The following is a 45,835-nucleotide window of genomic DNA, read 5'->3' on the forward strand; positions in this document are numbered from 1 at the left end:
GAGCAGTGCCCCGTACAGCAGGGGCAGGGCGCGGGGCCCGGGGGGCGTGGGCCGGTGCAGGGAGGACAGGGCGCCGTCGCGCAGCGCGGGCCCGATGAGCAGCCGGGCCGTGAGCCGGGCGAGGACACCGGCGGTGGCCGCGACCAGGACGAGGGTGAGCGTGCCGGTCTGCAGGACGGGCAGGTCCTGGGCGAGAGCGGCCTGGAGGGTGAGCCGGCCCAGGCCCGGGATGTCGAAGATCTGCTCGACGGCGACCGACCCGCCGGTCAGACCGACCACGAACAGGCCCAGGTTGGGCAGCAGCCCGGGCACACAGCGGCGCACCGCCTGCCGGGCCACGGACTTCGGCGGGACACCGCGGGCCGCGGCGGCCAGGGCCCACGGTTCGGCGAACGCGCCGGGCAGCAGGTCGTCCAGCATCCGCCCGAGGACCGCGCCGGCGGGCAGGCCGAGGGCCAGCGAGGGCAGCACGATCCACTGCGGCCCGTACCAGCCCAGGGCGGGCAGCCAGCCCAGCTGCACGCCGATCACCGAGGCGAGCACCGAGGCGACGAGGAACTCGGGGAGCGCGGCCAGCACCGCGGTCGCCGTGCCGCCGGCACCGCGCGTGCCGAGCCGGCCCCGCGAGCCGAGTCGGAGCGTACGGGCGCACACGGCCGTGGCCGTGACCGCGGCGACGACGAGGGCGCCGGACATCAGCAGCAACGACACACCGAGTGCCTGTACGACGGAGGGCAGTACCTGGGCGCCGGACACCCATGACGTGCCCGCGTCCCCGTGCGGCAGCCCGCCCAGCCAGCGGCCGAGCAGGACCAGCGGGCCGTCGTCGAGCCCGAGTTGGTCACGGATGGCGCGCAGCGTCTCGGGGGTCGGGTCGCGGTCCGCCGAGCGGGCCTTGAGTACGGTCAGCGCCGGGTCGGTGCGCGACAACCACGGCAGCAGGCCGATGCCGACCACCAGGCCGGCCGTGAGCACGAACCGCCACAGCAGCGTCGGGCCGCCGCCGCGCGCGACATCGCGCAGGGCGGTCAGGCCCTTGGTCAGGGGTGACATCGAGGTGTTCAGCGTCGTCCCCGTGTCGCTCAGACGAAGGGGATCTCGACGTGCACCACGCCGCTGCCCCCGCCGGGCACGTCCTCCCGCTCGTCGCACACCACCTTGCCCAGGGTCCGCCACAGGCCCATCGCGCCGGGGGAGTGCGGATACGTGTGCAGATACACGGACCGGTACCCACCGTCGGCCCGCGCGAAGTCCAGCAGACCCTCCACCAGGCGCCGGGCCAGCCCCCGCCGCCGGTGCTCGGGGCGCACGTACACCCGCCGCAGCTGTGCGGTCTCGCCCGAGGGGAACCGCTCGGCCAGCCAGCGCGGGTTCGGCGGATGCGCCGGGCCGCGCGCGTCCAGCGCCGCCGTGGCCGCCACCGTCCCGTCCCGCTCGTCCACGGCGACCAGGAGCGTGTGCCGCGGCGGTGCGACGTAGAAGGACGCGGGGTCGATGATGTCGGCGTGCCAGCGCGGCACGTATCCCGTCTCGAAGTCGCGGTACACCGTGTCGAGCATCACCGCCCGAGCCCCGTCGAGGTTCTCCGCCGTGGCCGCCCTGATGATGTAGTCGCGCATTTGCGCATCATATGCAATAAGGTTTCCCGGCTCGGCAGGGGGCTGCCCGGCTCAGTCGGGGGCCGCCGGTGTGATGTGGCTCAACACGCACAGCCAGCGGCCGTCCCGCTTCACGAACACGTCGGTCGTCCACTCGTCGGCGTCGTACCGCTCGCCCCGGAAGTGGGCCGTGTTCGTCACGCGCCCGGTGACCAGGGCCGTGTCGCCGTAGACGCGGACCCTGGGGCGGGTCCTGAGGTCCATCGCCGAGTGGGTGAGGTCCCCGGACCCGACGAGGGAGAGGAACTTCTCCTTGGGGTCGATCCCCGACTCGGAGACGATCACCCACTCGTCCGCCATGAAGCGCGCGATCCGGGCGGGGTCGTCGGCGACGATCGCGGCGGCCCAGTCCTTCGCCAGAGCGACGAACTCCCGGACGTCCGCCGAGTCGTCGCCGGGCCCCTGAGCTGCCGGATCGGGACTGTCGTTCATATGGCGACCGTAGCGCGTCAACGTTGTGCGGCGCGGTGTTCAGCAGTCCGGGCCGTGCTCAGCTCTCGGCCGGGGTGAGCACCACGAAGTCCGCGCCCGCCGGGTCGACGCAGACCGCCAGCCGGCCGACGCCCTCCGCGTCCTCGGGCCCCATCTGCACGCTGCCGCCGTTCTCGGTGACCTTGGCCACCGCGGCGTCGCAGTCCTCCACGGCGAAGACCGGGTGCCAGTACGGCCGGCCGTTCGCCAGCGAGAGGTTCTCTTTGCCGAGCTCCATGAGGCCGCCGTGCATGCGCTCCTCGGGCAGCCCGGCGGGCGTGATGAGGGTGTACGTGCCCCCGTCGCCCGGCAGCGGCATGTCGCTGAACTGCCAGCCGAACAGGCCGCCGTAGAACTCCTTCGCGGCCGCCGCGTCGCTCGTGTACAGCTCGGTCCACGACAGCGAGCCCGGCTCGTCGACCAGGTCGACGCCCTTGGTCGTGCCCGGCTGCCAGACGGCGAACTGGCCGCCCAGCGGGTCGCTGTACTGCGCCATCCGGCCCCAGTCGTCGAGGTCCATCGGCGCCACCCGGACGGTGCCGCCCGCCTGCTGCACTGCCTCCGTCGTGGCGTCCGCGTCGGGGACGCTGAAGTAGAGCATCCAGGCCGAGCGCGCTCCCTCCTCCGTGAGCTTGCCGAGACCGGCGACGATCTTGCCGTTCTTCCGGAACATGCCGCCCTCGAAGTCCTCGCTCTCGCCCATGGACTCGTAGTCCCACCCGAGCACGGCACCGTAGAAGGCCGCCGCGGCCCGGACGTCCGGAGCGCCGAGGTCGAGCCAGCAGGGGGAACCGGGGGCGAAGTCCGTGGTGATCATGGCGATGCTTCCCTTCCGCAGATTCGGTGTGCCCAGCGTGACACCGGGCACTGACAATCGCCCCTCGGCCGCCGCCCGGTCGGCGGATCAACGGCCCACCGCCCCTGGCCGGTTGCCGGGCCGTGGAATCATCGGGACCATCGCCCGGCCGGGTGATCGCGGGGCTCTGTGCGGTGAGGGTGGTGGGCGGCGCGGTGGCCGGCTGGGAGTGGGACGACACGTTGTTCTCGGGGACCGCCGCCTACTACGAGCGGGGGCGGCTGCCGTACGCCCCCGGACTGGCGGACGCGCTCGCCGAGGCGCTGCGGCACGACGGGGAGGGGCGCCTCGTCGACGTGGGCTGCGGGCCCGGGACCGTCGCCCTGATTCTCGCGCATCTGTTCGGTGAGATCGTCGGCGTGGACCCCGACCGCGGCATGATCGCCGAAGCCGGACGCCGGGCCGCCGAACGGGGAGTGGGGGAGAAGACCCGGTGGGTGCGGGCCCGCGCCGAAGCCCTGCCCGCGGGGCTCGGCACGTTCGCCGTCGCCACCTTCGCGCAGTCCTTCCACTGGATGGACCGCGACCTGGTCGCGGCGACCGCCAGGGACATGCTCCAGCCGGGCGGCGCCCTGGTGCACATCTCGGACCTGCACACAGAACACCGCACCCTGGACGGCCTGCCGCACCCGCCGGTGCCCTACGCGGCGGTGGACGAGCTGGTCAAGCGGTACCTGGGGCCCGTGCGGCGAGCGGGCCGCGGAGTGCTGCCGCAGGGCACGCCGGGCGGAGAGGCCGAGGTGTTCGCCCGGGCGGGATTCTCCGGCCCCCGGCGTCTGGTCGTGCCCGGCGGGCAGGCGCTGGAGCGGACCTTCGACGATGTCGTCGCCTGGGTGTTCTCCATGTCGTTCTCGGCGCCGCATCTGTTCCAAGGGCGCCGGGACGACTTCGAAGAGGACCTGCGCCGGCTGCTGAGGGAGGTCTCTCCGGCGGGCCGCTTCTCCGAACGCGGGCCGAGCACGGAGGTCTTCGTCTGGCGCAAGGACTCCTTGGGGCACTGACCGGCAGGCGCCGGGACTTGCGTCAGTGCACCGACATGCCGCCGTCCACGAAGACCGCCTGCCCGGTGATGTAGGCGGACGCCGGGCTCGCCAGGAAGACCGCCGCTCCCGCGAAGTCCTCGGCCAGTCCGTTGCGCCCGATCAGCGTGCGTTCGGCGAGCGCGGCCACCTTCTCCGGATCCGACGACAGCCGCGCGTTGAGCGGTGTCATGACGAAGCCCGGCACCAGGACGTTGCAGGTGACGCCGCGCGGCGACCACGCCTCGGCCTGGGACCGCGCCAGTGACTCCAGGCCGCCCTTGGAGGCACCGTAGGCACCGCTCTGGACGAACGCCCGGTGCGCCTGCTGCGAGCTGATGTGCAGGATCCGCCCGTAACCGCGCTCCGCCATGCCGGGGCCGAAGCGCTGGCCCAGCAGGAACGGCGCGTCCAGGTTGACGGCCATCGTGAGGTCCCAGACGTCCTCGGTGAGCTCGTCCATCGGCGGACGCACGTTGATCCCGGCGCTGTTGACGAGGATGTCGGGTTCCCCGAACGCCTCGACGGCCCGCTCGGCGGCCCTCCGCACGCCCTCGCGCGTGCTCAGGTCCGCGCTGACCCAGGCGGCGCGGCAGCCCTCGGCCGTCAGCTCCTCGACCGTCGCGACCAGTCCGGCCTCACCGCGTGCCACGACCACCACGCTCGCCCCGGCGCGCGCGAGGGCACGGGTGATGGCGCGGCCGATGCCGGAACTGCCGCCCGTGACCACCGCGACACGGCCGTGCAGGGAGAACAACTCGGAGAGATAAGCCTGTGTGGCCTGCATCGCTGGTGTCGTCATGACGAGCACTCTAGATCGGCACGGCGAAGGCCCGGTGGCCGCCGTGCCACCTCTGGCGGATATACCCCTAGGGGGTATAAGCTTCGAGTCATGGATCACATGGATCACTCCACTCATGACCACGAAGCGCGCCCCCGCGGAACGGCGACCTGGGGGACCGCTGTGAAGGCGACGCTGCACTGTCTGACCGGGTGTGCGATCGGCGAGATCCTCGGCATGGTGATCGGCACCGCGCTGGGATGGGGCAACGTGCCCACGATGGCCTTGGCGATCGGGCTCGCGTTCCTCTTCGGCTACTCGTTCACCCTGTTCGCGGTCCTGCGGGCCGGCCTGGGCCTAGGGGCGGCGATCCGGGTCGCCCTGGCCGCGGATACGATCTCGATCACCGTGATGGAAGTCGTGGACAACGCGATCATCGCCCTCACCCCCGGCGCGATGGACGCCCATCTGACGGACGGCCTGTTCTGGTCCGCACTCCTGGGCGGCTTCGCGGTCGCGTTCGTGATCACGACCCCGGTCAACAAGTGGATGATCGGCCGGGGCAAGGGGCATGCCGTCGTCCATGCCCACCACTGACGGGAAAGCCGGGATGCCTCAGGCCCACCGGCAGTGGTCTGGATCACATGGCGCGAATTGAGTGCCCGGCCCGGGCGATGTCCGTACCCATGGGTGACGGAGCGGGGCCGGATGCGAGGATGAGGCGCCATGACGGCTGGGTGGTGTGCTCGCACGGTACGGGCCGCGGTGTTCGCGGCCGTCTGTGTCGTGCTCGCCGCCCTGGGGCACGTCATGATGTCCGGCGACCATGTGCCCCTCCGGACGCTGCTGACCGGCTGGGCCGTCACGGGCGTGGCGGGCTGGTGCCTGGCGGGCCGCGAGCGCGGACTCCGGCCGGTCGTCGCCGTCGCCGTGGCCGTCCAGACGACCCTGCACTCGGCGTTCTCGCTCGCGCCGGCGGACGGCACAGCGGGTGGCGCGAACTCCCTGCGCATGGACGCCATGGACATGGGGACCGGCGCTATGGGAGCCATGGGGCACGACATGGGATCAATGGGGCCCATGCCCATGTCCGCGCACATGGGGCACGTGGGACACGCCCCCGGCGGTGACTCGTCCCTCGGCATGCTCGCCGCCCACCTGCTCGCCGCCCTGCTGTGCGGCCTGTGGCTGGGGCACGGGGAGCGGGCCGTCTTCCGTCTCCTGCGTGCCGTGGGCGGCCGGCTGGCCGCGCCGCTGCGGCTCCTGTTCGCCCTGCCCGCACCGCCGCCCCCGCCCGTGTGCGCACGGCGGTGGTCCTCGGACCGGGCGCCGCGCCTCCTCCTTCTCGTCCACGCGATCACCTCTCGAGGGCCGCCCGTGAGGGCCGCTGCCGTCTGACGGCAGCCGGTAAGTCCCGGGGCGGCCCCTGTGCGCCCCGGTGCCTGTCGTACGCCCCTGTGACCCGGCCGTGCCGGTGGGCAGCCGCGCCCGCACAGGCGCCGTACGAGTACGGCCCATCCCTCACTCACCGGACCGCGCAGCCACGCGCGCACGCCCGGCAGCCCGTACGTCTGCGTGCTCGCCCGGCCGTGGTCCCGGAATCCGCGAAGGACACCAGGTGATCACTCCTGCCCTGCCCCTTTCCGACGAGAGAAGAGAGCCCCCGGCGTCGGCCGACGCGTCGATAACCGCCTGGGCGCTGGCCGCCCGTGGTGGTGACTCGGCCGCCGTCGAGCACTTCGTGCGCGCCCTGCACCGCGATGTGATCCGCTACGTCGCCCATCTGTGTGCCGATCCGCAGGCCGTGGACGATCTGGCGCAGGACACGTTCCTGCGGGCGCTCGGCAGCCTGCACCGGTTCGAGGGCCGTTCCTCGGCGCGTGCCTGGCTGCTGGCGATCGCCCGGCGTGCGGTGGCCGACAGCCTCCGGTACACCGCCGTACGCCCTCGCCGGGCCGACCTGCCGGACTGGAAGCTGGCGGTCGAGCTGGCCCAGCCGCGCGGCCTGCCCGGCTTCGACGACGGTGTGGCGCTGCTGGAGCTGCTGGCCTCACTGCCGGACGAGCGGCGCGAGGCGTTCGTCCTCACGCAGCTGCTCGGTCTGCCGTACGCGGAGGCCGCCGAGCTGAGCGACTGCCCGGTCGGCACCGTCCGCTCCCGGGTGGCCCGTGCCCGGGCGACGCTCATGGCCCTGCTCGCCGATGCGGAGCAGCCGCCACCGGTCGCGTCACCGGCCCTGGCCGCGGCCTGACACGGCGCCCCGGCCCGCGCACGAGGCCACACTCCGCCCCGACGCCCGCACTACGTCATCCACGGCGACTTTCATCGGCCCGGCCGGCCTGGAGAAGCCGGCCGCGTACGGCTACGGCGTCAACATGAACCCCGCCAGGGCCGCCGACCTGTGCGCCCTGGAAGGACCGCTGGCCCCCGACCCTCACGACATCACCAAGGTTCAGGTGGATCTCACGGTGTCCGACGGGCGGGTGGTCGTCGAGTGCTGAGAGTGCGCCAGGCGTGGCGCCATCATGGTGTCATCGCGGTGCCGCCGCGGACCGTCTCACTGTCGCAGCGGCACCACGGCACACCGATTTAAGCCAGAAGTGCCAGGTCAGAGGCGCCATCGCTAGGTCAAGTGCCAAGCTGGCTCGCCATGGTGCCATGGATGTGCCATCATGGCGCCATGGACCTCACGCCCTACGTCGACAACCTCCGGCAAGAGCTCGCCGTCGCCGCGGACGCCGGCGGCGACGACGCTCGTGCCCTCGCCGAGCGGCTCACCGCACCCCTGGAGTCCGCCGCCCGCCTGACCCTCCTCAACGCACTGTCCGCCGCCATGGGCGAGGTCACGCGGGAGCTGGCGCCCGGCTCGGTCGATGTGCGGCTGCGCGGGCTCGACCCCGAGTTCGTGGTGACGCCGCCGCCCGCGCCCGAGCCGTTCCGGGAGGCGCGGGAGCCGGGCGCGGTGCCCGCCGCACCCGCGCCGCCGCCACCGCCCGCGGACGCCGACGACGGCGCCATGGCACGGATCAACTTCCGCCTCCCCGCCCACCTCAAGTCCCGCGCCGAGGACGCCGCGGCGGCGGAGGGCCTGTCGGTCAACGCCTGGCTGGTGCGGGCCGTGGCCACCGCCCTCGACGGCGGAATGCGCACCAGCCCGCAGGGCCGCGGCAAGGACTCGGGCAGCCGGGGCTTCACCGGCTGGGTCCGCTAGGGCCGCCGGACCACCCACTTTCACCGGTGGCATCGCCGATCCCACCGACGTCACTCATCACCCGCCTGACCGGCGGGATCACCCCCCCACGCCAAGAGGACGGCACAGTCATGCCTGCTTTCGACACCCCCGAACCGATCTCCGCCACCCTTGAGCTGGACGCCGGCACCGCCCGCATCACGGCGGGCAAGCGCACCGACACGGTCGTGGAAGTGCTGCCGCGCAACGGTTCCGACGACAACGACGTACGCGCCGTGCAGCAGACCCAGGTCACCTTCTCGGGCGGCCGCCTCACGGTCAGGACACCCAGGAAGCGTTCCCTGTTCGGCAAGCCGGGCGCCGTCGAGGTGAGCGTCGAACTGCCCGCGGGGTCCGATGTCCGGGGCACGGCGGCCCTGGGCGGTTTCTTCTGCGAGGGCCGCTTCGGGGACGTCACGCTCAAGACCTCGCTCGGCGACCTCCAGGTCGACGAGGCAGCCGGCGGGAACCTCAGGACCGACCTCGGCGACATCCGTCTGGCCCGCTCGACCGGGGACGTGGAGGTCATCGGCTCGGGCCGGATCGAGATCGGCACCGTCGCCGGCACGGCGACCGTCAAGAACGCCAACGGCTCGACCGAGATCGGCGAGGTGACCGGAGGCCTGAAGACCAACGCGGCCAACGGCGAGATCTCCGTCGGCATCGCGCACGGCAGCGTCGAGGCCAAGTCCGCCAACGGCCGGATCGACATCGGCGTCGCCCGCGCCGGGGTCGAGGCGCTGGCCTCCAACGGCCGCATCCGCGTCGGCGACGTCACCCGCGGCCGGATCGACCTGCGCACCTCCGTCGGCGACCTGGAGGTGGGGATCCACGAGGGCACCGCGGCCTGGCTCGACCTCAACACCAAGTACGGCGCGGTACGCAACGCGCTCGGCTCCGCCGCCGGTCCCGCGGACTCCGACGAGACCGTCGAGGTGTACGGCCGGACCTCGACCGGCGACATCATCGTCCGCCGCGCCTGACCGGGCGGACCCCCCAACTCCCCACTCCGGAAAGGAATAGCGGCATGACTGCCACCCGGACCCCCGCGCCGATCGCCACGCACACGACGGCACCGGCCATCACCGCCACCGGACTGCGCAAGTCCTACGGCGACAAGCTCGTGCTCGACGGCATCGACCTGAACATCCCCGAAGGCACCGTCTTCGCCCTGCTCGGGCCCAACGGCGCGGGCAAGACCACCACGGTGGAGATCCTCTCCACGCTCATCGACGCCGACGCGGGCGAAGCCTGGGTCGCGGGCCGCCATCTGACCCGGGCCGCCGACGCGGTGCGCTCCGTGATCGGCGTCACCGGCCAGTTCTCGGCCGTCGACCATCTGCTGACCGCCGAGGAGAACCTGCTCCTCATGGCGGACCTGCACCACCTCGACCGGCGAGAGGGAAAACGGCGGGCCGAGGATCTGCTGCGCCGCTTCGACCTGTCCGAGGTGGCGGGCAAAACCGCCGCCACCTTCTCCGGCGGCATGCGGCGCAAGCTGGACCTGGCGATGACCCTCGTCGGTGATCCGCGGATCATCTTCCTCGACGAGCCCACCACCGGACTCGACCCGCGCAGCCGGCGCACCATGTGGGAGATCATCCGCGGACTCGTCACCGACGACGGCGTGACCATCTTCCTGACCACCCAGTACCTCGAAGAGGCCGACCAACTCGCCGACCGCATCGCGGTGCTGGACCACGGAAGGCTGATCGCCGAGGGCACGGCCGACGAGCTGAAGCAGCGCATCCCCGGCGGCCACATCCGGGTGCGCTTCGCCGACGCCCACGGCCTGGACACCGCCGCGGGCCTCTTCGGCATCGCCACACGCGACGAGGACTCCCTCACCCTTCAGATCCCCGGCGACGGCTCCATCCCCACCCTGCGGGCCGTCCTCGACACCCTGGAGTCCACCGCCGTCCAGGCCGAGTCGCTCACCGTGCACACCCCCAACCTCGACGACGTCTTCCTGACCCTCACCGGCCGGCCCCACCCCGCCGACACCGTCGCGGCGCCCGAGGAGAACGCCTGATGGCCACCCTGTCCTACGCAGCCAAGGACTCCAGGACGATGGTGCGGCGCAACCTCAAGAAGGCTCTGCGCTACCCGTCCCTGACGCTCACCGTCGTCATCATGCCCATCATGATGCTGCTGCTGTTCAACTACGCCTTCGGCACCGCCCTGGGCAGCGGCATCGGACCGTCGGCCGCCGGCGGCGGCGAGTACATCGACTACCTCGCGCCCGGCATCATCCTGATGGCCGCCACGTCCGGCGCCCTGACCACCGCGATCAGCGTCTGCGTCGACAAGACCGAAGGCATCGTCGACCGCTTCCGCACGATGCCGATCTCCCGCGCCTCGTTCCTGACCGGCCACGTCGTCGGCAGCGTGATCCAGACGATGACCAGCATCACCCTCGTCATCGCCGTCGCGCTCCTCGTGGGCTTCCGTCCCGACGCCACGCCCGTCGAATGGCTCGCCGCGATCGGCCTGCTCGCCCTGCTCACCCTGGCGCTGACCTGGCTCTCCGCCGGTATCGGCCTGGTCGCCAAGAACGTCGAGACCGCCAGCAACATCCCCATGCCGCTGACGTTCCTGCCGTTCATCGGCAGCGCCATCGTGCCGCCCGAGTCGATGCCCGCCGGCCTGCGCTGGTTCGCGGAGTACCAGCCGTTCACCCCGATCATCGAGACCCTGCGCGGTCTGTGGCTCGGCACCGGGATCGGCTCCAGCGCGGCCATCGGACTCGCCTGGTGCGTGGCGCTCACCGTGGTCGGCTACCTGTGGGCACGCCGCACCTTCAAGGCCGGCGCCAAGCGGTAACCACCCCTCCCCTCAGGCCACTTCAACGATTCCCGCCGTCCACATCACCGCCCGACGAGCACAGGAGGACCCATGCCGTACGACCCGACGGCCGCCGACCCCGCCACCACCACCGCCGAAGAGCCGCCCATCCTGCCCGCCGACCGGCACACCGGCTGCCCCTTCGATCCGCCCGCCGAACTCACCGCGCTGAGCGACAAGCCGCTGCGCCGCCTGCGCTACGCCGACGGACACCTCGGCTGGCTGGCCACCGGGCACGCCGCGGCCCGGGCGATCCTGGCCGACCCGCGCTTCAGCTCACGCTACGAACTCATGCACCCGCCGTTACCGATCCCGGGGATGCCACAGGAACTGCCGCCTGCGATGGTCGGCGACATCATCGGCCTCGACGCCCCCGAACACACCCGCTACCGGCGCCTGCTCACCGGCAGGTTCACCGTCCGACGCATGCGTCGACTCACCGAGCGGGTCGAGCGGTTGACCACCGAGTGCCTGGACGCCATGGAGCAGGCCGGGCCCACGGCCGACCTGGTTCAGGCGTTCGCACAGCCCGTGCCCGCGCTCATGATCTGCGAGCTGCTCGGCGTGCCGTACGCCGACCGCGAGCGCTTCCAGAGCCAGGTGGCCACCCTCTTCGACCAGACGGCCGACGCGCAGGCCAAGGGCGAGGCCCACACGGCGCTGCTCCGGTACTTCGACGAACTGGTCCTCGCCAAGCGCGCCGAGCCCACCGACGACCTGCTCAGCGACCTGACCACCTCCGACCTCACCGACGAGGAGCTGGCCGGCATCGGCGGGCTGCTGCTCGCCGCCGGGCTCGACACCACCGCGAACATGCTCGGCCTCGGCACCTTCGCCCTGCTGAGCAACCCCGATCAACTGGAGGCCCTGCGCGCCGACCCGGGCCTCGCCGAGCAGACCGTGGAGGAACTGCTGCGCTACCTCAGCGTGGCCGACCCGATTCCCCGGGCGGCGCTGGAGGACGTCGAGGTGGAGGGTCAACTCGTCAGGGCGGGCGAGACGGTGACCGTTTCCGTGCAGGCCGCCAACCGCGACCCGCACCGGTTCCCCGACCCCGACCGGCTCGTCATCCACCGCAAGGCCACCGGACACCTGGCCTTCGGTCACGGCGCCCACCAGTGCCTGGGCCAGCAGCTCGCCCGCGTCGAGATGACCGTCGCGTTCCCGGCGCTCTTCGCCCGCTTCCCCACCCTGCGCCTCGCCGTGCCGCCGCAGGAGGTGCCGCTGCGCGAGCGGTCCAACATCTACGGTGTGGTCAGCCTGCCCGTCACCTGGGACGAGGAGTAGCCGCATGAGCGACCCGCGAGAGCGGATGCGTCTCAGCGCCGACCGTGACCGCTGCGCCGGCGCCGGCATGTGCGCCCTGACGGCACCCGAGGTCTTCGACCAGGACGACGAGGAAGGCCTGGTGGTGCTCCTGCACCCCGTGCCGCTCCCCGGTCAATGGGCCGCCGCCCGGATGGCCGTCGGCCTCTGCCCCGCCGGAGCCATCGCCCTCGACTCCCCGGATTCGACGGCCCCGTAGCGACCGTGGGCTCCTCGGATTCCACGGCCCCGCAGCGACCGTGGGCTCCCCGGATTCCACGGTCCCCTGGCGACCGTGGGCTCTCCGGATTCCACGGCCCCGCAGCGACCGTGGCCGATCAGCGCGTCACGCCGCCCGCACCGCCGTCCGCCGCGTTCCCCACCGCCGGGTCCGGTACTTCCCGGCCACCCGGCACACCGCGTAGATGCCGAACGAGATCGTCGTGACGTAGGGGCTGATGGGAATGCTGCTGCCCAGCGCGAGCAGGATGCCGCCCTCGATCGAGGCCACGGCGAACAGCACGCTCAGCACGGGCAGCAGCACCGGCGACGCGGTGACGCGGGCGGCGGCCGCGGCCGGGGTGACGACCAGCGTGAGCACCAGCAGCGCGCCGACGACCTGCACCGACAGGGCGACCGCGAGCCCGAGCACCAGCATGAACGCGAAGGACAGCGCACGCACCGGCACCCCGCGTGCCTGAGCCACATCCGGGTCCGTGCTGGCGAAGGTGAGCGGACGCCACATGACCGCCAGGGCGATCAGCACCAGCACGGACGTGCCGAGCAGCCACGACATCTGCGGGGTGTCCACGGCGACGATCTGACCGGTGAGCAGCCCGAACTTGTTGGCCGCCCGGCCCTTGTAGAGGGCGAGGAAGAGCACGCCGAGGCCCAGCCCGAACGGCATGATGATGCCGATCACCGAGTTGCGGTCCCGGGCCCGGGACCCCAGCACCCCGATGGCGCCGGCCGCGAGGAGCGAACCGGCGATCGAGCCGGCCACGATGTTCGCGCCCAGCAGGAGTGCGGCCGACGCGCCCGCGAAGGACAGCTCGCTGATGCCGTGCACCGCGAAGGGCAGGTCCCGCATCAGGACGAAGACCCCGGCCAGCCCGCCCACGAGACCCAGTGCCACGCCGGCGATGAGGGAGTTGCGGACCAGGGCCAGCAGCTCGCCGTAGTCGGTGAAGTCGAAGATCTGCTGCCAGACCCCGTCGGCGAGCGTCATGCGCGCACTCCGTCCGTCTCGTGAACCTGCCCGGGATGGTGCGGCGGCGCGGCGGGCTCGTCGGGCGCCCCGGCGACGACGACCCGGCCCCGCACCCGCACCACGTCGACCTGCGTGCCGTACAGCCGGGACAGCGACTCGGAGGTCAGCACCTCGTCCGGGGGGCCGACCCGGTGGCCGCCGGGGGCCAGGTACAGCACCCGGTCGACCATCCCCAGTACCGGGTTGATCTCGTGGGTCACGAAGACGACGGCCGTGCCGTGGGAGCGGCGCCGGGCGTCGATCAGCCCGGTGACGGCCCGCTGGTGGTTCAGGTCGAGTGACAGCAGCGGCTCGTCGCACAGCAGGATGCGCGGGTCGGTCGCCAGGGCCTGCCCGATGCGCACACGCTGCCGTTCACCGCCGGACAGCATGCCGAGCGGGACGTCGGCGTAGGCCGCGGCCCCGACCGACTCCAGGATCTCGTCCACCCGGCGGCGGACCGCGCCGGTGCGCAGGCGCGGCCCGAAGCGGTGCCCGTCGATGCCGAACCGCACGAGGTCCCGGGCGCGCAGCAGGGCCTGCGCGGACAGCGCCGCCTGCTGCGGGACGTAGCCGATGTGCCGGGCGGCCTCGCGAGCGGGCCGGCCGAGGACGGTCAGCGTCCCGGCGGACAGCGGCTGACGGCCCAGCAGCGCCCGTACGAAACTGGTCTTGCCCGCTCCGTTCGGCCCCAGCACGGCCAGGAACTCCCCGGGCCGTACGTCGAGGTCGAGGCCGCTCCACACCGTGCGGTCGCCGTAGGACAGGGCCGCGCCGCGCAGACTGACGACAGGAGTGCCGGCCTGCCCGGACACCGGGGTCACTTGGCCAGCGCGCTCGCGAGCGCGTCGACGTTGGCGGTCATCCAGCCGAGGTAGTCCTTGCCCTTCGGCAGGGTCTCGGTGACGGGCACGACGGGGATGCCGGCCGTCTTGGCCGCCGCCTCGGTCTTCTCGGTCTGCGGACCGGAGGTCTGCTCGTTGTAGACGAGCACCTTGACCTTCTTGCCGTTGAACAGGGCCAGGTTCTCCTGGAGGATCCGGGGCGAGACGTCGTCGCCCTCCTCGATCGCCTCGCTGAACGCCGGGGGCGTCTTGTCGACCAGGCCGCTCGCCTCGGTCATGTACAGCGGCACGGGCTCGGTGATGGCCACGCCCTCACCGCCGTGCTCCTTCTTGATCTGAGCCTCCTTCGCCTCCAACGGCGTGAGCTTGGCCTTGAAGGCGGTGGCGTTCTTCCTGAAGGCGGCCGCGTCGGCCGGGTCGGCCTTGGCGAGGGCCGCGGATATGCGGTCGGCGACGCGGGCGACGGTGGGGAAGTCGTACCAGACGTGCTCGTTCAGCTCCCCGCCCTTCGGCGCGGTCTTGCCGGACACCTCGACCGCGTTGATCACCTGGGCGGAGTCGTTGTGGCCGCTCTTCAGCATGCGGTCGACGAAGTCGTCGTAGCCGCCGCCGTTCTCGACGACGACCTTCGCCTTGGACAGGACCAGCTGGTTGTGGGTGTCGGCCTCGTAGGAGTGCGGGTCCTGGTCCGGGTCGCTGATGACCGAGGTGACGTCGACCTTGTCGGCGCCGATGCTCCGCACGATGTCCCCGTAGACGTTCGTGGAGGCGACCACGGGCACCTTGGCCGAGGCGTTCTCGGCGTCGGGGGAGTCCGACGAGCTGCCGCAGCCCGCGAGCAGGGCCAGTGACGCGCTGGTCAGCAGCGCCAGGCGGCGGGACGTGGACAAGGGCATGGCTCCTCCATGACGGATGTGCAGAGGGGGTGTCCGGCAGGCGCCACGCTAGTTGGCAATGAATGTCAAGAGCGGGTTCTGGCCGAAGTCATGTGGAAACCATTGCCAACTGTTGACGGTGGCTCTGGACTAGAAGTCCAGCTATTGGATGTGTAGTCTAAATGGCATGGGAGATGCTCTGACTGCGGAACGGGACGCGATCCTCACCGCGCTGACACCGGTCGTCGACGGGATCGCCGCGACCTTCGGGCCGGTCTGCGAAGTCGTGCTGCACGACTACCGGAACCCGGAGAAGTCGGTCGTCGCCGTGGCCGGATCGGTGACCGGGCGGACGGTGGGCGGCGCGATGAGCGAGATCGGGATGCGCGTCCTCGCCCACGGGGACGAGGCGGCCGACGAACTGAACTACGTCACCCGCACCCGGAACGGGACGCTGGTGAAGTCCTCCACGATGGTGCTGCGGGACTCCACGGGAGCCGTGTTCGGCGCGCTCTGCGTCAACGTGGACGTCGGTGCCGTCAGCCAGGTCCACGGCCTGCTCGGCGCCCTCGCCGGAATCGGCTCGCCCCCCGCGGAGCTGCCGACCACGACCTTCGGCAACGACATCGACTCCGTGGTGGACGCCCTCGTCGACGCCCACCAGTCGAGGCAGCGGGGCAGCTGGGCGGAGCTCGACCGCGCGGAGCGCCTGGAGCTGTTCGGCGGGCTGGACGCACGCGGTGTCTTCGCCGTGCGCGGTGCGGTCGAGCAGGTCGCCGCCCGGCTCGGCATCTCCCGCGCCTCCGCCTACAACTACCTCTCCCAGGCCCGGGCCGCCCACGGCGCGGCTTCCGACACTTCCGCTGGAGGACAAGCGTGACGACCACCACCCCACCGGTCACCCTCGACGCCGTCCGGGACGCCGCCGCCCGGCTCCAGGGCGTCGCCCACCGCACGCCCGTCCTGCGCTCCCGCACCCTGGACGCACTGGCCGGCGCCGAGATCCACCTCAAGTGCGAGAACTTCCAGCGCGTCGGCGCCTTCAAGTTCCGCGGCGCCTACAACGCCGCCTCCCGCCTCAGCCCCGACCAGCTGTCCCGGGGCATCGCCGCCTACTCCTCCGGCAACCACGCGCAGGCCGTCGCCCTGGCCGCCCGCGAGCTCGGCACCACCGCCGTGATCGTGATGCCGGAGGACGCCCCGCCGTCGAAGCGGGCGGCCACCGCCGGCTACGGCGCCGAGATCGTCACCTACGACCGCTACACCGGCGACCGCGTCGCCATCGCCGAGGCCCTGGCCGCCGAGCGGGGTCTCGCCGTCATCCCGCCGTACGAGCATCCGCACATCGTGGCCGGGCAGGGCACGGCGGCACTGGAGCTCCTCGAAGAAGTGGGGGAGTTGGGGGCACTGCTGACACCGGTCGGTGGCGGAGGGCTCATGGCCGGCAGCGCCACGGTGGCCAAGGGCCTGCACCCGGACATCCGCATGATCGGCGTCGAACCGGAGGCCGGGGACGACACCAAGCGCTCGCTGGAAGCGGGCCGTCGCGTCAGCATCCCGGTGCCGCACACCATCGCCGACGGACAGGCCCTGCACACACCGGGAGAACTCACCTTCTCCGTCAACCGGCGGCTCGTCGACGACATCGTCCTGGTCACCGACGACGAGATCCGGGACGCGATGCGGTTCGCCTTCGAACGCCTGAAGATCGTCGTCGAGCCGAGCGGCGCCACCCCGCTGGCCGCCCTGCTCACCGGCCGCGCGGGCCCTCTCCCGCGCCGCGTCGGCGTCATCATCACCGGCGGCAACATCGACGCCGAGCGCTTCGCCCGGCTCTGCGGCACCGGTACCCGCTGAATGGCGCGGCCCGCTCGCCGGACGGACGATGGAAGCACACCCCTCACGGAGGAGGAGCGTCATGCTTGAGGTGAAGACGCTCGACAAGCCGGACGAGCGGCGTGATTTCCCCCGCGGCCACCTCGAAGCCGTCCACATGACGGACCTCGACTTCGCCGTGGCGACCTTCGAGCCCGGCTGGCGCTGGTCCGAGTCCGTGGCTCCAATCGCAGGCACCGACAGCTGCCAGATCCACCACAACGGCTACGTCGTCTCGGGCCGTCTGCGCATCCGCATGGACGACGGAGCGGAAGGCGAGGTGGGACCCGGCGACGTGTTCGTCTGCCCGCCCGGCCACGACGCCTGGGTCGTCGGCGACGAGCAGTGCGTGGTGTACGACTTCGCGGGCACCATGGCCAAGGAGTACGCCAAGAAGGAGTAGCCCGGCCGTCCTTCGCACGGACCGCCTGATCACACCGGCAGCAGCCGCCCCACCAGCGCGCTCAGCTGCCGGGCGGTGCGGCACTCGTGCATCTCGACCAGCTCGGCGTAGAGGGGCGCCGCGGAATCGCCCGTGCCCCAGCGTGAACGCTGCTCGGGGTTCAGCCAGTAGACGCGGCGGGCCCGTTCGGCGATCCGCCGTACGGCCGGCAGGTTCGGGTCGCTCGCGTTCGTGCGGGCGTCCCCGAGGACGAAGACGGTCGTGCGCAGGCCGACCGCGTCGCCGTAGCGCTCCGCGAACTCGCCCAGGGCCATGCCGTAGTCGCTGCTGCCGTGCCAGCCCGTGAGCGTGGCCTCCGCCGCGATACGGGCACTGAGCCCTTCCGGGTCCGCGGTGCCGTGCCGCAGGAGTCCGGTCACCTCGTCGATCCGGTTGACGAAGGCGAACACCCGCACCTTGCTGAACTGGTCGTGCAGCGCCTGCACCAGCAGCATCGTGAAGTCCGAGAAACCGGACACCGATCCCGACACATCGCACAGCAGCACCAGTTCGGGTCGGACCGGACGCCGTCGGCGCAGCACCGGCTTCATCGGCACACCGCCCGTCGACAGCGAACCGCGCAGGGTCCGCCGCAGGTCGATGGTGCCCCTGGAGGCGCGGCGGCGCCGGGCCGCGAGCCGGGTCGCGAGCTTGCGGGCAAGCGGCTGAACCGTCCGGCGCAGCTCGGCCAGCCGGGCCTGCCCGGCGAACAGGAAGTCGACCTGGTCGGCGGTCGGGGCYACCGCCCGCCGGGCGATCTCGTCCCGGCCGCGGCGCTCGGCGACCCGGCGCCGCGCCTCCGCGGCCACCAGCGCGCGGAAGCTCTCGATACGCCGCCGGATCTCGTCCTCCAGCAGCCGGTCCGCGAACCCCGCACTCCCGCTCCGGCCGCGCATGTCGTCGCGGACCCGGGCGAGCAGGGTCTGCGGGCGCAGCCGTTCCAGCGTCTGGTACGACGACCAGCCGTCCGACTCCGGCGCGGAACCGTAGCCGCCGAAACCGTCGACCGCCTCGACCGCCAGCCGGCCCAGCAGCGCCTGGTCGTCGGCGGCGAGTGCGGCGGCCAGCCGGTCGCGCAGATCGTCCCGTCCCGCGGCCTTGTGCTCCGGGCCGCCGACGCCACGCGGGAAGTACAGGTCGAAGACCGGGTCGAACACCTGCCGCCCACCGGTGCCGTGCAGCAGAGTCGCCGCGAGCCCCTCGCGCAGCAGCTCCCGGTCCGCGAGGCCGAGCTCCTCGATGGCCCGCGCCGCGTCGACCGTCTCGCCGGTGCCGATCCGCATGCCGTGCGCGCGCAACGCCCCGACCAGGGACGTCAGCCGCTCCGGGACGCCCGCCGGCGTGGTCACAGGGCGTCCAGGTCGAGCTTGGCGGTCGCCTTGAGCACGTCGTCCTGGTGCTTGAGGAGCACGCCGAGGGTGGTCCGCACGACCGTCTCGTCCAGGGTGTCCGCGCCGAGTGCGAGCAGCGTGCGCGCCCAGTCGATGGTCTCCGCGACCGACGGCACCTTGCGCAGGTCCATCGCCCGCAGCGCGCCCACGACCCGGACGACCGAGCGGGCCAGGGCCTCGTCGAGCCCCGGCACCTTCAGCCGTACGATCCGGCGCTCCAGCTCCTCCTCGGGGAAGCCGATGTGGAGGAAGAGGCAGCGGCGGCGCAGCGCCTCGGACAGCTCCCGGCTCGCGTTGGAGGTGAGGACGACGAAGGGGCGGCGCGTCGCGGTGATGGTGCCCAGCTCGGGCACGGTCACCTGGAAGTCGCTGAGCACCTCCAGGAGCAGGCCCTCCACCTCGACGTCCGCCTTGTCGGTCTCGTCGATCAGCAGCACCTTCGCCTCGTCGCCCCGGATGGCGGTCAGCAGCGGCCGCGTGAGCAGGAACTCCTCGCTGAAGATGTCCGTGCGCGTCTCGTCCCACGTCTCGTCGCGGCCCGCGCTGATGCGCAGGAGCTGCTTGGCGTGGTTCCACTCGTACAGCGCCCGGGACTCGTCGACCCCCTCGTAGCACTGGAGGCGCACCAGCCGCGCCCCTCCGACCTCGGCGACGGCCTTGGCGAGTTCCGTCTTGCCGACGCCGGCCGGGCCCTCGACCAGCAGCGGCTTGCCCAGCCGGTCGGCGAGGAAGACGGTCGTGGCGACGGCGGGCGAGGCGAGGTAGCCGGTCTCGGCCAGGCGTGCGGAGACGTCGTCGACGGATGTGAACAACGGGGGCCTCCCAGGTCGGCGGCGACAGCGAGCGAGTACCTATCTAAGCGCTTGTTCAGCGACGCTGTCACGGGGAAACCGGCCGCCGCAGCGGCCGGCCCCCGCCGTGCCGTCGTTCACGCCGCCGACGCCACCGCCCGCACCGCCGGAGTGCGCAGCACCCGCCGGGCCGTGGCCAGGCCAGTCCCCAGCGTCTCGACCCCGCCCCTGCCCTGAGCGGGCGCTCCGCCCGTCAGGCCTCGTCCACCAGGATCACCTCCAGCGTGCGCGGACCGTGCACCCCCTCGACGCGGTCCAGCTCGATGTCACTGGTCGCCGACGGCCCGGAGATCCACGTCAACGGGCGTGCCGGGTCGAGGCGTTCGAGACTCTGCGGCACGGACGACACGACCTGGCCGGGGACCCGCACGACGCAGATGTGGTGGTCCGGGACGAGGGTGATGCGGCGCCGCCCCTGGTCGGGCGAGCCGTCCAGCACGATCGTCCCTGTCTCGGCGATCGCGACCGAGCAAGCCGTCACCACGCTGTCCACCCGGTCGAGTTCGTGCGGCGTGCTCTCCGCCCGGTCCGTCACCCGCGTCACCGCCGTCGCCGCCAGCCACCTCTCGTCCAGCCCGGGCGGCACCAGCACCGAAGCCGACCCCCGCTTCTCCAGCAGTCCCGCGATCAGCCCGGCGAGCCCCTCGGCGTCCGTACGGTGCACGACCGCCCGGTAGTCCGCCAGGTTCTCGGCGAGCAGCTCGACGGTCTCCTCGACACTCCGGTTCCCGTGCTCACGCGCGTAGTCGCGCGAGACCGCCTGCTCGTACTGGGGGTCCCTCCCAGGCCGTTCAGGCACTGGGGGAGGGGCGTCCCGCGGTACGTCCGCCAGCGCGCGCCGCACCCGGCCCAGGATCCGCTCCCTGCTGTTCACTCGGCCCCTGTTCGCCTGGCCCCTGTTCACTCGGCCCCGCCCTTCCCGCCGCGCGTCCGCTGCCACCAGTCCCGGAACGGCTCGGCGGGCACCGGCGGCAGGTCCCGGGTCCCGCTCCACGCCTTGCCCGGGCCCGGCAGGGTCCGGGGATGGAAGCGCCGGGTCCGGGAGGCGGCTCGCTGGCCCGTGCGCAGCGCGCCCGGGTGCGTGAACGCCCAGCGTGCCGCGCGCATCGCGGCCCGCTCGGCGGCATGTCCCTTCGCGGGCCGCAGCACCACCTTGTTGCCCTCGCGGGTGACCTCTCCGCCCTGCACGACCCGTTCCCGCAGATGCACCAGCACCTCGGGGATGTCGATGGCGACCGGGCACACCTCGTAGCACGCGCCGCACAGCGAGGACGCGTACGGCAGCGAGGCGTCGATCTCGCTGCCCGTGCCCCGCAGTTGGGGACTGAGGATCGCGCCGATCGGCCCCGGGTACACCGAGCCGTAGGCGTGGCCGCCGGCCCGCTCGTACACCGGGCACACGTTGAGACACGCCGAGCAGCGGATGCAGCGCAGCGCCTGCCGGCCGACCTCGTCGGCGAGGGTGTCGGTGCGGCCGTTGTCCAGCAGCACCAGATGGAAGGTGCTCGGCCCGTCCCCGTCGGTCGTGCCGGTCCACGTCGACGTGTACGGGTTCATGCGCTCCGCCGTCGACGAGCGGGGGAGGGTCTGCAGGAACACCTCCAGGTCCCGCCAGGTGGGCACGATCTTCTCGATGCCGACGACCGAGATCAGCGTCTCGGGCAGCGTCAGGCACATCCGGCCGTTGCCCTCCGACTCCACGACCACCAGCGTGCCCGTCTCGGCGACCATGAAGTTGGCGCCGGAGATGCCGACCTTGGCGCGCAGGAACTTCTCCCGCAGGTGCAGCCGGGCCGCCTCGGCGAGTTCGGCGGGCGTGTCGGTGAGGCCCTCGGGGGCCGGGCGGCCCCACTCGCTCATCTCACGGGAGAAGATGTCCCGGATCTCGCCGCGGTTGCGGTGGATGGCCGGGACGAGGATGTGCGAGGGGCGGTCCTTGCCCAACTGCACGATCAGCTCGGCGAGATCGGTCTCGTAGGCGCGGATGCCCTCGGCCTCCAGCGCCTCGTTGAGCCCGATCTCCTGGGTGGCCATCGACTTGACCTTGACGACCTCCGACTCGCCGGTCATCTTCACGAGCTGGGTGACGATCTCGTTGGCCTCGGCCGCGTCGGCGGCCCAGTGGACAATGCCGCCCGCGGCCGTGACCGACTCCTCCAACTGCTCCAGATAGCGGTCGAGATGGCGCAGCGTGTGGTCCTTGATCCGCTTGCCCGCCTCGCGCAGCTCGGCCCAGTCGGACACCTCCGCCACGGCCTTGGCCCGCTTGGCGCGGATGGTGTGCGTGGCGTGCCGCAGGTTGCCGCGCAGGGTCTTGTTGCCCACGGCCTCCCGCGCGGCCTCCGGAAACGCCGGCATCCCGACGAACGTCCCGCTCATACGGCCGGTTCCTCCTCCGTGCTCGCCAGGATCTCCGCGATGTGCACCGGCCGCATGCCGGTCCGCAGCCGGGTCATCGTCCCGCCGATGTGCATCAGGCAGGAGTTGTCGGCCGCGCACAGCACCTCGGCACCCGTCGACTCGGCGTTGCGTACCTTGTCGGTGCCCATGGCCGCCGAGACGTCGGCGTTCTTCAGCGCGAAGGTGCCGCCGAACCCGCAGCACTCGTCGGCCCCCGGCAACTCGGCCAGCTCCAGCCCCTTCACGGCCTGGAGCAGCCGCCTCGGCCGGTCACCGAGGCCCAGTCCGCGCAGGCCGTGACAGGTCGGGTGGTACGTCACCTTGTGCGGGTAGTACGCCCCGACGTCCGTCACACCCAGCACGTCCACCAGGAACTCCGTGAGCTCGTACGTCTTCGGCACCACCGGCGCCAGCGTGGCCGCGAGAGTGTCCCCGCGCCCCTCGGCCCGGGCCCGCTCGCCCATCCGCGGATACAGCTCCCGCACCATCGCGCCGCACGATCCGGACGGCGTCACGATCGCCTCGTATTCGCCGAAGACATCGGAGAAATGCCGGGCGAGCGGTTCGGCCTCGTGACGGTATCCGGTGTTGTAGTGCGCCTGGCCGCAGCAGGTCTGCGCCATCGGGAAGTCGACGTCGACGCCCAGTCTGGTCAGCAGTTTCACGACGGCGCGCCCGGTGTCCGGATAGAGCGTGTCGTTGACGCAGGTCAGGAACAGGGCGACACGCATCGCGGCTCCTTGTGGTCGATCATCGGATGAGTGCAGGGTAGTCCGGGGACGGGACACGGGGGAGACCCCGTCAGTCCCCGGCGAGCCGGGCCTGTGCGGCGCGCCACCGCTCGGTCCCGCCGCGCGGCTCGTACCGCGTGAGCGGCTGCGTACGGACGAGCAGCCGCCGCATCCCCGCCAGGTCACCGGCCAGACCGTGGGCCCGCGCCTGTACGAGCACGTTCCCCAGGGCGGCCGCCTCCGTCGGCCCCGCCACCACCGGCAGTCCGCAGGCGTCGGCGGTCAGCTGGCACAGCAGCGCGTTGCGCGTACCGCCGCCGACCACGTGCACGACGTCGACCGGATGCCCGGCGAGCCGCTGCGCGTCCTGGACGGCCTTGCGGTGGGCGAGGGCGAGGGAGTCGAGGATGCAGCGCGTCACCTCGGCCGGCGACTCCGGCACGGGCTGCCCCGAGGCCCGGCACGCCTCGGCGATCCGCTCCGGCATCCGCCCCGGCGCGAGAAACGCCGCGTCCCCCGCGTCCACGACCGACCGCAGCGCCTCCACCTTGGACGCCTCCAGCAGCAGCGCGCCCAGGTCCGGGTCGCCCCAGGCCCGCACGCACTCCTGGAGCAGCCACAGCCCCATGATGTTGCGCAGGTAGCGGACCGTCCCGTCCAGCCCGAGTTCGTTGGTGAAGTTGGCCGCCCGGCTCTCCCCGGTCAGCACCGGCGCGTCCAGCTCCAGACCGGCCAGCGACCAGGTGCCGGTGCAGATGTACGCGAACCGCTCCCGCCCGGCGGGTACGGCGGCCACCGCCGACGCGGTGTCGTGCGACCCGACCGCCGTCACGGGCACGGGCCCGGTCAGCCCGGTCTCCTCCAGCACCGCGTCCCGCAGCACACCCGCCGGATCACCGGGCTGCCGCAGCGGCGCGAACAGGCTCAGGTCGATGCCCAGCCGCGAGGCGATGTCGTACGACCAGTCGCGGGTCCGGGGATCGATCAGCTGGGTCGTCGAGGCGTTGGTGAGCTCGGTCCCCTGCTCGCCGGTGAGCCAGTACGTCAGGAGGTCGGGGATGAGCAGCAGCCGCCGGGCGAAGGACAACTGGGCCGAGGACCGAGCGGCCGTGAGCTGGTACAGGGTGTTGAAGGGCGCGTACTGCAACCCGGTCGCCGCGTACAGCTCCTCCGCCGGGACGGTCGCCCACACCTTCTCCGCGACCCCTTCCGTCCGGGAGTCCCGGTAGTGCACGGGATTGCCGAGCAGCGCCCCGTCCGCGTCGAGCAGCCCGTAGTCCACGGCCCAGCTGTCGATCCCGACGGAGTCGACCTGCCCGGCCGCCTTGAGCCCCTCCAGCACTCCCGCATACAGACCGAGCACGTCCCACCGCAGCCCCTCGGGGACCCGCACGGGCCGGTTCGGGAAGCGGTGCGCCTCGGCCAGCTCCAGGCTGTCGGGGCCGACGCGGCCGACCATGACGCGCCCGCTGGACGCGCCGAGGTCGACCGCGGCGTACGACTTCACGGCCGCGCTCACCGCAGGAAGGCGGCCGCGACGCCGGCGTCGACCGGGATGTGCAGTCCGGTGGTGTGGGTCAGGTCGCCGCCGGTGAGGGCGAAGACCGCGTTCGCGACATGCTCGGGGAGCACCTCACGCTTGAGGATGGTCCGCTGGGCGTAGAACTCGCCGAGCTTCTCCTCCTCGACCCCGTACACGGCGGCCCGCTGGGCCCCCCACCCGCCGGCGAAGATCCCGGAGCCGCGCACGACACCGTCGGGGTTGACCCCGTTGACCCGGATGCCGTGCTCGCCCAGCTCGGCGGCGAGCAGCCGCACCTGGTGCGCCTGGTCGGCCTTGGTGGCCGAGTAGGCGATGTTGTTGGGCCCGGCGAACACGGCGTTCTTCGAGGCGATGTAGACGATGTCGCCGCCCAGCCCCTGCGCGATCATCACCCGCGCCGCTTCCCGCGACACCAGGAAGGACCCGCGCGCCATGATGTCGTGCTGGAGGTCCCAGTCCTTCGCCGAGGTCTCCAGCAGCGGCTTGGAGATCGAGATCCCGGCGTTGTTGACGACGAGATCGACACCGCCGAAGGCCAGTACGGCCGCCCGGAACGCCTCGGCGATCTGCTCCTCGGACGTGACGTCCACGGTCACGGACACGGCCTTGTCCGGCCCGCCCAGCTCCTCGGCGACCGCGGCCGCGTTCTCACCGTTCAGATCGGCGACGACGACACAGGCGCCCTCGGCGGCCAGCCGGTGCGCGATCGCCTTCCCGATGCCGCTGCCCGCACCGGTGACCAGCGCGACCCGCGTGGCCAGCGCCTTGGGCTTCGGCATCCGCTGGAGCTTGGCCTCCTCCAGCGCCCAGTACTCGATACGGAACTTCTCCGACTCCTCGATGGGCGCGTACGTGGACACGGCCTCCGCCCCGCGCATCACATTGATGGCGTTGACGTAGAACTCGCCGGCCACCCGGGCGGTCTGCTTGTCCTTGCCGAAGGAGAACATGCCCACGCCCGGGACCAGCACGATCGCCGGGTCGGCGCCGCGCATGGCGGGGGAGTCCGGCTCGGCGTGCCGCTGGTAGTAGGCGGCGTACTCCTCGCGGTACTCGGCGTGCAGCTCCTTCAACCGGGCGATGGCCTCGTCGAGCGGAGCGGTCGGCGGCAGGTCGAGGACCAGCGGCCGCACCTTGGTCCGCAGGAAGTGGTCAGGGCAGGAGGTGCCCAGCGCGGCCAGCCGCGGATGCTCGGCGCTCGCGAGGAAGTCGAGAACCACCTCGGAGTCGTTGAAGTGCCCGACCTGAGGCCGGTCCTGGGACGCCAGGGCACGGACGTACGGCGCGAGCGCGGCGGCCCGCTCCCGGCGCTCCCCGGGGCTCAGCGCGGCGTACCCCTCGATCACCGGCCCGAAGGGCTCGTCCTTGCCGCGCTCGGTGAGGAACTTCTCCGCGGTCCGGATGATGTGCAGCGAGTTCCGCTCGCACTCCTCGGACGTGTCACCCCAGGCGGTGATCCCGTGCCCGCCCAGAACGCACCCGATGGCCTGCGGATTGGCCTCCTTCACGGCCGCGATGTCCAGCCCCAGCTGGAACCCGGGCCGCCGCCACGGCACCCACACGACACTGTCCCCGAAACACTCGGCGGTCAGCTTCTCCCCGTCGGCGGCACAGGCGAGCGCGATACCGGAGTCCGGGTGGAGGTGATCGACGTGGGCCGCCTCGACGAGCCCGTGCATGGCGGTGTCGATGGACGGCGCCGCACCGCCCTTCCCGTGCAGGCAGTAGTCGAAGGCGGCGACCATCTCGTCCTCGCGCTCCACGCCCGGATAGACATCGACGAGCGCCCGCATCCGGTCCAGCCGCAGCACGGCGAGTCCCGCTTCGGTGAGCGTGCCGAGGTCACCGCCAGACCCCTTGACCCACATCAGCTCGACATCGCCGCCGGTGACGGGGTCGGTCTCGGTGCCTTTGGCGGAGGCGTTGCCGCCGGCGTAGTTGGTGTTACGGGGGTCGGAGCCGAGCCGATGCGACCGAGCGAGCAGGGCGGCGGCTTCGGGATGGGTTGCCATGACAGTTCCTTTTCAACTGAGAGTGGGTGAGGTTCCTTCAGGGGCGCGGGGAACTGCGCGACCAGCCACACTCGGCCCGCACCCCGCAGACAACAGATCTCGGCAGACGCTTACGCACCCCACCCCGCCTGCTCCCCACCGACCCGCTCGGCAACGATCTTCTCGCCCCACCCGGACCGCCGGTACGCCGCAAGAGGCTCGGGGTCCAACCCCATCTCCTCCCGCACCTCCCGCAGCAACGGCCGCACATCCGTGTTGTACGCATCCATCAGCACGGCATTCGCCTCCAGCACATCCCCGCTGCGCTGCGCCGCCCCCAACGCGTCACCGTCGACCAGCAACGCCTTCGCCGTGGCCTCCTGCACATTCATCACCGAACGGATGATCGCCGGGATCTTCGCCTCGATGTTGTGGCACTGGTCGAGCATGAACGCGACCTCGGGCGAGAACCCGCCGCCCCGCACGACCTCGTACATGATCCGGAACAGCTGGAACGGATCCGCGGCCCCGACCATCAGGTCGTCATCCGCGTAGAACCGCGAGTTGAAGTCGAACCCACCGAGCTTCCCCTCCCGCAACAGCGTGGCGACGATGAACTCGATGTTGGTCCCGGGCGCGTGGTGCCCGGTGTCGACGACGACCTGGGCCTTCGGCCCGAGCTTCAGGCAGTGGGCGTACGCCGTACCCCAGTCCGGAACGTCCGTCGAGTAGAAGGCCGGCTCGAAGAACTTGTACTCCAGCAGCATCCGCTGCCCGTCGCCCAGCCGCTCGTAGACCTTCGCGAGCCCCTCGGCGAGCCGGTCCTGCCGGGCCCGGATGTCGTCCTGCCCGGGATAGTTCGTCCCGTCGGCGAACCACAGCTTCAGATCACCGGACCCGGTCGCATCCATGATGTCGACACACTCCAGCAGATGGTCGACGGCCTTGCGGCGCACGGAAGCCTCCGGATGACAGATGCTCCCCAGCTTGTAGTCGTCGTCCTGGAACGTGTTGGAGTTGATCGCGCCGAGCTTCACCCCGCGCTGCTCGGCATGCTTCGCCAGCGCCGCGTAGTCGTCGACCTTGTCCCAGGGAATGTGCAGGGCGACCGTCGGGGCGACCCCCGTGAACTCGTGCACCTTCGCCGCGTCGTCCAGCTTCTCGTACGGATTGCGCGGCACACCCGCTTGCGCGAACACCTTGAAGCGCGTGCCCGAGTTCCCGTACGCCCACGACGGCGTCTCGACTGCCTGGGTCTTGAGAGCGGCCTTCACCGCGGCGAGCTCGGTCACGTCAGGGCTCCTGAGGCATCGGGTCGTAACGACCACCGAATGAAACGATTCAGGACGCGAAGTTATGGGGCCCCCGAAGGGGTGTCAACCCCTCCGGCCGACACGGTTACCCGTGACCAGGGCGTGACCTTCTGTCCTCGAAACTTTTTCGACCGGAACCCATTGACGTGACATGCGTGACCCGCCTAACGTCCCGGCAATCCAGTTGAAACCTTTCACGACGCCGAGAGGGCCGTCCCGCCGGCGTCGTCGAGGAGCCCCCATGACCCACCCGTCCACCACGGGTCCGGCCCCGGTTCTGGCACTGAAGGACGTCTCCAAATCCTTCGGTGCGGTCCGCGCACTGCGGGACGTCTCCCTGGAGCTGTTCCCCGGGGAGGTGCACGCGCTCGCCGGTGAGAACGGTGCCGGCAAGTCCACCCTCATCAAGGCACTCGCCGGAGTGCACCGGCCGGACGCCGGCCAGGTGCTGCTCGACGGTGCGCCCGTCACCTTCCACGGCCCCGGCGACGCCCGCGACGCCGGCATCGCCGTGATCTACCAGGAGCCCACGCTCTTCCCCGACCTGTCGATCGCCGAGAACATCTACATGGGCCGCCAGCCCCGGCGCGCCCTCGGCCGCATCGACCACAAGGCCACGCACAACGCGACCGCCGCCCTCATGGAGCGCCTCGGTGTCGAACTCGACCCCGACCGGCCCGCCCGCGGCCTGTCCATCGCCGACCAGCAGATCGTCGAGATCGCCAAGGCCCTCTCCTTCGACGCCCGTGTCCTGATCATGGACGAGCCGACCGCCGCGCTCACCGGCAGCGAGGTCGCCCGCCTCTTCGGCGTCGTACGCACCCTGCGCGAACAGGGCGCCGCCGTGCTGTTCATCTCCCACCGGCTGGAGGAGATCTTCGAGATCTGCCGGCGGGTCACCACCCTGCGCGACGGCGCCCTGGTCGGCAGCGAGCCGCTGGAGGGCATGACCGAGGACGACCTCGTGCGCCGCATGGTGGGCCGCGACCTGGACGAGCTGTACCCCAAGCAGGAGGTGACGCCGGGCGAGGTCGCCCTGAGCGTGCGCCGCCTGACCCGCGAGGGCGTGTTCACCGACGTCTCCTTCGACGTACGGCACGGCGAGATCGTCGGCCTCGCCGGACTGGTCGGCGCCGGGCGCACGGAGGTCGCCCGGGCCGTGTTCGGCATCGACCGCTGGGACGCCGGTGAGGTCACCGTCGACGGCAAGGCCCTGGTCAACGGCGCCCCGTCCACCGCGATGTCCGCCGGACTCGCCCTGGTCCCCGAGGACCGGCGCGCCCAGGGCCTGGTGATGGACATGTCCATCGAGCGGAACATCGGGCTCACCGGGCTGCGCACCACCGTGAAGGCGGGCCTGATGGACCGCGGAGCCGAGCGCAGCCGCTCCCTCGACTGGGCCGTCAAGCTCCAAGTCAAGTACGCCCGGATCGCCGACACCGTCAACACGCTCTCCGGCGGCAACCAGCAGAAGGTCGTGCTCGCCAAGTGGCTCGCCACCGGCCCCAGGGTGCTGATCGTCGACGAGCCGACCCGCGGCATCGACGTCGGCACCAAGGCCGAGGTGCACCGGCTGCTGTCCCAACTGGCCGCCGACGGCGTCGCCGTCCTGATGATCTCCTCCGACCTGCCCGAGATCCTCGGCATGGCCGACCGCGTGCTGGTCATGCACGAAGGCCGTCTCACCGCCGAGATCCCACGCTCCGACGCCACCGAGGAAACCGTGATGGCCGCAGCCACCGGGAGGGCCGCCGCATGACGGTCGTCACTCCCCAAGAGGCCCCCGTGGCCGACGTGCCCAAGTCGAGCGGCACCCGGCTGGTCGACCGCGTCTTCAAGATGCGCGAACTGGCCATCCTGGTCGTCTTCCTGGTGATGATCGCCGTCACCCAGGCCGGCAACAGCCAGTTCCTGTCCGAACAGGGCATCAAGGACCTGCTGCTGAACGCGACGATCCTCGTGCTCGTCGCCACCGGCCAGTCCCTCGTCGTCATCACCCGCAACGTCGACCTGTCCGTCGGATCCACGCTCGGCATCAGCGCCTTCGCCGCCGGCACCTATCTGCAGGGCGGCGGCAACCCGGTGGTGGCCATCGCGCTGGCGGTCCTGCTCGGCATCGGCTTCGGACTGCTCAACGGCCTGCTCGTCAGCCTCGGCCAGGTGCCCGCGCTCGTCGTCACCCTCGGCACGCTCTACATCATCCGCGGCATCGACTCCATCTGGGTCGGCTCCAGTCAGATCACCGCGGCCGATCTGCCCGGCGGTTTCGTCGACTTCGGCTCCGGCGGCATCTCGGCGGTGCCGTACCTCGCGCTGATCGCGCTGGCGGTCCTCATCGCCACCGCCTACTACCTCAAGCACTTCGCCAGCGGCCGCGAGCTCTACGCGCTGGGCTCCAACCCCGAGGCCGCCCGCCTCGCCGGCATCCCCGTGCGCAAGCGGATCCTCGCCGCGTACACCTTCTGCGGCGCTCTCGCCGGGCTCGCCGGCGCCATGTACCTCGCCCGGTTCGGCAACGTCGACTCCGGCACCGGCACCGGCTACGAACTGACCGTCGTCAGCGCGGTCGTGGTCGGCGGCGTCGTCTTCACCGGCGGCTCCGGCAGCGTCTACGGCGCGGCCCTCGGCGCGCTGCTGCTGACCTCGATCAACAGCGTGCTGCCCGCCCTCGGCGTCAGCTCCGTCTGGGTGCTGGCCATCAACGGCATCCTGCTCATCCTCGCCATCGCGGTCGACCGGGTCGTCGCGCTGCGCGTGGCCTCCGCCCTGAAGAAGAGGAACGCCCGCCATGGCTGACATCTCCCTGAGCCGAGCGGTCCGCTGGGACACGGTCGTCGGCGCACTCCTCATCGTCGTCCTGCTGTTCTCCTTCGGCTTCGTCGACGGGTTCAGCAACGCGCTCAACCTGTCGTTCCTCATCGGCAACACGCTGCCGATCGCGCTGATCGCCCTGCCGATGACCCTGCTGGTGGTGTCCGGCGAGATCGATCTGTCGGTGGCCTCGACGGCGGGTCTGTCCGGTGCCGTGATGGGCGCCCTGTGGAACCAGGGCATGGCCATCGAGACGATCATCCCGATCTGCCTGCTGCTGGGCGTCGTGTGCGGGCTGATCAACGGCCTGCTGGTGACCAGGCTGGGGCTGCCGTCGCTGGCCGTCACCATCGGCACGCTCGCCGCCTACCGGGGTATCGCGCAGATCGTGCTGGGCTCCGACGCGGTGACCGACTTCCCCACCCAGTACCTGGAATTCGCGTCAGGACGCATCGGCGACACATTCGTCCCGGACGCTTTCCTGCCGTTCCTCGTCCTGCTCGCCATCGCCGTGGTCGCGCTGCACGCCACCCCGTTCGGGCGGTCGCTGTTCGCGATCGGGGCGAGTGAGGAGGCGGCGCGGTTCGCCGGCATCCGGGTCAAGCGGCAGAAGCTGCTGCTGTTCACGGTGACCGGCCTGATGGCCTCACTCACCGGCATCTTCTGGGCGCTGCACTTCGCCAGCGCCCGCTACGACAACGCCACCGGCCTCGAACTGTCCGTCGTGGCCGCGGTGTTGCTCGGCGGTATCGACTTCGACGGCGGCAAGGGCACGCTCGGCGGCGCCATCGCCGGGGTGTTCCTGCTGGGGGCGCTCCAGAACGTCATGAGCCTCCAGGACGTCTCCGCCCAGTCGCAGATCGTCGTCACCGGCGTTCTGCTCGTCCTCTCCGTGCTCGGCCCCAGGGTCGCACGGCAGATCTCCGTAGCGAGGGCGGGCCGCAAGGCCGCCTCGACTCCGACCTCGTAACCCAGCCCTTCCTCGTAAAGGACCATCGTCATGCGTAAGTCGACCCTCCGCCGCAGCTGCGCGGCGCTCGCCACCGCCACCTCTCTCGCCCTGGCGCTCACCGCCTGCGGTGGCGGCACCACCAAGAAGGACGTGCAGAGTGAGGGCGGATCCGCCGCCGCGGCCGGCAAGGCCGACCCGAACGCCGAGCTGAAGAAGGGGCTGACCGTCGGGTTCCTGCCCAAGCAGGTCAACAACCCGTACTTCACCACCGCCGACAAGGGCGGCGAGAAGGCGCTGAAGGAGCTCGGCTCCAGCTACAAGGAGGTCGGTCCGTCCAGCGCGACCGACACCTCCGGCCAGGTCTCCTACGTCAACACGCTCACCCAGCAGCAGGTCGACGCGATGGCCGTGTCCGCGCAGGACCCGGGCGCGCTGTGCACCGCGCTGAAGCAGGCCATGAAGAACGGCATCAAGGTCGTCACGTACGACTCCGACACCACGCCGGACTGCCGCAACGCCTTCGTCTCGCAGGCCTCCGCCGAGGACCTGGGCCGTACCGAGGTGCAGCTGCTCGCCAAGCAGATCGGCTACAAGGGCGAGATCGCGATCCTGTCCGCCGCGCAGACCGCGACGAACCAGAACACCTGGATCGACTTCATGAAGGACGAGCTGAAGAAGCCCGAGTACAAGAACATGAAGCTGGTGAAGACCGCGTACGGCAACGACGACGCCCAGCAGTCCTTCCAGCAGACCCAGGGCCTGCTCCAGGAGTACCCGAACCTGAAGGGGATCATCTCCCCGACCACGGTCGGCATCAAGGCCGCCGCCCAGTACCTGTCGGGCTCCAAGTACAAGGGCAAGGTCAAGCTGACCGGCCTCGGCACCCCCAACGACATGCGCAAGTACGTCAAGAACGGCACCGTCGAGGCGTTCGAGCTGTGGGACCCGGCGAAGCTCGGCGAGCTGGCCGCCCGTACGGCAGTCGCCCTGTCCTCCGGGCAGATCACCGGCAAGGAGGGCGAGACCTTCAAGGCCGGCGCCATGGGCGAGTACACCATCGGCAAGGACGGCGTGATCAGCCTCGGCAAGCCGACCGTGTTCGACGCCAAGAACATCGATCAGTTCAACTTCTGATTCTTGGAGGGTTGTTGATGCAGCGCGTGTGCTTCCTGCTGAAGGTCCGGGCGGACCGCCTCGACGAGTACCGCGAGCGGCACGCCGCCGTGTGGCCCGAGATGCTCGACGCCCTGAAGGCGACCGGCTGGCACAACTACTCGCTCTTCCTGCGCGAGGACGGACTGCTCGTCGGCTACCTGGAGACCGAGGACTTCGCGGCCGCCCAGGCCGGAATGGAAGCCACCGACGTCAACGCCCGCTGGCAGGCGGAGATGGCGCCGTTCTTCGAGTCGCTGGACGGCGCCCGGCCCGACGAGGCCATGAAACCGCTCACGGAAGTGTTCCACCTCGCCTGAACAATGGAGTTCATGAGATGCACAGACGTACGTTGCTGGCCGCCGCTTTGGCCGGAGCCGTGGTGACCCCCGCCCTTGCCTCCGGCACCGCGCGGGCCGCCGACCCCGGCCCCTCCGTCACCCGGACCGGCACCACCACGCTCGACAGCCAGGCCCTCTTCTTCGTGTCGTACGACGGCCTGGTCAACAACAACGCGTTCCAGAAGAACGGCCTGCTGACCTACAAGGGCTACCAGTACGCCGTCTGGTACACCGCCGACCGCAACGCCGTCGTCGGCCGCCGCGCCCTCGGCGCCAGTACCTGGTCGACCGTGAAGGTCGGTCACACCCTGCGGTACAACGACTCCCACAACGTCATCTCCATGGGCGTCTCCAAGGTCGACGGCCGGCTGCACCTCAACATGGACTCCCACAGCGACGGCTTCACCTACGTCAAGTCGGTCGCCGGGCTCATGGACAACCCCGCCGGTCTGAGCTGGACCGCGAGCCGCTTCGGCGCGCCCCAGTCCACCCTGGACGGCCTGGCGCTGACCTCGCAGTTCACCTACCCGCAGTTCATCTCCACACCGGAGGGCAGGCTCCAGCTCAGCTACCGCGTCGCCGTCTCCGGCAACGGCCGCAATGCCCTCGCCGAGTACGACGGCACGAAGTGGACCAGCCTCGGCGAGTGGTCCAGCTCCACCGGCACGTACAGCAGCGAGCACGGCTCCTCGACCGCCCGCAACATGTACCTGCACGGCATCGACTACGACAGGAACGGCCGGCTGCACTCGTTCTTCACCTGGCGCGAGCAGAACGGCGCCGTGATGTGCAACGGCGGCGGCATCACCAACCACGACACCGGCTACGTCTACTCCGACGACCGCGGCCGCACCTGGCGCAACAACGCGGGCACCGTCGTCGGCGTCACCGGCGGCTCCGACAAGGTGTCCGTGAACGACGCCGGCCTGGTCGTCGACCCGCTCAACCCGGACCACTCCCTGATGAACCAGGAGAGCCAGTTCACCGACTCCGCGGGCCGGCCGCACGCGATCATCTCCTACGTCCCGGGCCGCTTCGGGCAGTGCACCACCAACTACGTCAGCGACCGGACGCGCAACGGCCGCGCCTTCCACGTCCGCAGGGACGCCTCCGGCACCTGGCAGAAGACCGAGATCCCGGTCCCGCTGAACTCCAGCCAGCGCACCAAGCTGATCCTGGACAAGTACGACAACGCCTACGCGATCTTCCCCTTCGGCCGCATAGCCGCCGCCTCGGCGGCCTCCGGATACACCGACTGGAGGATCCTGTTCGACGGCAGCGGCCTCAACGCCTTCGGCGAGGTCGTCATCGACGAGACACGCGTCGCGCAGGACGGTGTGCTGTCCTTCATGTACCAGGAGAAGTCCAGCGGTACGACACCGTCGGCGCTGCACGTGATCGACTTCCGCCTGCCCGCCTGACCGCACCCGGTTCCCGGGGCGGCGTGCCGGTAGTGTGATGCCGCCCCGGCCGCCGCCCCCCAAGTCTCCCTCTGGAGGTCCCCGCCCGATGGCCCAGTCGGTGGGTATCAAGGACGTCGCCCGCGCCGCCGGAGTCTCCGTCGGCACGGTCTCGAACGTGATCAACCGCCCGGACACGGTCGCCACCGAGACCCGGGCCCGCGTGCTGTCCGCGATAGACCGGCTCGGCTACGTCCGCAGCGAGTCCGCGCGCCAGCTGCGCGCGGGCCGCAGCCGCATCATGGGGCTGCTCGTCCTCGACATGGGCAACCCCTTCTTCGTCGACGTGGCCCGGGGCGCCGAACGCGCCGCACGGCAGGCCGGACTCGGCGTGATGGTCTGCAACAGCGCCCAGAACCCGGGCGAGGAGGCCGAGTACCTGTCGCTCTTCGCCGAGCAGCGCGTGCGCGGCGTGCTGCTCACTCCGGCCGACGCGACGGGCCGCAACATCGAGGCGTTCCGCCGGCACGGCATTCCCTTCGTCCTGGTCGACCGGGTCGCCGAGGGCACCACCGAGTGCTCGGTCTCCGTCGACGACGTCGCGGGCGGCGCCCTGGCCGTACGCCACCTCGTCGACGCCGGGCACCGCTCCATCGCCTACGTCAGCGGCCCGCCCGGCCTCAACCAGGTCCGCGACCGGCGCACGGGCGCCCTCGAAGCGCTCTCCGAGGCCGGGCTCGGCCCCGACGCGCTGCGCGAGCTGCCCACCGAACGGCTGGACGTCGCCGCGGGCCGCGACGCCGGCGCCCGCCTGCTCGGCCTCGCCGACCGGCCGACCGCCGTGTTCTGCGCCAACGACCTGCTGGCCCTCGGTGTCCTGCAGGCCATGTACGCGGCCGGTGTCGGGGTCCCGGACGACCTCGCCATCGTCGGCTACGACGACATCGAGTTCGCGGCGGCCGCCGCCGTCCCGCTCACCTCGGTACGGCAGCCCGCCGTCACCATGGGCGCCATGGCGGCCGACCTGCTCCTGGAGGAGACGGAGGAGGACGGCCCGGCCCGGCCGCACGAGCACCGGAGGGTCGTGCTCCAGCCGGAGCTGGTGGTCCGCCGCTCCAGTCTGTCCGCCCGCTGAACCTGAACCGCCGTTCAGGAACATTTCATGATCCGAAGGGGCCACGCGCGGACGTCCCCTGTGATGAACTGGGACGCGGTCCGAAAATCCGTCCGTCCCGGGAGCCCTGTTGACCCTCAGCTACCGCCAGCCCGGAGTTGTCCTCACCGACCGCCGCTTCACCGTCCCCCTCGACCACGACCAGCCCGGGGGCGAGACGATCGAGCTGTACGCCCGCGAGGTCGTCGCGAGCGACAAGGCGCACCAGGACCTGCCGTGGCTGCTCTACCTCCAGGGCGGGCCCGGCTTCGGCGCGGACCGCTCCGTCGGCAGGCCCGGCTGGCTCGGCCGCGCGCTGAAGGAGTACCGCGTCCTCCTCCTCGACCAGCGCGGCACCGGCCACAGCACGCCCGCCAACCGGCAGACGCTCCCGCTGCGCGGCGGCCCCGCCGAACAGGCCGACTACCTCACGCACTTCCGCGCCGACTCGATCGTCCGCGACTGCGAGGCCATCCGCGCCCAGGTCACCGGCGGCGCCCCCTGGACCGTCCTCGGCCAGAGCTTCGGCGGTTTCTGCGCCACCAGTTACCTGTCCCTCGCGCCCGAGGGCCTGGCCACCGCCGTGATCACCGGCGGACTGCCCTCCCTGGACGCCCACGCCGACGACGTCTACCGGGCCGCCTTCCCGCGCATCGAACGCAAGGTCACCGCGCACTACGCCCGCTACCCGCAGGACGCCGAACGCGCCCGCCGCATCGCCGACCACCTCCTGACCCACGACGTGGTCCTGCCCAACGGCTACCGGCTCACCGTCGAGGCCTTCCAGTCCCTCGGCATCGTCCTGGGCACCGGCGACGGCACCCATCGCCTGCACTACCTCCTCGAAGACGCCTTCGTCCGCACCCCGCGGGGCTTCACGCTCTCCGACGCCTTCCTGGAGCAGGCGCAGGGCATGCTGTCCTACGCCCGCCACCCGCTGTACGCCCTGATCCACGAGTCGATCTACGGCCAGGACGCCCGCCCCACCGCCTGGTCGGCCGAGCGGGTCCGCGCCGAGTTCCCGCAGTTCGACGCCGCGAAGGCCCTCGCGGGCGACGAACCGCTGCTGTTCACCGGCGAGTCGATCCACCCCTGGATGTTCGACTGCGACCCGGCGCTGCGCCCCCTGCGCGAGACCGCCGACCTGCTCGCCGCCCGCACCGACTGGACACCCCTGTACGACCCGGCCCGCCTCGCCGCGAACGACGTACCGGTCGTCGCCGCCGTCTACCACGACGACATGTACGTCGACACGGCCCACTCCCTGCGCACCGCCCGCGCGATCCGCGGCCTGCGCACCTGGGTCACGGACGAGTTCGAGCACGACGGCGTACGCACCGGCGGCGGGCGGGTCCTGGACCGGCTGCTGGCGCTGGTGCGGAACGAGGCGTGATGCCGTGCCGGACGCGTCGTGATGCCGGTGGCGCGGATTAGTCTGCCGACATGACGACCACTCAACTCCAGCCCATGCCCGACGACTGGCGGCGCGCCCTCGCGGTCGTGGCGCACCCCGACGACCTCGAGTACGGCTGCTCGGCGGCGATCGCGGCCTGGACCGACGAGGGCCGCGAGGTCGCCTATGTGCTGGCGACTCGGGGCGAGGCGGGCATCGACACACTGGAGCCCGAGCGGTGCGGGCCGCTGCGGGAGCGGGAACAGCGGGCGAGCGCGGCGGTGGTCGGCGTGTCGGTCGTGGAGTTCCTCGACCACAAGGACGGTGTCATCCAGTACGGCACCGCCCTGCGCCGCGACATCGCCGCCGCGATCCGCCGGCACCGGCCCGAGCTGGTCATCACGCTCAACCACCGGGACACCTGGGGCGGCGTCGCCTGGAACACCCCGGACCACGTGGCCGTCGGCCGGGCCACGCTCGACGCGGCCGGCGACGCCGGCAACCGGTGGATCTTCCCGGACCTCACCGAGCAGGGCCTTCAGCCGTGGGACGGCGTGCGCTGGGTCGCCGTCGCCGGTTCCAGCACCCCCACGCACGCGGTCGACGCGACGCCCGGCATGGAACGCGCGGTGCGCTCACTGCTGGAACACCGCACCTACATCGAGGTCCTGACCGACGAGGACCCCGAAGTCTACGTCCGGGGCTTCCTCACCCAGCACGCCGAGGCCACCGGGGAGCGGTTCGGGGGCAGGCCGGCGGTGGCGTTCGAACTGTTCGGCAGATGACGCGGACGGCATCGGCTGAGGGGACCCACACAGGGCCGCACACTCATCAGTGAGTTTTTCGTTTCGTATGCTGAATGCCATGCGAGATCACAAGCCCGCGCGGGCGGAACTGCGCGGCGACTGCGAGCGGTGCTTCGGACTGTGCTGCGTCGCCCTCCCCTTCGCGGCCTCGGCCGACTTCGCGGTCGACAAGGACGCCGGCACACCCTGCCGCAATCTCCAGAGCGACCACCGCTGCGGCATCCACGCCCGGTTGCGGCAGAAGGGGTTCACCGGATGCACGGTCTACGACTGCTTCGGCGCCGGGCAGCAGGTCTCGCAGATCACCTTCGGCGGCCAGGACTGGAGGTCCGGACCGCCGGAGCACGCCCGCCGCATGTTCGACGTCTTCCCGGTCGTCCGGCAGCTGCACGAGCTGCTGTGGTACCTGACCGAGGCACTCTCCCTGCCCGCGGCCCGGCCCGTCCACGCCGGTCTGCGCAAGTCCCTGGAGAAGACCGAGGAGCTGACCGGGCTGACACCCGAGGAGCTGACCGGGCTGGACGTGGCGGCGCACCGCCAGGAGGTCAACGTCCTGCTGTTGAGGACGAGCGAGCTGGCCAGGGCCGGCACCAAGGGGCGTAAGAAGAACCGCCGGGGCGCGGACCTCATGGGCGCCCGCCTCAAGGGTGCCGACCTGCGCGGCGCCGACCTCCGCGGCGCCTACCTCATCGCCGCCGACCTCACGGGCGCGGATCTGCGGGGCGCGGACCTGATCGGTGCCGACCTGCGCGACGCGGACCTCACGGACGCCGACCTGACCGGGGCGTTCTTCCTCACCCAGCCACAGCTCAACGCGGCCCGGGGCAGTGCCGGGACCCGGCTCCCCGAGTCAGTCACCCGCCCCGGGCACTGGGCAGCGCAGGTCTGAGGCCGCCTCCCGCACGGGGGTCCGGCGCTCCGGGTGCAGCCGCAGCCCCTCCGGCATCAGCGTCAGCCGTTCCGTCACCCGCAGCCGGTACGCCGGGTCGGGCCGCATCTCGTAGCGGCGCAGCAGCAGGCCGAGCACCAACGTCGCCTCGTGCAGGGCGAACTGGCGCCCGATGCAGGCCCGCGCCCCGGTCCCGAAAGGCTTGAACGTGTGCGGGGCCCGGGACCGTACGGCCCGCGCGTCGAAGCGGTCCGGGTCGAACCGCTCGGCGTCCGCGCCCCACACCTCGGGGTCCCGGTGCAGCATCGGCGTCAACACCAGCGCCCACGCCCCGCGCCGCATGGGATGCTCCCCGGCCAGCACCGTGTCCTCCCGTGCCTCCCGGGCGAAGGCCGGCGCGGTGGGCCACAGCCGCAACGACTCGTCCAGCACCCGGCGGACGTAGCGCAGCCGGGCCACCTGCTCGTAGGCCGGTTCCGCCGCGTCGCCCCAGACGCGGTCCACCTCCGCGCGCGCCCGGGCTGCTACCTCGGGGTGGCGGGAGAGGTAGTGCAGCGCGAAGGAGAGCGCGCCGGACGTCGTCTCGTGGCCGGCGACGAGGAAGGTGATGACCTGACGGCGGACGTTCCGCGGCTCCAGCCGCTCCCCGGTCTCCGGGTGGGCCGTCTGAAGCATCCGGTCGAGCAGGTCCCCGTCCCCGCGCCCGGAGGCGCGCCGGGCCCGGACCAGCTCGTCGACCGTGCGGTTGAGGTAGGCGATGTCGGCGGCGTTGCGGCGGCTCGCGCTCCGCAGCAGCAGCGGGGCCAGCGGGAAGGGCACCGTGTTGAGCCGCTGCGCGTACGTCAGGGTGCCGACCATCGCGGTCACGAAGGGATGCGGCCGGGAGCGTTCGAACGACCCGAAGTCGTGGCCGAAGCCGGTGCGCGCGATCGTCTCCAGCGTCAGCTTGGTCATGTCGCCGGGCACGTCCACCGCCCGGCCGGTCGCCGCCGCCCGGTCCCAGTGCTCCGTCAGCTGCCGCGCGACGGCCAGCATCATCGGGTGGTAACCGGCCATGGCCTCACGGCTGAACCCCGGGGCGAGCACATCGTGCGCCAGTTGCCAGTTGGGCTCGTGGTTGTACGCCGTGAACAGGCCGTCCCCGGCGACCGGCCGCAGGTTCGCGATGCCGAGACCCACGTGCTTGGCGAACCGTGACTCGTCCGCGAGGTCGGCCGCGTGCCGGGCGCCCCACACGAATACGAACTCCTTGCCGAACGCCTTCCTCCGGAAGACCGGACCCAGTCGGCGGGCGTGCCGCAGCGAGTCCTGGAGGGGAGTGCGCCGGTTCACGCCCACCACGTCACCGAGCAGCGGGACCCGGTACGGCGGGTGCGGAATGCGGTCCAGCTCCGGCCAGCCCAGCTCGGCACCCCGGAACCCTCTGGGCAGCCCGTCCCGTATCGGCGCCTCCGTCATGACGCTATCTCCCTTGATCCAGCGGCGGGTTCGCACGTGTTGTACGTGGGTTCAATAGCGCGGTTCAGTCTGGTCCCGTTGTTGAACCGGCGTCAAGTAAAGTGCGGGCATGGCCGCGAACCAGGGCGGGCGCACGCGTCGCCGGCTCAGCACCGAGGAGCGCCGGGAGCAGCTTCTGGGCGTCGGTGCGCGGCTGTTCTCGGAGAGTCCGTACGACGACGTGTGGATCGAGCAGGTCGCCGAGATCGCCGGGGTGTCGCGCGGGCTGCTGTACCACTACTTTCCGACCAAGCGGGACTTCTTCGCGGCGGTCGTCGCGCGCGAGAGCGAGCGGATGCTGCGCATGACGGCGCCGGTGCCCGGCGTCCCGGTGCGCGAGCAGCTCGCGGGCGGCCTCGACACGTTCCTGGAGTACGTCCAGACCCATGCCCACGGCTACCGCGCCTTCCATCGCGCCGACGCGGCCGGGGACCAGGCGGTTCGGCGGGTCTACCAGCGGGCTCTGGGCGCGCAGGAGCGGCAGATCCTCACGGCGCTCGCCGAGGACCCCGAGTTCGGCCCGGCCTGCGAGGGGCGGCCGGAGGTGCGGCTCGCCGTGCGCGGCTGGCTGGCGTTCACCACGGCCGTCTGTCTGGAGTGGCTGCGCGGCACGGAGTTGAGCCGGGATCAGGTGCGCGAGCTGTGCGCCCGCGCCCTGCTGGGCGTGCTCACTCCCTGAAAGGCCTCGTAAAGATCACGTGACGTGGTTGGCGCACGCCTCGATCTTCGGTAGGTTAGGCAAGGCTTACCTAAGGAGGTCTGGGATGGGTGACGACAGCCACGGATGGACGGCGGCCCCTGCCGCGGCGGAGCGGGCGCGCTCGGTGCTCGCCGCCGCGTGGTCCTGCTCGGTGACCGCGGAGGGCACGCGGGAGGAGCTGGTCGGCGCGCACACGGTGACCGAGGACGGCCGGGTGCTGGTGGACGTGCCCGGGGACAGTGCCCTGCTCGGGGCCGCGATCTGCGCGCCCCGCGGGGAGCCGTCCGCGGTGCTGGAGTTCGCCGACGTGGCCCCCGTCCCCGTGCGCGACCGGATCCGCGCCCGGCTGTGGCTCGCGGGCTGGTTCGCCGTCGAGGGGGACCGGCTGGCCTTCCGGGCCACGCGCGTGGTGCTGCGACAGCCGTCCGGGGCCGTGGTCGTCGACCTCGACGACTTCGCCGCCGCGACGCCCGACCCGCTCACCACGGCCGAGGCCCGGCTGCTCACGCACCTCGCCGACTGCCACGCGGACGCGGTCGAGCGGCTCACCCGGCTCGTCGGCTCCGACAGCCTGCACGGCGCGGTCCGCGTCCAGCCCCTCGCCGTCGACCGGCACGGACTGACGCTGCGCATCGAACGCGCCCGCGCCCACGGCGACGTACGACTGGCGTTCCACACACCCGCCGACGACGTCGCGCAGCTCACCGAGCGCATGCACGTGCTGCTCAGCCAGGCGACCGCCGCGTCCTGCCCGCGGGCCCTACAGTGGCAGCGCACAGACGGCGACCGGTGACGGAAACGGTTCTCCGGTGCGCCGCAGCGCGCCGCTCGTCTCGTCCACGCGGAAGACGGTCACGGTGCCGGATTTCTGGTTCGCCGCGAACAGCAGGATGCCCTCCGGCGAGAGGGCGATCTGGCGCGGGAAGTCCCCGCCCACCGGCACGGTGTCCAGCAGCCTGAGCCGGGCGCCGTCCGCCTCGACGGCGTAGCGCGTGAGGCTGTTGTCGCCGCGGTTGGCGAGAAAGGCGTGACGGCCGTTCGGGGTCACCACGAACTGCGCCGGGTAGTTGGTGCCCGGACCGGTTCCCGTGGACTGCGGCTCACCGACCGTGACGCGGCCGGAGGCGGGGTCGTACGAGCAGACCGCCACCGTGTTGTCGACCTCGTTGGCGAGGTAGGCGTACCGGCCGCCGGGGTGGAACGTCAGGTGGCGCGGGCCCGCGCCCGGCCGGGTGTGCGCCTGCGCGACCTCGCTGAGCGTGCCGGCCTTCTCGTCGAGCCGGTACGTGTAGACGGTGTCCGTACCCAGGTCCACGGCGAGCACATGACGGCCGTCGGGGCTCGTGAGGATCTGGTGGGCGTGCGGACCCTCCTGGCCAGGACCCGGCGCCGGACGGGTGTGCCGGACGAGATCGGTCCGCTCGCCCAGGGCGCCCGAGGCGTCGATCGGATGCACCGCCACGCTGCCCGAGCCGTAGTCCGCGCTGAGCAGCCAGCGCCCGCCCGGATGCACGGACAGATGGCAGGGGCCCGCGCCGCCGGTGCTCCGGCTGCCCAGGATCTTCCGGTCGGACAGCCGGACGGCCGTCACGGCGCCGTCGTCGCGCTCGTTCACCGCGTACAGCGTGCGGCGGTCCGGGTGGATCGCGAGGTACGACGGGTTGCCGACGCCGGTGAGCGTGCCGGTGCCGGTGATCCGGCCCGTCGCCGCGTCGTACGTGGCCAGGCCGATGCCCTTGCCGCCGCCCTCGACGGAGGTGTAGGTGCCGAGGTAGAGGGGGCGCGGGCCGGACGGGCGCCGGGCCTCGCGGGACGGGCTCACGCTCGCCTCGGGGGCCGCCGGACTCGTCGGGGACGCGGGCGCGGGAGCGTCGTCGCAGGCGGGCAGCGCCGCCGCGGCGGCCCCCGACGCCAGTGCGCCGACGAACCGGCGCCTGCTCCAGCCACCACTGCCCATGTCGCCCCTCAGGTCGTCACTCGTCCCCGTCGCGACAGCCACCTTGACGTGGATCACCGTCCGGGTGCAACAACAGCACCTGGCGTTGCGCGGGCGCAACCCGCTCCAGGTGGTCGCTCAGCGGTAACGCCCGCCGACCCCCGTACGGTTCCGCCACATCTGCTCCTGGACGCCCAGGCGCTCACGCAGCCGTGTCAGGCGCGGCAGCCGCTCGCGCTGCTCCTGGGACACCCGGTCCAGTTCCTCGAACAGGCGCCGGGTGCGGTGCTCGGTGTCGAGTTCGTCGAGGATCCGGTTGACCTCCGTCAGGACGGCGCCGAGCAACTGCCAGTTCCGCGCCTCGCGCTCGGCCTCCTTGCGCAGCAGCAGGGCCAGCTTGTCGCGGGTGCCCGCCGCGCTGCGCAGCTCCGCGGCGAGACGTTCCTCCGCCGACTCGGCGCTCGCACTGAGATGGGTGGTCACCAGCACCGCGAAACTCACCACCGCGTCGGCGATCTCCGACAACAGCTGTTCCAGCGCGGCGCCCGTCTCGGCCTCGAACAGCGGCTCCGGCTCGCGCTCCTTCGCGAGGTCGGTGAGGGAGCGCGCGAGCACGCGCAGCACGACCGTGCAGATCTCCAGCGTGTCCAGGCCGGTGCGCAGCACCACCCGGTGCAGCAGGCCCTCCCGCACGCGCGGGTTGAGCCGCAGGCTGTCCTCCGCCTGCCGGAGCGCCGCGTCCACCTCGACGATGTCGTGGTCCAGGCGCCGCGCCTCGTGCAGCCGCTCCGCCGCGCGGTCGGAGGGAGTACGGCCGGCGGCCTCCTCACCCAGGCGCAGCATCAGCTGCCGCAGCCGGCGCGCCAGGCCCTCGATCGACGCGCCCGCCTCCTCCACCCACACCGGCGGAGCCAGCAGCAGATTGCAGCCGAGTCCGACGACCGCGCCGATCAGCGTCTCCACCACCCGGGCCCAGGCCGTGTCCCCGTGGGCGGTGACCCCGAGCACCAGCATCGCGCTGATCGCCACCTCGGGTACGTACTCCTCCACCCGGACCAGCCGTCCCACGACCAGCGAGGCCACGAGGAGCAGCGCCAGGCTCCACCAGGTCAGGCCCACCAGAAGGCTGAACGCGATGGCGACGAGAACGCCGGTCACCACGGCGTTCACCCGCCGGAAGCCGTTGGTGAGCGTGGCGTACAGGGTCACCTGGACGACCAGCAGGGCCGTCAGGGGAGCGGTGAGCGGTGCCGCCTCGGGACTCAGCCGCAGCGCGATGACGTAGGCGATCGTCGCCGCGAACGCGGACCGCACCGTCTGGACGACCACGGGGTCCCGGCGCTTGTGCCCGATCCGCCTGGCGTGCGCCGTCCACTCACGTACCTCTCGCATCCTCCGGCTGTTCCCCTTCCCCGGCGTATCGAACGCATCCATGAAGGACGTTAATGCCGGGGGAAACCACGGGCGACCGAGGGGCTCAGGCGTACACCTTGTCGAGGAAGGCGGTCAGATGGCCCATCGTCCGGTCGATCTGCTCCTCCAGGCTGAGGCTCTCCTCGAAGCGGGGCCCGCTCTCCGGCACCTTCTTCCCGCGCAGGTACAGCGAGCAGGCGAGGTCGGTGCACATGTACGCCCCGACGGAGTTCCCCTCACGTCCGGCCGCTCCCGTCTTCCGCGCGGTCATCAGCGCCACACCGCCCCGCGGGTGCGTCGTCAGGCACAGCGAACACATGCTGCGGTGCAGAAAGCCCCGCTGCACCGCCTGGAATCGCATCGCCACCCCGACGAGCCGCCCCTCGCGCTCGGCGACCAGATAACTCCGATCGGGCGCCCCCGGATCCCGCCACCCGAGAAAGTCGAGATCGTCCCAGGGGCGCTCGGCGAGATCCCGGGGGATGGCCAGACGCTTGGCCTCTCCCTTGGAGCAGTTGATAAACGAGTTGCGGATGTCCTGTTCGGTGAGTGATCTCATGGGAGGGCTCCTGGTCGTCGTAGGCGAAACCTAGGGGCCCTAGGTTTCGGGGATCAGGTTAGAAGCACCGACAAGGGGGAGCCAGTGGATATTCCGGAGGTCGCGTCCGCGCGGGCATGGGCGGCGCTGCGGCATGTGGCGGGCGGCTCGTCGGGGCCCGCCGTCGATCCGCAGGTGCGGATCACACTGAACTTCCACCCGGACCGGCCGGCGGGCGACGTGCCCATCCTGGTGGCGCTCGCCCGGGACGGCGCCTATCACTCGCAGTTCGTCACCGGCACCAGCAACGGCGGCCTCACGGCCCGCCCCGGCGGCGACCGGTGGCGCTGGGAGAGCCGGATGTTCGGCGGGGCCTACGACGAAGCGGCCGCGCACGAGCGGCCCGTCTACGGCGCCCTGAACTTCCGCCGGCAGGTGGTCGGCGCGGCACCGCGCTTCGGCTCCTCGCACTTCCGGCTGCGCGCCGGCGCCCTGGCCCGCGCCACGTTCTGCTACCCCGACAGCGCCGCCGAGCCGGCCGACTTCGGCGTGGCGGCCGGCATGTCGCTCATCGCGCTGGCCGAGGCGGACGAGCAGGACGCCCTCAACGACTACATCGAGGCGCAGGTGCACGGAGGCGTCGATCTCGCCCGGGACGTGGAGGCGCTGGTGCTGGACGCCTGTTACCGCGGCACACCGGTCGAGGCCGCGGCCCGGCACCTGCCCTGTCCCATCGAGTGGCACCCCGGCTACCGGCTCACCGTGGCCGGGCTACGGCGCCACGCGGACTACCGCGGCCGGGAGTACGCGGAACTGGGCGCGCGGATCGCCCGGGACGGCCTCGTCGACCCGCGGGCCATCGGCGACGCCGCCCGGACGGGGCGGTACGAGCTGCAGGACCTGAAGATGGTGTGGCACACCCTCGCCCGCTTCGGAGCCCCGGAGGGAGCGGGCACGGCCTACTCCGCGGCCGGGGCCTCCGGCGGCCAGACCCCCGGGGTGAGCACCCCCAGCGCGTAGGCGCGGGCGACCAGTTCCGTGCGGTTGGTGGCGTGCCAGCGGGAGGACAGGCGGCGCAGGTGGTAGGTGACGCCGTCGGTGGTGAGGCCGGTCTCGCGGGCCGCCCGGGCCGTGGTGGCGCCGGCGGCCAGCAGGGCCAGGATGCGGGCCTCCACGGGGGTGACC

48 protein-coding genes are annotated in these 45,835 nt (G+C 71.8%); 27 read left to right on the forward strand and 21 right to left on the reverse strand.

Translation table 11 applies throughout. The features are described from left to right. The 4 genes from CA983_RS05815 to CA983_RS05830 form a co-directional block, all read right to left on the reverse strand. Positions 1-1,053, reverse strand: a 1,053-nt coding sequence (locus CA983_RS05815; protein ID WP_143645452.1) for an ABC transporter permease, incomplete at its 3' end; no start/stop codon positions are given. Between the two features lie 29 nt (positions 1,054-1,082). Further along, a complete protein-coding gene (locus CA983_RS05820; protein WP_086599807.1) occupies positions 1,083-1,619 on the reverse strand; it encodes a GNAT family N-acetyltransferase in 537 nt (178 codons plus the stop codon). Positions 1,620-1,670: 51 nt separating this feature from the next. Next, positions 1,671-2,090, reverse strand: a complete 420-nt coding sequence (locus CA983_RS05825) for a nuclear transport factor 2 family protein (protein ID WP_086599808.1) — start codon at positions 2,088-2,090, stop codon at positions 1,671-1,673. Positions 2,091-2,148: 58 nt separating this feature from the next. Continuing rightward, a complete protein-coding gene (locus tag CA983_RS05830; protein ID WP_086599848.1) occupies positions 2,149-2,946 on the reverse strand; it encodes a VOC family protein in 798 nt (265 codons plus the stop codon). Positions 2,947-3,125: 179 nt separating this feature from the next. Between CA983_RS05830 and CA983_RS05835 the strand changes: the two genes are divergently transcribed. Next, complete coding sequence (locus CA983_RS05835; RefSeq protein ID WP_244206668.1) at positions 3,126-3,986, forward strand: class I SAM-dependent methyltransferase; 861 nt, start codon at positions 3,126-3,128, stop codon at positions 3,984-3,986. Between the two features lie 22 nt (positions 3,987-4,008). Here the strand turns inward: CA983_RS05835 and CA983_RS05840 are convergent, their stop codons facing one another. Next, a complete protein-coding gene (locus tag CA983_RS05840; RefSeq protein WP_086599809.1) occupies positions 4,009-4,791 on the reverse strand; it encodes an SDR family NAD(P)-dependent oxidoreductase in 783 nt (260 codons plus the stop codon). Positions 4,792-4,905: 114 nt separating this feature from the next. Here CA983_RS05840 and CA983_RS05845 point away from each other — a divergent pair, with 114 nt between their 5' ends. The 10 genes from CA983_RS05845 (at position 4,906) to CA983_RS05890 (ending at position 12,383) form a co-directional block, all read left to right on the forward strand. Further along, positions 4,906-5,382, forward strand: a complete 477-nt coding sequence (locus CA983_RS05845; protein WP_425276421.1) for a DUF4396 domain-containing protein — start codon at positions 4,906-4,908, stop codon at positions 5,380-5,382. A gap of 129 nt (positions 5,383-5,511) precedes the next feature. Then, complete coding sequence (locus tag CA983_RS05850) at positions 5,512-6,183, forward strand: hypothetical protein (protein WP_086599811.1); 672 nt, start codon at positions 5,512-5,514, stop codon at positions 6,181-6,183. 220 nt (positions 6,184-6,403) lie between these two features. Further along, positions 6,404-7,036, forward strand: a complete 633-nt coding sequence (locus CA983_RS05855) for a sigma-70 family RNA polymerase sigma factor (protein WP_086599812.1) — start codon at positions 6,404-6,406, stop codon at positions 7,034-7,036. Positions 7,037-7,160: 124 nt separating this feature from the next. Further along, a complete protein-coding gene (locus CA983_RS48860; protein WP_279628421.1) occupies positions 7,161-7,286 on the forward strand; it encodes a hypothetical protein in 126 nt (41 codons plus the stop codon). A 179-nt stretch (positions 7,287-7,465) separates the two neighbouring features. Next, positions 7,466-7,996 carry a hypothetical protein gene (locus CA983_RS05865; RefSeq protein WP_086599814.1) on the forward strand — a complete coding sequence of 177 codons (531 nt, stop codon included), beginning with the start codon at positions 7,466-7,468 and terminating at the stop codon, positions 7,994-7,996. A gap of 110 nt (positions 7,997-8,106) precedes the next feature. Continuing rightward, entirely contained in the window at positions 8,107-8,997 is an 891-nt protein-coding gene (locus CA983_RS05870; protein ID WP_086599815.1) for a DUF4097 family beta strand repeat-containing protein, read from the forward strand. A 44-nt stretch (positions 8,998-9,041) separates the two neighbouring features. After that, positions 9,042-10,046, forward strand: a complete 1,005-nt coding sequence (locus CA983_RS05875; protein WP_086599816.1) for an ATP-binding cassette domain-containing protein — start codon at positions 9,042-9,044, stop codon at positions 10,044-10,046. Next, the gene (locus tag CA983_RS05880) at positions 10,046-10,837 is read left to right on the forward strand and encodes an ABC transporter permease (protein ID WP_086599817.1); all 792 of its coding nucleotides are present in this window, start codon (positions 10,046-10,048) and stop codon (positions 10,835-10,837) included. The genes CA983_RS05875 and CA983_RS05880 overlap by 1 nt, the downstream gene beginning before the upstream one ends. Positions 10,838-10,909: 72 nt before the next feature. Continuing rightward, positions 10,910-12,145, forward strand: coding sequence for a cytochrome P450 (locus CA983_RS05885; protein WP_086599818.1), 1,236 nt, complete (start codon positions 10,910-10,912; stop codon positions 12,143-12,145). 4 nt (positions 12,146-12,149) lie between these two features. Further along, entirely contained in the window at positions 12,150-12,383 is a 234-nt protein-coding gene (locus tag CA983_RS05890; protein ID WP_244206664.1) for a ferredoxin, read from the forward strand. A 126-nt stretch (positions 12,384-12,509) separates the two neighbouring features. Here CA983_RS05890 and CA983_RS05895 read toward each other — a convergent pair whose 3' ends face one another. The 3 genes from CA983_RS05895 to CA983_RS05905 are packed head-to-tail and all read right to left on the reverse strand — an operon-like array spanning position 12,510 to position 15,153. Next, the gene (locus tag CA983_RS05895) at positions 12,510-13,391 is read right to left on the reverse strand and encodes a metal ABC transporter permease (RefSeq protein WP_086599819.1); all 882 of its coding nucleotides are present in this window, start codon (positions 13,389-13,391) and stop codon (positions 12,510-12,512) included. Continuing rightward, a complete protein-coding gene (locus CA983_RS05900; RefSeq protein WP_425276422.1) occupies positions 13,388-14,227 on the reverse strand; it encodes a metal ABC transporter ATP-binding protein in 840 nt (279 codons plus the stop codon). The genes CA983_RS05895 and CA983_RS05900 overlap by 4 nt, the downstream gene beginning before the upstream one ends. A gap of 5 nt (positions 14,228-14,232) precedes the next feature. Continuing rightward, positions 14,233-15,153: a metal ABC transporter solute-binding protein, Zn/Mn family gene (locus tag CA983_RS05905; RefSeq protein ID WP_086599821.1), complete on the reverse strand. Its 921-nt coding sequence runs from the start codon at positions 15,151-15,153 to the stop codon at positions 14,233-14,235. A gap of 166 nt (positions 15,154-15,319) precedes the next feature. Between CA983_RS05905 and CA983_RS05910 the strand changes: the two genes are divergently transcribed. The 3 genes from CA983_RS05910 to CA983_RS05920 all read left to right on the forward strand — a co-directional run bounded on the left by CA983_RS05910 (position 15,320) and on the right by CA983_RS05920 (position 17,410). Then, entirely contained in the window at positions 15,320-16,012 is a 693-nt protein-coding gene (locus CA983_RS05910; RefSeq protein WP_086599822.1) for a helix-turn-helix transcriptional regulator, read from the forward strand. Continuing rightward, positions 16,009-16,989, forward strand: coding sequence for a pyridoxal-phosphate dependent enzyme (locus CA983_RS05915; RefSeq protein WP_086599823.1), 981 nt, complete (start codon positions 16,009-16,011; stop codon positions 16,987-16,989). Before CA983_RS05910 ends, CA983_RS05915 begins: the two co-directional genes overlap by 4 nt. Positions 16,990-17,050: 61 nt before the next feature. Next, the gene (locus CA983_RS05920; protein WP_086599824.1) at positions 17,051-17,410 is read left to right on the forward strand and encodes a cupin domain-containing protein; all 360 of its coding nucleotides are present in this window, start codon (positions 17,051-17,053) and stop codon (positions 17,408-17,410) included. A gap of 29 nt (positions 17,411-17,439) precedes the next feature. Here the strand turns inward: CA983_RS05920 and CA983_RS05925 are convergent, their stop codons facing one another. The 8 genes from CA983_RS05925 to rhaI form a co-directional block, all read right to left on the reverse strand. Next, positions 17,440-18,798, reverse strand: a complete 1,359-nt coding sequence (locus tag CA983_RS05925) for a VWA domain-containing protein (protein ID WP_086599825.1) — start codon at positions 18,796-18,798, stop codon at positions 17,440-17,442. Beyond that, the gene (locus tag CA983_RS05930) at positions 18,795-19,652 is read right to left on the reverse strand and encodes an AAA family ATPase (RefSeq protein WP_086599826.1); all 858 of its coding nucleotides are present in this window, start codon (positions 19,650-19,652) and stop codon (positions 18,795-18,797) included. Before CA983_RS05930 ends, CA983_RS05925 begins: the two co-directional genes overlap by 4 nt. A gap of 232 nt (positions 19,653-19,884) precedes the next feature. Next, on the reverse strand, positions 19,885-20,565 hold the full coding sequence (locus tag CA983_RS05935) for a LutC/YkgG family protein (RefSeq protein ID WP_086599827.1): 681 nt from the start codon (positions 20,563-20,565) through the stop codon (positions 19,885-19,887). A 26-nt stretch (positions 20,566-20,591) separates the two neighbouring features. Further along, a complete protein-coding gene (locus CA983_RS05940) occupies positions 20,592-22,070 on the reverse strand; it encodes a LutB/LldF family L-lactate oxidation iron-sulfur protein (RefSeq protein ID WP_086599828.1) in 1,479 nt (492 codons plus the stop codon). Further along, complete coding sequence (locus CA983_RS05945) at positions 22,067-22,822, reverse strand: (Fe-S)-binding protein (RefSeq protein WP_086599829.1); 756 nt, start codon at positions 22,820-22,822, stop codon at positions 22,067-22,069. The genes CA983_RS05940 and CA983_RS05945 overlap by 4 nt, the downstream gene beginning before the upstream one ends. 70 nt (positions 22,823-22,892) lie before the next feature. Beyond that, the gene (locus CA983_RS05950) at positions 22,893-24,341 is read right to left on the reverse strand and encodes a rhamnulokinase (protein WP_086599830.1); all 1,449 of its coding nucleotides are present in this window, start codon (positions 24,339-24,341) and stop codon (positions 22,893-22,895) included. Next, positions 24,338-26,377 (reverse strand): bifunctional aldolase/short-chain dehydrogenase, encoded by a 2,040-nt coding sequence (locus CA983_RS05955; RefSeq protein ID WP_086599831.1) that lies wholly within the window; start codon positions 26,375-26,377, stop codon positions 24,338-24,340. The genes CA983_RS05950 and CA983_RS05955 overlap by 4 nt, the downstream gene beginning before the upstream one ends. 110 nt (positions 26,378-26,487) lie before the next feature. Then, positions 26,488-27,648, reverse strand: a complete 1,161-nt coding sequence (gene rhaI, locus CA983_RS05960) for an L-rhamnose isomerase (protein ID WP_086599832.1) — start codon at positions 27,646-27,648, stop codon at positions 26,488-26,490. 262 nt (positions 27,649-27,910) lie between these two features. On the opposite strand from rhaI, the gene CA983_RS05965 reads away from it, so the two are divergent. The 10 genes from CA983_RS05965 (at position 27,911) to CA983_RS06010 (ending at position 38,566) form a co-directional block, all read left to right on the forward strand. After that, a complete protein-coding gene (locus CA983_RS05965; protein ID WP_086599833.1) occupies positions 27,911-29,428 on the forward strand; it encodes a sugar ABC transporter ATP-binding protein in 1,518 nt (505 codons plus the stop codon). Next, on the forward strand, positions 29,425-30,465 hold the full coding sequence (locus CA983_RS05970) for an ABC transporter permease (protein ID WP_086599834.1): 1,041 nt from the start codon (positions 29,425-29,427) through the stop codon (positions 30,463-30,465). The genes CA983_RS05965 and CA983_RS05970 overlap by 4 nt, the downstream gene beginning before the upstream one ends. Beyond that, a complete protein-coding gene (locus CA983_RS05975) occupies positions 30,458-31,450 on the forward strand; it encodes an ABC transporter permease (RefSeq protein ID WP_086599835.1) in 993 nt (330 codons plus the stop codon). Before CA983_RS05970 ends, CA983_RS05975 begins: the two co-directional genes overlap by 8 nt. A gap of 30 nt (positions 31,451-31,480) precedes the next feature. Beyond that, positions 31,481-32,566 carry a rhamnose ABC transporter substrate-binding protein gene (gene rhaS, locus CA983_RS05980; RefSeq protein WP_086599836.1) on the forward strand — a complete coding sequence of 362 codons (1,086 nt, stop codon included), beginning with the start codon at positions 31,481-31,483 and terminating at the stop codon, positions 32,564-32,566. 17 nt (positions 32,567-32,583) lie between these two features. Continuing rightward, complete coding sequence (locus CA983_RS05985; RefSeq protein WP_020272132.1) at positions 32,584-32,904, forward strand: L-rhamnose mutarotase; 321 nt, start codon at positions 32,584-32,586, stop codon at positions 32,902-32,904. Between the two features lie 17 nt (positions 32,905-32,921). Further along, entirely contained in the window at positions 32,922-34,346 is a 1,425-nt protein-coding gene (locus CA983_RS05990) for a BNR repeat-containing protein (protein ID WP_086599837.1), read from the forward strand. An 88-nt stretch (positions 34,347-34,434) separates the two neighbouring features. After that, positions 34,435-35,460, forward strand: coding sequence for a LacI family DNA-binding transcriptional regulator (locus CA983_RS05995; protein ID WP_086599838.1), 1,026 nt, complete (start codon positions 34,435-34,437; stop codon positions 35,458-35,460). Between the two features lie 109 nt (positions 35,461-35,569). Then, positions 35,570-36,871: an alpha/beta fold hydrolase gene (locus tag CA983_RS06000; protein WP_086599839.1), complete on the forward strand. Its 1,302-nt coding sequence runs from the start codon at positions 35,570-35,572 to the stop codon at positions 36,869-36,871. Between the two features lie 50 nt (positions 36,872-36,921). Beyond that, entirely contained in the window at positions 36,922-37,656 is a 735-nt protein-coding gene (locus tag CA983_RS06005; protein ID WP_086599840.1) for a PIG-L deacetylase family protein, read from the forward strand. Between the two features lie 67 nt (positions 37,657-37,723). Then, the gene (locus CA983_RS06010; protein ID WP_086599841.1) at positions 37,724-38,566 is read left to right on the forward strand and encodes a pentapeptide repeat-containing protein; all 843 of its coding nucleotides are present in this window, start codon (positions 37,724-37,726) and stop codon (positions 38,564-38,566) included. Here the strand turns inward: CA983_RS06010 and CA983_RS06015 are convergent. Further along, positions 38,528-40,024 (reverse strand): cytochrome P450, encoded by a 1,497-nt coding sequence (locus CA983_RS06015; protein WP_086599842.1) that lies wholly within the window; start codon positions 40,022-40,024, stop codon positions 38,528-38,530. The two genes, CA983_RS06010 and CA983_RS06015, sit on opposite strands and share 39 nt — an antisense overlap. A gap of 109 nt (positions 40,025-40,133) precedes the next feature. Between CA983_RS06015 and CA983_RS06020 the strand changes: the two genes are divergently transcribed. Both CA983_RS06020 and CA983_RS06025 read left to right on the forward strand, forming a co-directional pair. After that, positions 40,134-40,742 carry a TetR/AcrR family transcriptional regulator gene (locus CA983_RS06020; protein ID WP_086599843.1) on the forward strand — a complete coding sequence of 203 codons (609 nt, stop codon included), beginning with the start codon at positions 40,134-40,136 and terminating at the stop codon, positions 40,740-40,742. Positions 40,743-40,827: 85 nt separating this feature from the next. Continuing rightward, positions 40,828-41,556 carry a DUF2470 domain-containing protein gene (locus CA983_RS06025; RefSeq protein ID WP_086599844.1) on the forward strand — a complete coding sequence of 243 codons (729 nt, stop codon included), beginning with the start codon at positions 40,828-40,830 and terminating at the stop codon, positions 41,554-41,556. On the opposite strand, the gene CA983_RS06030 is transcribed toward CA983_RS06025, so the two are convergent. The 3 genes from CA983_RS06030 to CA983_RS06040 all read right to left on the reverse strand — a co-directional run bounded on the left by CA983_RS06030 (position 41,524) and on the right by CA983_RS06040 (position 44,671). Beyond that, on the reverse strand, positions 41,524-42,720 hold the full coding sequence (locus tag CA983_RS06030; RefSeq protein WP_086599851.1) for a lactonase family protein: 1,197 nt from the start codon (positions 42,718-42,720) through the stop codon (positions 41,524-41,526). The two genes, CA983_RS06025 and CA983_RS06030, sit on opposite strands and share 33 nt — an antisense overlap. A 117-nt stretch (positions 42,721-42,837) precedes the next feature. Further along, positions 42,838-44,091, reverse strand: a complete 1,254-nt coding sequence (locus tag CA983_RS06035; RefSeq protein ID WP_086599845.1) for an FUSC family protein — start codon at positions 44,089-44,091, stop codon at positions 42,838-42,840. A gap of 85 nt (positions 44,092-44,176) precedes the next feature. Continuing rightward, positions 44,177-44,671: an FBP domain-containing protein gene (locus tag CA983_RS06040; RefSeq protein ID WP_086599846.1), complete on the reverse strand. Its 495-nt coding sequence runs from the start codon at positions 44,669-44,671 to the stop codon at positions 44,177-44,179. Positions 44,672-44,755: 84 nt separating this feature from the next. Between CA983_RS06040 and CA983_RS06045 the strand changes: the two genes are divergently transcribed. Beyond that, on the forward strand, positions 44,756-45,670 hold the full coding sequence (locus tag CA983_RS06045) for a DUF3626 domain-containing protein (protein WP_086599847.1): 915 nt from the start codon (positions 44,756-44,758) through the stop codon (positions 45,668-45,670). On the opposite strand, the gene CA983_RS06050 is transcribed toward CA983_RS06045, so the two are convergent. Then, positions 45,610-45,835 (reverse strand): LuxR C-terminal-related transcriptional regulator (locus tag CA983_RS06050; RefSeq protein ID WP_244206666.1); only part of this gene is annotated, 226 nt, incomplete at its 5' end. The genes CA983_RS06045 and CA983_RS06050 overlap by 61 nt on opposite strands.

It is taken from the genome of Streptomyces swartbergensis (assembly GCF_002148965.1).
GTDB lineage: Bacteria > Actinomycetota > Actinomycetes > Streptomycetales > Streptomycetaceae > Streptomyces > Streptomyces swartbergensis.

Bases quoted from the DNA above. Each gene is read 5' to 3' on its own strand.
- CA983_RS05885 (WP_086599818.1), top strand. From the start codon at position 10,910: ATGCCGTACGACCCGACGGCCGCCGACCCCGCCACCACCACCGCCGAA.
- CA983_RS05920 (WP_086599824.1), top strand. From the start codon at position 17,051: ATGCTTGAGGTGAAGACGCTCGACAAGCCGGACGAGCGGCGTGATTTC.
- CA983_RS06015 (WP_086599842.1), bottom strand. From the start codon at position 40,024: ATGACGGAGGCGCCGATACGGGACGGGCTGCCCAGAGGGTTCCGGGGT.
- CA983_RS06010 (WP_086599841.1), top strand. From the start codon at position 37,724: ATGCTGAATGCCATGCGAGATCACAAGCCCGCGCGGGCGGAACTGCGC.
- CA983_RS48860 (WP_279628421.1), top strand. From the start codon at position 7,161: ATGAACCCCGCCAGGGCCGCCGACCTGTGCGCCCTGGAAGGACCGCTG.
- CA983_RS06035 (WP_086599845.1), bottom strand. From the start codon at position 44,091: ATGCGAGAGGTACGTGAGTGGACGGCGCACGCCAGGCGGATCGGGCAC.
- CA983_RS05820 (WP_086599807.1), bottom strand. From the start codon at position 1,619: ATGCGCGACTACATCATCAGGGCGGCCACGGCGGAGAACCTCGACGGG.
- CA983_RS05845 (WP_425276421.1), top strand. From the start codon at position 4,906: ATGGATCACTCCACTCATGACCACGAAGCGCGCCCCCGCGGAACGGCG.
- CA983_RS05995 (WP_086599838.1), top strand. From the start codon at position 34,435: ATGGCCCAGTCGGTGGGTATCAAGGACGTCGCCCGCGCCGCCGGAGTC.
- CA983_RS05875 (WP_086599816.1), top strand. From the start codon at position 9,042: ATGACTGCCACCCGGACCCCCGCGCCGATCGCCACGCACACGACGGCA.
- CA983_RS06005 (WP_086599840.1), top strand. From the start codon at position 36,922: ATGACGACCACTCAACTCCAGCCCATGCCCGACGACTGGCGGCGCGCC.
- CA983_RS05850 (WP_086599811.1), top strand. From the start codon at position 5,512: ATGACGGCTGGGTGGTGTGCTCGCACGGTACGGGCCGCGGTGTTCGCG.
- CA983_RS05990 (WP_086599837.1), top strand. From the start codon at position 32,922: ATGCACAGACGTACGTTGCTGGCCGCCGCTTTGGCCGGAGCCGTGGTG.
- CA983_RS05905 (WP_086599821.1), bottom strand. From the start codon at position 15,153: ATGCCCTTGTCCACGTCCCGCCGCCTGGCGCTGCTGACCAGCGCGTCA.
- CA983_RS05880 (WP_086599817.1), top strand. From the start codon at position 10,046: ATGGCCACCCTGTCCTACGCAGCCAAGGACTCCAGGACGATGGTGCGG.
- CA983_RS05970 (WP_086599834.1), top strand. From the start codon at position 29,425: ATGACGGTCGTCACTCCCCAAGAGGCCCCCGTGGCCGACGTGCCCAAG.
- CA983_RS06025 (WP_086599844.1), top strand. From the start codon at position 40,828: ATGGGTGACGACAGCCACGGATGGACGGCGGCCCCTGCCGCGGCGGAG.
- CA983_RS05940 (WP_086599828.1), bottom strand. From the start codon at position 22,070: ATGAGCGGGACGTTCGTCGGGATGCCGGCGTTTCCGGAGGCCGCGCGG.
- CA983_RS05965 (WP_086599833.1), top strand. From the start codon at position 27,911: ATGACCCACCCGTCCACCACGGGTCCGGCCCCGGTTCTGGCACTGAAG.
- CA983_RS05910 (WP_086599822.1), top strand. From the start codon at position 15,320: ATGGGAGATGCTCTGACTGCGGAACGGGACGCGATCCTCACCGCGCTG.
- CA983_RS05895 (WP_086599819.1), bottom strand. From the start codon at position 13,391: ATGACGCTCGCCGACGGGGTCTGGCAGCAGATCTTCGACTTCACCGAC.
- CA983_RS06020 (WP_086599843.1), top strand. From the start codon at position 40,134: ATGGCCGCGAACCAGGGCGGGCGCACGCGTCGCCGGCTCAGCACCGAG.
- CA983_RS05870 (WP_086599815.1), top strand. From the start codon at position 8,107: ATGCCTGCTTTCGACACCCCCGAACCGATCTCCGCCACCCTTGAGCTG.
- CA983_RS05865 (WP_086599814.1), top strand. From the start codon at position 7,466: ATGGACCTCACGCCCTACGTCGACAACCTCCGGCAAGAGCTCGCCGTC.
- CA983_RS05830 (WP_086599848.1), bottom strand. From the start codon at position 2,946: ATGATCACCACGGACTTCGCCCCCGGTTCCCCCTGCTGGCTCGACCTC.
- CA983_RS06040 (WP_086599846.1), bottom strand. From the start codon at position 44,671: ATGAGATCACTCACCGAACAGGACATCCGCAACTCGTTTATCAACTGC.
- CA983_RS05975 (WP_086599835.1), top strand. From the start codon at position 30,458: ATGGCTGACATCTCCCTGAGCCGAGCGGTCCGCTGGGACACGGTCGTC.
- CA983_RS05945 (WP_086599829.1), bottom strand. From the start codon at position 22,822: ATGCGTGTCGCCCTGTTCCTGACCTGCGTCAACGACACGCTCTATCCG.
- CA983_RS05985 (WP_020272132.1), top strand. From the start codon at position 32,584: ATGCAGCGCGTGTGCTTCCTGCTGAAGGTCCGGGCGGACCGCCTCGAC.
- CA983_RS06030 (WP_086599851.1), bottom strand. From the start codon at position 42,720: ATGGGCAGTGGTGGCTGGAGCAGGCGCCGGTTCGTCGGCGCACTGGCG.
- rhaS (WP_086599836.1), top strand. From the start codon at position 31,481: ATGCGTAAGTCGACCCTCCGCCGCAGCTGCGCGGCGCTCGCCACCGCC.
- CA983_RS05840 (WP_086599809.1), bottom strand. From the start codon at position 4,791: ATGCAGGCCACACAGGCTTATCTCTCCGAGTTGTTCTCCCTGCACGGC.
- CA983_RS05890 (WP_244206664.1), top strand. From the start codon at position 12,150: ATGAGCGACCCGCGAGAGCGGATGCGTCTCAGCGCCGACCGTGACCGC.
- CA983_RS05955 (WP_086599831.1), bottom strand. From the start codon at position 26,377: ATGGCAACCCATCCCGAAGCCGCCGCCCTGCTCGCTCGGTCGCATCGG.
- CA983_RS05825 (WP_086599808.1), bottom strand. From the start codon at position 2,090: ATGAACGACAGTCCCGATCCGGCAGCTCAGGGGCCCGGCGACGACTCG.